A 57,659-nucleotide genomic window follows, 5' to 3' on the forward strand; every position below is an offset into this window, starting at 1 on the left:
CCCCCGAACAGTTAAGAAGAGACCACAGCGATACAGCAGAAAGAAAAATGCCGCTCACCTTAAGTGAACGGCATTAGCTCATTGGCAGGTTTTTTTATATCTCTTGATCGTGAACTGCGACTGTCTACCTTCCGAAGTGTCAGCAAAATTGCGCTTGCACTTCAAATAATTTACTTCGGAACAATAGTTTGTTTCAGTGTGTGGCTAGCACCGGGGGACAGTGTCTTTCCCTGAGTTAGCGATGTTTCTACGCACAACATATGCTTATAGCCAAATGGGTCCATGTCTGAAATAGACGCTGCGCCTAACCACGGATTCCACACTACCAAAGAGTCATTGCCGTCGGATACCACTCCCGTGAACGCGTTGCCTTCGACTTCAATCTCAGCAGTTTTAATCGGCGCAACATGAATGCGATCCGTTTCGCCTGTGATGGTGTAAGGACTCGGTGTCGTCTTAAGCCCCCAGTCGTCAAGTTTGTCTTTATATTGACCTTCAATTCCAGTTATTTGGGTATGTTGAATGTGGTCAACGTGGAAATATGTATGTAGCGCACAGTTAAATTCGAATGGTACAACACCCGTATTTTCTGTAGTTAGCGCGACGTCCATCGTCTCACCAACGGTAATTACCATGGTCACGTTACAATCGTTCTCAAACCCTTCAGCTCGGGTAAAGCTTGGCGAAAGCGTAATCGTTGTTCCGCTTTCTGTATCTTCTGAATTAATCAGCTTCCACACTTGTGTTCTCAAAAAGCCGTGAGCGGGGAGGGCACCTTTTTCTCGACCGTGATCATCGCTAAACCAAGGCCAGCACACCGGAATACCACCGCGAATAGGTCGCTCTCCGTTCAAGTAAGCATGGGGGCTTACCCAAAGACGCTCTCTGCCATCGCTTTTAGGCACATATGACAAGATATGACCGCCAAATAGGCTAATACGCGCAGAGGCAAACGCATTATCTACGTCTAAAAAGGTAAGTCCATTAGACTCACTAACGGTAACTGAACTCACAGGTGGCATAAGCCCTCCTTGGACTAATAAGAAAACAACAAAGGGTAAGCGACGGGAAAGCGTATGTCGCTGGAATATCGTTATTATGCGTGTTTACGACCACGAAAAACAAAAAAGGTGCAAACGCCGTGTTTACACCTTTAGATTAACTCAACTTTAGCGTGAATAGTTTAACTATTTTAGCTTAATACCGTTAATTACTTAGAAATGTGAGCCACAAGGTCTAGAACCTTGTTTGAGTAGCCCCATTCGTTGTCGTACCAAGAAACGAGTTTAACGAATGTATCAGTAAGTGCGATACCTGCAGTGGCGTCAAATACCGATGTGCGAGCGTCGCCAAGGAAGTCGTTAGACACAACCGCATCTTCTGTGTAACCCATGATACCTTTAAGCTCGCCTTCTGAAGCTTCTTTCATTGCTGCACAAATTTCATCGTAGCTAGCAGGTTTCGCAAGGTTTACAGTAAGGTCTACTACTGAAACGTTTGGCGTAGGTACACGGAAAGCCATACCTGTTAACTTGCCGTTAAGCTCAGGGATGACTTTACCTACTGCTTTTGCTGCACCGGTTGATGATGGAATGATGTTCTGACCAGCACCACGACCACCACGCCAGTCTTTCATTGAAGGACCGTCTACCGTTTTCTGTGTTGCAGTTGTTGCGTGAACCGTTGTCATCAAACCGTCTACAATACCAAATTTATCGTTAAGCACTTTGGCAAGTGGAGCAAGACAGTTAGTTGTGCAAGACGCGTTTGAAACAATAGTTTCGTCAGCGTAGCTTTCTTGGTTAACACCCATAACGAACATAGGCGTGTCATCTTTAGAAGGTGCAGACATAACAACTTTCTTCGCGCCAGCTTCGATGTGCTTCGCGGCAGTTTCTTTAGTCAGGAACAGACCTGTTGATTCAACAACCACGTCAACGTCTACTTCATCCCACTTAAGTGCAGCTGGATCTCTTTCAGATGTAATGCGGATAGTTTTGCCGTTTACAACTAGGCTATTGTTATCTACTGTAACTTCACCGTCGAATAAACCGTGAGTCGAGTCGTATTTCAATAGATAAGCAATGTAGTCCGTGTCTAGTAAGTCGTTTATTGCAACAACTTCGATGTCGTTGCGCTCCGCTGCTGCGCGCATTACTAGGCGTCCAATACGGCCAAAACCATTGATACCGATGCGAATTGTCATAACGTACCCCGATTATTTAAATAAAATGAAAATAAATTACGTAAAGTATGGATCAAAATGCCATAATTAGCAAAATAAAAAGCAAAAGTGTTGCAAAATTACGAATAAGTGCTATTGCAATCGTATTCAGATATCGCCAAGCCCTTGTTTCTAGAATAATGTTAAAAATTTGTTTGTAGACGCACTATGTTTAATTTGCTTTGCGTCTTTTACCGAATAACAGGAATGACACACCATGACACAACAACTTCTGCAACAACTGGTTGAAATGCGGGGAATTGAAACCCAATACGTCGACGCATGGGGAAAGCCAGCAACCATCGCAGAATCAAGTAAAGCAAAACTGCTTAACACACTTGGCTATGACACCAGCAGTGATGAAAAAATTCAGTCACAAATTACACAAGATATAAAGTCGGTATGGTTGTCGCCGTTAAATCCTGTTCAAGTGGTTCGCAATACCCAAGAAATTAATCTAGCAGTTCGTTTACCTATCGAGTTAGTGAACGATGATCACACGCTCACGGTCACCTGTGAAAATGGTGACGTGCTCACTCATCAATTTACGCCAGTTGACCAAGAAATGACGACAATGGCGCATATCGACGATGTAGAGTTTCATGAATACGTAGTAACACTGCCTTTGGATTTGCCCCTTGGTTATCACGATGTAGCCTTAAGCGCAGATGACGATGAGTTTGCGCGTTCTCGCTTAATTGTGGCACCAGAAGCGTGCTACACGCCAAACGAAATTAAAGAAGGCAAAAAAATATGGGGCTTAAGCGTTCAACTTTACTGCGTTCGCAGTGAAAAGAACTGGGGGATTGGTGATTTTTCTGATTTAGCTCTGCTTATTGAAAAAGCCGCTGGTGTGGGCGCAGACTTTATCGGACTCAATCCTATTCATGCGCTTTACCCCGCAAATCCCAACGCGTGCTCGCCTTATGGGCCAAGCTCACGTCGCTGGCTTAATTATTTGTATATCGATGTGACTGCCATTGACGGCTATGACGATGCATCAGTACAAGCGGTAGTGAGCAGTGATGAGTTTAAAGCCACGCTTGAACATGCACGTAACGTAGAACATGTAGACTACGAGGCAGTCGCCCATGTGAAATTGGCTGCGCTTAAAGCAGTATTTGATGTTTACGATGCCAAATACCTTCGTAAAAGCACAAAGCAAAATAAAGCGTTTAAAGCCTTCGTAGAAGCGGGCGGTGAAAGCTTAGATATGTTAGCGGTGTACGACGCCTTGCAATCGCACCTAAAAGCTGAAGGTAAAGACAGCTGGGGATGGCCGGTATTCCCACAAGAATACAAAGACTATTACAATCCAGCCGTGGCTAAGTTTAAGAGTGCAAACGAACAAGACGTCAAATTTTACTTGTTCCTACAGTGGATTGCCGCCCAACAGCTTGAGCTTGCAAGCAACAAAGCTACTGATGCAGGCATGACCATTGGTCTTTATCGGGACTTGGCGGTAGGCGTTAGTGAAGGCAGTGCGGAAATTTGGGGTAACAAAGACCTATACTGCACAGGCGCAAGTGTAGGTGCTCCACCGGATATCTTGGGCCCACTAGGCCAGAACTGGGGGTTGCCGCCTATGGACCCTCGTAAGCTGTATGAACAGGGTTACCAGCCCATTATTGACCTGTTTGCGTCTAACATGGCGTCGTCAGGCTCATTGCGTATCGATCACGTCATGGCGTTGCTGCGTTTATGGTGGGTTGTGAAAGGCGATAACGCTAAAGATGGCGGCTATGTTTATTATCCTGTAGACGATTTACTCGGTATTCTAGCGCTAGAAAGTCACCGCAATCAGAGCTTGGTTATTGGTGAAGACTTGGGTACTGTACCAGAAGAAATTCGCAGCAAGCTTGCTGATAATGGCGTGTACTCATACCGCGTATTTTTCTTCGAACAAGCGGAAGACGGCGGTTTCTTCTCACCTAGCCATTACCCTGTTCAGTCTATGTCAACGTTGACTACTCACGATATGCCAACGCTGATTGGTTACTGGCACTGTTTAGATTTAGAGCTAGGCAAAGAAATAGGGCTTTATCCAACAGAAGAAATCCTTCAAACGCTTTATGCGGATCGTCATGAAAACAAACAGGCGATTTTAGATACATTGCATGGCCACGGTTCAATTGGCGACAATGTAGGCCGCGATGTTAATCATACGGGTATGAATCGCGAACTGAATAACGGTATGCAGGTGCATATGGCAGGTGGCTCGAGCGCATTATTGAGCCTGCAATTGGAAGACTGGTTAGAAATGGATAAGCCGGTCAATATTCCTGGTACTTTTGACGAATATCCAAACTGGCGAAGAAAACTCACAGAGGATATCGAGTCGATGTTCGATAGACATGATATAAATGAGTTGGCGTCTAAACTTACTCATGCCAGAAAGCAAGCAAGTCAGGGTTAATTGCCATTATCAAAGAAATGATAATAGGCGGTTGCCTGGGTAACTTAAACGAGTAAGATAAAGTACCAAGACGGTACTTGATAGAGCTTAAATGTATACAACGCATTTAAGCTCACAATTCAACCCGCTGCCATGCGGGTTTTTACTAGGAGTAGCGAATGCAATTAGCGCAGCAGTTTGAACAGGTATTATGTTCTCAGCCGTTTTCCCATTTAGGTGTAGTTAAAAATCAGCAGAAGTCGGTACTTCGCGTTTGGCATCCTAATGTCAGCGAGATAACGATTAAATGGGAGAATGCAGCGCTAGCAAATGTAACCGTTACCTCCAAAAATGGTCTTTTTGAAACACCACTGCCTAAAGAATATCAGGGTGAGGTTTATCGCGTTATCGCCGAAGGCTTGAATGACGATAAGGGCTATATCGATCCTTATCAATTCTCCGAGCAGGCGTATCATGCGGTACACTACATCGATAGCAAGCCTTCAAACTTGTATGAGCAAGCGGGCGCGCAACTTTTAACACTCACTTCATCACAAGGCGATGCGATAAAAGGTGTCAGGTTCTGCGTTTTCGCGCCCAATGCGAGTACGGTGTCGCTCATTGGCGATTTCAATCAGTGGGATGGGCGCACGCATCCTATGGAAAAGACCTCCATGGGATACTGGGTACTGTTTGTGCCAGAACTCGCAGAGGGAGAGCGCTACAAGTATCATATTAAAGATGCACACGGCCACGACCTACCGCACAAGGCTGACCCACTTGGCTTCAGTGCAGAGCAGTATCCTTCTCATGCTTCGAAAATTTACAACCACAATAACTATGAGTGGAATGATAGTGCATGGATGGAAAAGCGAAAGGGGAATAAATACAACAGCCCAATGAGCATTTATGAAGTGCACCTTGGCTCTTGGAAGCGCCCGGGTATTGAAACTGATGCGCGCTATCTTACTTATAAAGCGCTGGCCGATGACTTAATAAGCTACGTCAGCGATATGGGTTACACTCACGTTGAATTGCTGCCTATTTCCGAGTTTCCTTTCGACGGTTCGTGGGGCTATCAGCCCGTGGGAATGTTCGCACCAACGAGTAGATTTGGTAACCCAGATGAATTTAAATACTTTGTTGATAAGGCTCACCAAGCAGGTATAGGCGTAATTATCGACTGGGTACCTGCACATTTCCCGGAAGACGGCCATGGCTTGGCGCGATTTGATGGTTCTTGTGTTTATGAATATGAAGATCCGAGGAAAGGTTGGCATCCGGATTGGAATTCTTGCATTTACGATTTCGGCAAAGACACAGTTCGTCAATTTTTAGTTGCAAACGCACTGTTTTGGCTAGACAAATTTCACGTTGATGGACTCAGGGTTGATGCAGTGGCATCCATGCTTTATCTCGATTACTCACGTAATGACGGCGAGTGGATCCCGAATGTGGATGGGGGTAACGAAAATTACGAAGCCATTAGTTTACTGAAATGGATGAATGAAGAAGTGTACAAGCACTTCCCTGACGCCATGACAATTGCCGAAGAATCAACGTCGTTTCCTAAGGTTTCTCGTCCAGTATTTGATGGCGGTTTGGGCTTTGGCTTTAAGTGGAACATGGGGTGGATGCACGACTCATTACATTACATTGCTAAAGACCCAGCATACCGCAATTACCACCATGGCGATATTACCTTCAGCATGGTTTACGCGTTTGACGAAAACTTTGTGTTGCCTATCTCGCACGATGAAGTGGTACACGGCAAAGGCAGTATGCTGCACAAAATGCCTGGCGATGAATGGCAGCAAGCCGCTAACCTGCGTTGTTACGCGGGCTTTATGTACGGTCACCCCGGCAAGAAGCTTAACTTTATGGGGAACGAGCTTGCGCAGGCACGAGAATGGAACCATGACAGTAGTTTAGACTGGCACTTGCTCGATTACGAAAAACACAAAGGCATTCAAGCGCTTTATAAGGCGCTCAACCACCTCTATACGTCTACGCCAGCGCTTTACGAGCAAGACCACGAACCAGGGGGCTTTGCTTGGCTGGACCACAATAATGCAGACCAAAGCGTGGTTTCATTTGTTCGCATGTCAAAAGATGCGAAGCAAAAAGTATATGTGGTATCTAATTTTACGCCTGTGCCACGTCAGAACTTCAGAATAGGCGTAGAGGATGCATGCACGCTAACGCTAGCACTAAACACTGATGATGGTGCATATTGGGGTAGTGACTACGACGTTGCTTCTACTGTAAATACGCAACCCATACCTTGGAATGAGCGTACTCACTCTGCAGAAATCACGTTACCGCCGCTAGCCACGGTATTTTATGTTACCAATGTGGATTAATCCGACTAGAGCGACACGCCCTAGTGAAGAGATAAATTGAGAACGAAGTGAACGAAATTCGAGACACCGCACTAATTGTAGAAAGTGGAATGGGAAAGGCATATCCACTTGGCGCAACAGTTACACAAGATGATTGTAATTTTGCCGTATACGCGCCCGATGCGAAGGCGGTCGTGTTGTGTTTTTTCAATAGTGACACAGAAGAGGCGGTGAGTGAGCATCCATTGCCTGAGAAAACTGGTGATGTTTGGCACGGTCGTTACAGCGGCGTTAGCGCAGGACAATACTATGGTTATCGCGTAGAACGCGGTGAGGGAGGGTTACATGCGGTACCCACCGACAAACTGCTAATCGACCCTTACGCCAAGAAAATTAGTCGCGCAATAAAATGGGACGCTAGGCAATACAAACACGACTCTCAGTTTATGATCCCCAAGTGCATAGTAATTGATCAAAATGACTATGCGCCGAGTCATGTTAGCGCGCCTGTTATACCGAAACACAAGCGAGTAGTTTACGAAGCACATATTAAGGGGCTAACAAAACTCCATCCCGATGTACCTAAAGAACACCGTGGCAAATTTATCGGTGCTGCCCATCCGAGTGTCATCAAGCATCTCAAAGCATTAGGCATAACCACGGTGCAATTTATGCCGTTGTGCTCATTCATGCCTGAACCATTTATAACAGAGAAAGGCTTAACTAATTATTGGGGATATAACCCGGTTAACTTCTTTGCGCCTGAACCACGCTACGGTGTGTCAGACGCGCTTGCTGAACTAAAGTCTATGGTAGATGCTTATCATACAGCCGGACTTGAGGTCATTGTTGATGTGGTATTTAACCATACAGCAGAGGCAGGCAATGGCGGTCCTATTCTTTCTTATAAGGGGTTTTGCCCTTACCAAGCGTACTTATTAGAGCAAACGAAAAACGGAGAATTGGTTTATTCCAACCATTCAGGCTGTGGTAACACGGTAAATACCGCGCAGCCATTTATGATGGGACTTATTTTAGATGCCATGCGCCACTGGGTATCCGTAATTGGCGTTGACGGCTTTCGTTTCGATTTAGCAGTATGCTTGGGAAGAGAGCCACAAGAATATAGTAAAAAATCTGGGCTGCTGAGAGCCATTAGTAGCGACCCTGTTCTAAAAGAGAGGGTATTGCTTGCCGAACCCTGGGATATTGGGCCTGGCGGCTACCAAGTGGGTAACTTTCCTTCTCCATGGTTAGAGGTGAATGATAAATACCGCGATACGGTGCGCGCCTTCTGGCGTGGAGACGATGGCGTTACCGCGGACTTTGCTACCCGTCTAATGGGCTCACGGGATATATTTCACAAAGGCCATCGACATATCAGTACGTCGGTAAATAACGTGACATATCACGATGGGTTCACGCTGCACGATATGGTGACCTACGCCGAACGTCACAATCTCGATAACTTAGAAGAAAATCGAGATGGCCATGGACACAACCTGTCTGCCAATTATGGTATTGAAGGGGAAACGAATGACGAGCAGATACTCGCTATGCGTGAGCGTCAAAAGCGCAATCTCTTTGCAACGCTGATCTTCTCGCAAGGTACACCGCATATTCTTGGTGGCGATGAATTAAGTCGCACCCAAAATGGCAATAATAATGCCTATTGTCAGGATAATCCTATTAGCTGGATGAATTGGGAATTAAACAAGCGCAAGCAAGATTTTCTTAGCTTCTGCCAATATGTGATCCGTTTGCGTCAGTCCTCTTCACTGTTAAGCGAACTAAAGCTGCACGATGATACGTTTACGCTCTCACGAAATGTAAAAGAAATAAATTGGTATAAGCCCGATGGTTCTGACAAAGCGTCTGAAGATTGGAATGCGCATCATAACAAAGCGTTTGGTGTGGAAATAAAAGGTTGTGTAACGGGCGACCAGAAGCCAGAGCATTGGTTCTTGTGTGTTAATGCAAGTGAAAGCGACGTGCGCTTTCACCTACCTTCTGTCATACCCTGGGGAGGGTGGACCATGCACTTGGATACGCGCTACAGCTCTCTTGAAGAACAGCCTTCAATTTGCATTCAGAAGGTGTTTTTACAGGCCAGCAAATCGCTAACCTTGTTCAGTTTCTCTCAGTTCTCTGGATAGAATAACGGCTTACAATACGACCTTATACTTGGTTTAGAGTGCCTTTAAAGAATTTAAAAGTGCCGCTAAACGGCTCTAAACCCAGTGCACGTTAGCCGAATAAGAAACAGAGTCTTTACCTTTGTGTGAATTTCATACAGCATGGGTAAAAGCGCGTAACGCATGTGCTGAATGCGTGCCAAAATCTCGGCTAAACTAGCTTACAAAACTCGTTAATGTTTACCGCTGGTGACAATTACACCACTGCGCACTAAATTGTTAGCTTAGACTGTTCTTTATTCTTTCAGGTGGTATCATGCGCAGCCATCTGAAATGTGAGGGTGTTCCTATGCAAAAGAAAGGTGGTAATTCGCACGAAGACAAGTCGTGTGATATTGGTTTTATCGGTTTAGGGGTGATGGGTAGTAACCTTACCATGAACCTAGTGGACCATGGCTATCGTGTAGCGTGTTTCGATTTAGACCAAAATAAAGTTGAGTCTATTCTTGCCAAAGACGCAAGCGAAAGAGCTGAAAATACTGAGCCTCGTGTTGAAGGCTGCAGTTCTTACACCGAGCTTTTAAGCAAGTTAAAAGCCCCGCATCTTATTATTATCTCTGTGCCTGCTGGCGATCCTGTTGACCACGTTTGCAATCATCTTATTGACGCCGGAATTCACGCTGACGATATCGTGGTTGATACTGGCAACAGTTTGTGGACAGACTCTGTAGCACGTGAAGAGCAGTACAAAGGTAAATTTATCTTCTTCTCTACCGCCGTGTCAGGTGGTGAAGTAGGCGCTCGTTTCGGGCCATCTCTTATGCCTTCAGGCAACCCTTATGCATGGACACGCATTGAGCCTGTTCTTAAAGCTATTGCTGCAAAGGTTGACCCAGAAACAGGTAAACCATTAGAAAGCCATACGCCAGGTCAACCAGTGTTAGAAGGCGAACCATGTGCGACCTACATCGGTCCGGTTGGAGCCGGGCACTATGTAAAAATGGTGCACAACGGTATCGAATACGCCGACATGCAGCTTATCTGCGAAACTTACCATGTTATGCGCGAAGCGCTACATATGGCGCCAGCTGAAATAGCAGAGGTGTTTCGTCGCTGGAACGAAGGCAAGCTGAATAGCTACCTGATGGAAATTAGTGCTGAAGTTCTTGAGCAAATGGATCCAGAAACACAGCAGCCGTTGGTTGATGTGATTTTAGATAGAGCAGGTCAAAAAGGTACAGGCCTTTGGACTGCAGTAAGCGCATTACAGGTAGGTAGTCCGGCACAGACCATCACTTCTGCGGTATTCGCGCGCAGTATTTCTAGTTTGAAAGACGAGCGTGTAGCTGCGAGCAAGGTTCTTGCTGGCCCTGATGCGCCATCGTTCAGCGATAATGAGAAAATGTCGATCATCAACAAGCTAGAGCAAGCGCTTTATTGCTCTAAAATCTGTGCGTACGCTCAGGGCTTCCAGTTAATGGCTATGGCAGGCAAAGAACACGGCTGGACACTGGAGTTTGGTGAAATAGCGAAAATATGGCGTGCAGGCTGTATTATTCGCGCCGTATTTCTTCAGTCTATTTCTCAGGCCTACGAGAATAACGAAGACTTAGCCAACTTGCTATTGGACCCGTTCTTTGCGGAACAAATTACGCAGTATCAAGCTGACTGGCGTGAGTCAATTGCACAGGCGACACTGGCTGGCGTGCCTTGCCCTGCAATGATGTCGGCTCTTAGCTATTATGATTCGTATCGCACAGCCGTGCTACCTGCTAATTTGCTGCAAGGCCAGCGCGATTATTTTGGCGCACATACTTATCAGCGTGTGGATAAGCCAGCAGGTAAAAAGTATCACATCGAGTGGAGTGATCCTGCACGTCCGCAAACGGCTATCAAAAAATAGTATGAACTAAATAGTGTTACACGCGCTCATAACTGAGCGTAAACTATTAAAAGGTGTATTTGTTTTCAAATACACCTTTTTTGTTTAAAGAGGTAAGTTATGTCGACAGATGAAAAAGCAAACGCATCAATAGCTAAAAAAGACTGGAAAACTGAGCTCACTGACGAGGAATATTATGTATGCCGCGAAGCGGGTACTGAGCGACCTTTCACTGGAGTATTGCTAGACGAGCAGCGAGATGGATTGTACGTGTGTAAGTGCTGCGAAGCGCCACTTTTCCCCTCAGATACTAAATTTGATGCTGGTTGTGGATGGCCTTCTTTCTATAAGCAGCTTGATGACGGTAATGTAGATTACAGAGAAGACTTGAGTCACGGTATGCGTAGGGTTGAGATTTTTTGTAAGCAGTGTGGCTCGCACTTAGGCCATGTATTTCCAGATGGCCCTGCGCCAACGGGTCAACGCTACTGCGTAAATTCGCTATCTATGACCTTTAAAGGCGAAGATGATACACAAATTAAAGGTTAAAAAGCCCTAGGTGAGCGCTTGATTAAGGTAAACATCTGATTAAATTTTAACCTCATGTGGAAAGTCGAGAGATCCAATCATAAAAAACCGCCCATAAACGGCGGTTTTTTTAATTATTTACCAATGAAATTGTGTAATTGAGTTTCAAAAAATTAGAGCTTATCCAGTTTCAATGAATCTGCGTTGAACGTCGCGCTATTCAAATTACTGACTATTTCATCAACAATGTTATCTAGAATACCTACTGGAAGGGCATAGCGTTGTCCAAGTTGAACACGCTGAGTGTCGTTAAGTCTTTCATCGAAGGCTTCAGCCACACCATACCAAACATAGGCAAAGCGATAGTTCTCCATATCCATTCCCATTGAAGCAAGCGAGTAGAAAATGCTGACATCAATGTCGTCGCTATCTGTATATAAACTTAGCGCGCGATATAAGGTTTCAATAGTACGCTTTTGGTCTGTTTTAATCTGAACAGAGGCCAGTGCGACCAGCAGCTTTGGATCGCTTACGCGGTTGCTGGCAGCGTAGCGCTCAAAGCGATGAAAAGCCTCTTTGTCGCTATATCGTGTCCAATGATAGTAAGAAAGGTAAGGGTCAAGGGAGTCTTTCGTCTCGCGGCTTAGGCGTTTAATTTCACGCTGAGCAGTAATAACGCCTTTTAGCCGTGTCGCTTCCTTGCCTTTGCGTTTAACGTGTTCGATATGCTGCACTTCTTCAACGCAGGTGAGATACTCTTCGAAGTTCAGAAGGAGAGGGTACTTGTAAGCGTCGTCTTTTGAATCTTGATTGTAGTAACGTAAGCGAATAATCTCAGCTCGCTCGCCGCGACAACGGGCATCCAAACTCAAATCTAAGCAAATCTCGCTGTGAGATTCACAAATTTCACTGATAGTAGGTTCAAAAAGATCGCCACAACCCGTCAGTGTTGTCGCTGCTGCCAGCCACACCGTCGTTACATAACCTTTTGTTGGAAACTTACTAAATAAACTCTCTGTTATACGAGTTTTCATAGAGGTTTTGAAACTTATCAACAATTTGGTCTTCCTTGCTTGTTTATTTAAGATACTGCTCGTCACCGTCAGGCGAAAACTCACCTAGTGTACCCTAAAAATAATAAAAAGCTGACGCGTAATTAGGATTAGTTGTACGTGTTTGTGCCACAAAAAAATTGGCCGCGCATACAACAATGACAACACCGTTAAATTAATATCGATGAAGGCAGAAGCATGAATCAACAGTTTGAGCAGGAATTACAAAGCAGCTGGCAAGAGCGTCAGGAATACGCAGAAATGATGTTGCCCCTTATTGGTAAATTGTATCGCAATAAGGCAGTTGAAATTTCGGTTTATGGACGCTCGCTACTGAACGCCAGTGCTATTGATGTTATTAAAGCGCACCGCAAAGTGCGTCTGCACGAAGGTATTAAGCTACGCCTACGCGAAAGCTATCCAATCTTAGAAGCCTTGAGCAACATGAAGCTTGCTCCTGCACAAATTGATATTGGTAAATTGGCTTTTGATTTTCACTACGGTTCTGCGGTCGACAACAACGACCTTACGGCCTACCTTAACGAAAAACTAAACGACGTTGCCGATAAAGAGGACGATCAGAAACCTCAGGACGTTGTACTATATGGTTTTGGCCGTATAGGTCGTTTACTTGCTCGCTTGCTTATTGAACGCCAAGGTAAAAACAATAAGCTTCGCTTACGTGCCATTGTAGTTCGTGGCGGGCGCGATGGCGACCTAGAAAAACGCGCAAGCTTACTGCGCCGCGATTCAGTGCATGGGCCATTCAACGGCAGCATCACAGTTGACCACGAGCGTAACGCGCTAAAAGCAAACGGTTCATACATTCAAGTCATTTATGCCAACAGCCCAGATGAAGTGGATTACACGCAATATGGTATCGATAACGCTATCATCGTAGACAACACGGGTATTTGGCGTGACCGCGATGGCCTTGGCCTACACCTTAAAGCTAAGGGTGCAGCGAAAGCTATCCTTACAGCCCCGGGTAAAGGTGACATCAAGAACATCGTACACGGTGTAAATGACGAAGAAGTAACACCAGAAGACACAATTGTATCTGCTGCAAGCTGTACAACTAACGCAATAACGCCGGTACTTAAAGCGCTAGACGAAGAATATGGCATTGAAAACGGTCACGTTGAAACCGTTCACTCTTACACTAACGACCAAAACCTTATCGATAACTACCACAAAGGTGATCGTCGTGGACGTAGTGCGCCACTTAATATGGTTATTACCGAAACGGGCGCTGCGAAAGCCGTTGCCAAAGCGTACCCGAAACTGGCAGGTAAACTTACCGGTAATGCTATCCGCGTACCTACACCTAATGTATCGCTAGCGATTTTGAACCTAAATCTTAAAACGCCGGTGGATCGCATTGCAGTTAACGAGTTCTTGCGCGATACCGCGTTGTTCTCAAAGCTTCAACACCAAATTGACTACACGGCAAGTAAAGAGATTGTATCAACAGACTTAGTCGGCTCTCGCGCTGCGTCTGTGGTTGACTCTCAGGCGACCATCGCCGCAGATAACCGCCTGACACTATACGTGTGGTATGACAACGAGTTTGGTTACAGCTGTCAGGTACTGCGTGTAGTTCGTGATATGGCAGGGCTTAGTTTCCCTACGTTGCCGCTTTAAGCAACACGCAGTTTAATTAACTGTATAAAAAACCGACCTAAGTGGTCGGTTTTTTGATGGTGTAAACATTTTGTATACGTTCAATAGTACAAAACCCGCTGTGTGCGTGGAATTTGTGTTTACGTCTATGCTAAATTAGCGCTCAAATAATGAGGAAAACGACAGTCTATGCATATTTCCAGTCAATTCGACAGCGGTAACATTGAAGTTGTTAGCGCACAATCACCAGACGATATCCGTCTAACCATTCCCAACGACAACCAATCTGAATTTGCTCAGTGGTTCCATTTTCGTTTAGTGGGCGAAACGTTTGTAACTCACACAATGACTATTGGTAATCTGGCTAAGTCAGCGTATCCAGAAGGTTGGAAGGGATATAACGTTCTAGCGTCTTACGACCGTCAAACTTGGTTTAGAATTCCTAGCGAATTTGACGGTGACAATCTTACGTTCTCACTAACGCTAGAACAGCCAAGTGTGTACTTCGCGTATTTCATTCCTTTTAGCTACGAACGTCACCTTGATCTTGTGCACGACGCGCAGATGTCACTACTGTGCGAGCACAAATTCCTAGGTCTTACCCTTGATGGCCGTGATATGTCTATGCTGGTTATCGGTGAAGAAACACCAGAAAAGAAAAAAGTCTGGATCACGGCACGTCAACACCCTGGCGAAACCATGGCCGAGTGGTGTGCCGAAGGTATTATTTACCGTCTGCTCGACGAGCAAGATGGTTTGGCGCGACAGTTGCTTGATAATGCTGTTTTCTACATTGTACCAAACATGAACCCAGACGGCAGCGCACGCGGTCATCTGCGTACCAACGCTGTAGGAACCAATCTAAACCGTGAGTGGGCAACGCCTTCGCAAGAAAAAAGCCCAGAAGTACTTTACGTACTGAATGCAATGAGCGAAATTGGTGTAGACATGTATCTTGATTTGCACGGTGATGAGGCATTGCCGTACAACTTTGTCGCAGGAAGTGAGGGTAACCCTAGCTACAATGACACCATCAAAATGCTTGAAAATACGTTTAAAGATGCGCTGTTGAACGCTACGCCAGAGTTTCAAGATGAATTTGGTTACGATAAAGATGAGCCAGGCAAGGCTAATTTAACCGTAGCGTCAAATGCGGTGGGCGAGAAATTTAAATGTATGGCATATACGGTGGAAATGCCATTTAAAGACAATGCAGATGTACCGGACGATATCTACGGTTGGTCGGTACAGCGTAGCCGTCAATTAGGTGAAGATTTACTTATTGGTGTGAATGCAGTTGTTAAAAAGCTAAAAGCATCAGAGCAATAAAACAAGAATAAGGAAGCGAAAGCTTCCGCAAAAAAGGCCTCGACAAAAAGAGGCCTTTTAATTATTAAAATAAAACAACAATTAAACATAATAAAAAAGGGGAATAACGTTGGAAGGGTTATATGGTTTTCTAACTATGCTCGATGGTTTCTTAGGGGGCGCGTTCTGGTTTCCTTATGTACTGTTAGGCGTAGGTCTTTTCTTTACGGTTTATCTTAAGTTTCCGCAAATTCGTTTCTTTAAACATGCCTGGCAGGTTGTTACCGGTAAGTTTGATAAAGAAAGCGATCCAGGCGACACCACCCATTTTCGCGCGCTAACTACCGCACTGTCTGGTACCGTAGGTACAGGTAACATCTCAGGTGTTGCGTTTGCAATTTTTCTCGGTGGGCCGGCTGCACTATTTTGGATGTGGGTAACCGCCTTTTTAGGTATGACTACAAAATTCGTTGAAGTTACTCTGTCGCACAAATATCGCGTAAAGACAGAAGACGGCACCATGGCCGGTGGCCCTATGTATTACATGGACCGTCGCCTAAACATGAAGTGGTTAGCGGTTGCATTTGCTGTTGCTACGGTAGTCAGCTCATTTGGTACCGGAAACCTTCCTCAAAGTAATGGTATCGCGCAAAGTATCGAAGCAACGTTTGGCTTCGAGCCTTGGATGGTAGGTAGTGTACTGGGTATTCTTCTAGCCTTGGTCATTCTTGGTGGTATCCAACGCATTGCCGCGTTTACAGCGCGTGTTGTTCCAGTTATGGCTGTTATCTACCTTATCGGTGCGCTAGCGGTTATTTTCGCTAATCTAGACAACATTGGGCCTTCGTTTGCCGCAGTTATCGGTGATGCGTTTACTGGTTCAGCTGCCGCAGGTGGTTTCTTGGGGGCTTCATTAGCTTATGCGTTTAACCGTGGGGTTAACCGAGGCTTGTTTTCAAACGAAGCGGGTCAAGGCTCTGCACCTATCGCTCACGCAGCGGCAAAAACGAAAGAGCCTGCGTCAGAAGGTATGGTGTCACTGCTTGAACCCTTTATCGACACTATTCTAATTTGTACCGTAACGGGTTTGGTTATTTTGTCGTCTGGCGTGTGGAAAGAAAAACACGAAAACGTCTTCGATCGTTCAGACATGTACTTTGTTGCAGGTCAATACGACGACTCGAATCAGGATGACGTAAACAAACTATATGGTTACTTGAATGAAATTGAAGGTAACAATGTACAGCCTTATACTGGCTCAATTACCGTTGTTAACGGCACGGCTGTAAGCGATGGTTTTACACTGCTTAACGCTAGGTCTGTAGCAGAAAACGTGAAGTATGCAGTAGGTAGTGAAGACTTGTTTACTGGCACGCTTAAGATTGTCGACGGAAAGCCGGTTAAAGAGAACCTTGAAGTAAGCGGTAAGTCACTGGTTCACTCGGCAGCGCTCACCACCATTGCCTTTACTCGCGGTTTCTTTGGCGATTTCGGTCAATATATCGTGTCAATTGGGCTTATGCTGTTTGCGTTCTCAACCGCCATCGCTTGGTCATATTATGGTGATCGCGCTATGACATATTTGTTCGGTCCTCGCTCCGTAATGCCGTATCGCGTCATCTACGTCGCCGGTTTCGTTTGGGCTGCATTCTCTGACACCACATTAGTTTGGGCACTTTCAGCTGTGGCTATCGTGGTAATGACCTTGCCAAACTTGTTCGGCATCATGTTGCTTTGTAAAGAGATGAAAGAAACGGTTAACGACTACTGGTCTCGACATAAAAAATAAGGTGAGTATTGCCTAAAGCATTGCCCCTTCTTGAGTTTCACTGAAGGGAAACGCAACTTGGCTATCAGGTAAAAATGCGTAGCGGTGAACTTTGTATAAAAGTTAACACCCTGCGCATTTTTGTTTTATGGCGATAAGGTTAATCCACAGAATCGACTTCATTGTTGTGATGAACTTAAGTATGATACCCATCCGCGTATAAATGCGTCTTCGCTCAATAGCGAGTTGCGCATTTCCATTTCGCACCCAATAAACAGGAGCAACATATGGCATTAGTTGACTGTCCTTCGTGTAACAAAAAAACGTCTGACAAAGCGAAGACGTGTCCTCACTGTGACTTTAAAATCGGTGATGCGACCTCTGAAGATATAGAGCGCAAACAAAGCTTACAAAGATTTAAAAAGTTAGCCAGTATCCAGAACCAATCCCTTCTTGCTATGCTGATATTCGTTGCGAGTTTTGGCTTCATGTATTGGGGCGGAACACGCCCAGGTGATTTGCAACATAATTTAGCTATTTTGGGCGCAGTGGTTGGCTTTGTTTGGTACTTAGTAAACCGCGCGCGTATTGTTTACATAAAGCGTTTTTCCTAAATGAATATAGAAGCACTTTTAGCCAGCATGACGCCGGAGATTTACGAGCGTCTGCGTCAGGCTGTTGAAACAGGTAAGTGGCCAGATGGCACGCCTTTAAACGAAGAGCAAAAAGCAAGCAGTATGCAGGTTGTTATGCTGTATCAAGCAAAAATAGAAAAGTCCTCTGAGCATATGACAGTAGGTGAAAGCGGCGAAATTGTACATAAAAGTAAAGCCGACTTTAAACGCTCGTTACGCGATGAGCAGGATGATAATAATACAATAGCGCGGTTTAAACAGGATGATATTTAGTCGTATATTTGCGCCTTCACACCAAAGCCCAAAGCCTGAAAAACGGATGCAGGCAATCGAGAGTCTTTCTCCCGACAAGGCACAGGAAAAAACAATTCTTCACGAACTGGCATTTAATGACGAAGATGCAAATGTCAGTTTAGCAGCACTCGAAAAGCTTAATAGCTTTGTGCTGTGGCTTAAAATGTCACAAATTGCCAAGCAGTCTCGCGTTAAAAAAGCGGCGGAGAAAAAGGTAAACGCCGCTTTGTTAGGCGAGGGGGATGTCACACTCTCCCGCCAAGAGATATTCTCTTTTTTAACTGAAACAGCCAACGCCGATTTGGTAGTGCAGTTAGTACCGCAAATGTTGAAGAAAGAGCCTACGCTCTTACAAGATGATGCGCTAGCTAACGCGCTAATTGAAAAAGTAGCGAAGCCATCTTTCACCCAGTTTGTTTTTTTAGAAGGCGCAAGTCCCCAACTGCAGACTCAACTAGTCAACGCACATTCAGACGTATCAGATCTGCAAAAGCTTGCTAAGAAAGTGTCAGATGATGCGCTTGTTACGCAAATTAATGCGCGGATAGATGCTATCAAAGAGGCTGCAAAGCGCCCAGTGGAGCTTAAAAAGCAGCTCACTTTGGGACTTTCAAAATATCAGGCTTTGCTCGACAAATCAGATGTAGAAACCATTGATGAAAAGCGCAATGAGCTTGAGAGCGAATTGACAGGGCTGTTTGCTCAAATTGACTTACTCACTTCAGAAGAACGCGTTGATTATGAAGAAAAGCGTGCGCGTATTGGTGAGCAGCTCGAGCGATATTTAAGCCGTATCCGCCCAGCATGGGAAGAGAAGCAACAAGCGTCGCAACGTGCTAATACCAGAGCATTGTGCGAACAGCAGCTTACTTATGCCAAGGAGCAGGTAGCTTGGTTGTACAATAACAGGCTTTGTGAAGCGACGCTTGCTGATGTTGCTACGGTTAATGAAAGCGTGCGCGGTGTTGAAGCAACGCTCGAACAGCTAGCGCGTCTCGATGATGAATCTGCAACTGATAAGCGAATTACACAGATTAAGCGCTCTGTCGACGAACTAAACGAGCAGCTTGATCGCTTCTCTATGCAGCAGCAATACGGCCAAAAGCTACTGATAAAACTTCAGGCGCTCGAAGACATTGCCGCTAAGATCGTTTCGGCAAGCGATAGCGAGTCGGGTAAAGATACCCGTGATGTGAGCGTTGAAGAAGCTAGCGCATCGACTGAGGATTTGAGTCAGGTAAATGGTGGCGACGCATTACAAAGCAGTAGTGTAGTGGCTCTTAAAGCGGAGTTTGACGAAGCACGTCAAGCGTATAAAGCGCTTAGTCGCGAAATCGATGCCATTCCTAAGGCGTTGTCTAAACGTTTCAACGCAGCGACAAGCACTGTAAATGCCAAAGAGCGTGCTCAAAAATCCAAAGAAAATGAGCAAGTAAAACACATTAGAAAGCACATTAGCGTTATCGATAACTTAATTGCTCAGGGTAAATTCCGCGTTGCTATTTCAAAATTTGCAAAGCTTCAGGAAAGTTATGCTGCGCTTCCTGGTTCAGCGAAAAAGTATGTAGAGAAGCGTTTTGAAAAGACCGCTGGTGATGTGTCGCGCTTAGAAGGATGGCAGGATTACCTTGCTGCGCCGCGCAAACCCGCTCTTGTAGAAGAAGCAAAAGCGTTAGCCAGCGCTGATGCAGAAAATATTAAGCAAAGAAGTGAGGCCATTAAGTATCTGCGTAAGCAATGGTTATCACTAACACCGTCATCGTCAACGAGTGAAGAAAGTAGTGATGACGCGTTGTTACAGCAGCAATTCGATGATGCACTTGAAAAGGCCTTCGAGCCTTGTAGAGCGCATTACGCGAAGTTAGATGCACAGCGGGCTGCTGCGCGTGAACAGCGTATGTCGATTATCGCTACCGTTAAGGCAATGGACATTAACATGCCGGAAGCCGAGTTAGTGAAAGTTTTCGATAGAGTGTCTAAACAGTGGCACGCTGCAGGTCAGGTTGAACGTGAAATTTATGAACAGCTGAAGCAAGAATGGAAGGCGGTATCATCGCCCATTCAGGCTAAAGTAAATCAATGGCAAAGTGACAACCAAGCCCAAAAGCGTGCGTTAGTCACCCAAGCTTGTCAACTTGCTATGGAAGAAGATGTCGCTGGCGCTGCCGACAAGGCTCAGCAATTGCAAAGCCAATGGAAGCAGGTAGGCCATGCAGGTAAACGTGAAGAGAGTAAGTTGTGGGCAGAATTTAAGGCTGCCAATGACACCGTATTTGAACGTTTAAAAGCCGAGCGGAAAGTACAGAATAATGCATTTAACGCGTTAGTAGATTCGCTACTCAAGCAAGTGGAAGCTGTTGACATCAACAGCGATGATGCAACGTTCAGTCAATCAATAAGCGACGTTCGCGCTCAGTTAACCGACTTGCCTAAAGCGCAACGTACGAAAGTAGATAAAAAGATTGATTCACTTGAAAGTAAGCGCGCGGCGCAAGCGAAAAATGCACAATCTCAAGCCCGATTGGCGCGAGCTCAGGCTCTGATTTCTTTACTACAGCTAAGTGTAGGTGAGGGAAGTGGTGATGAGCAATCTCTAGCGGAAACGTTAGGGAAGCGTTGGTCAAGCGTATTGGGTCAGTCAACTGGAAATAAAACAACTCAGCACGATAGACAATGGTTGACGGTAGCATTAGAAGTCGCAACTGGTATGCCAAGCCCAGATGCAGACGCATCTATACGCTCTAGCGTACAGCTACAAATGATGACATCTAAGTTGGAACAAGGCGAAGCGGCAACAGCTCCCGACATTCTTGCTGACTGGTTATCATACGACTCGATAAGCGAAGAAGATAACCATTTGCTGCAACGAGTTGTTTCAGTTATTGATACTCATCCTGAAATTGTTGCTTAAACGGAAAGCCTAAATGGAAAACAGTGTTGAGTTTCAATTTGAAACAGAAATGTCTGCCTATCGCTTTTTGAATACCGTGAAGCATATTGACGCAGAAGGGTTAAGAGTGAAGTTCGGGCGTACGGATCATCACGTGAGTGTAAAATACCGTTACGGCGTAGGTGAATTTGATTCGACGCTATCTACACTAGACGATCTTGCTCGTGAGTTAGGTGGTGAAGAAGTGTCTTAACTAACCATAGGTCAAACCACGTCGACTGTAAATACAAAAAGGGCCAGACAATTGTCTGGCCCTTTTTTGATAAAAACGTGATTAACAGTCTTTATCTTCAGCGTCTACGCCTTCTTTCACATCTTCACAAGCGTCTTCAACGGCATTACCTGCATCGGTAACAATTTCGTCTAGCTCTTCGCCTGCGTCTTCCGCTTCACCGTCACCGCAAGCTGCTAGTGATAGTGCAAATGCTGATGCTACTAGTACCTTTGATAAGTTTTTAAATGAAAACATATCCTTACTCCTTTTTCCTATTAAAATACTTCTAACTCTTAGGCTCTTGGTGCTCTACCACGTAACGCATTTGCGATAAGTGAGATTACGAGCAACGCGATAAACACAAAGAAAAGAAACTGTGCGATACCTGTTGCTGCACCTGCGATGCCTCCAAAACCAAAAACTGCTGCAATAATGGCGATGATAAAAAATGTGATTGCCCAACCTAACATAACTAAATCCTCGTATTGCTTCCGTTACTTTCACTTTAACTAATGCTATCTTTGTGCCTGTTTTTTTAAGTTATTGAAATATATTGATATAATTTAATTTTTCTCTGGTTGTCAGGCCGTATCTGCAGGCAATTAACGTCACGATTACACGTACGAATGCATTTTTTACATGATTGAGTAAGGCCCTAGTCACCCAACTTTACTCTTTGTGTGTTAAGGGCCTTTGGCTGGAGTTATTTTTTGATTCTTACCAGCTTCCGAAGAATGTGAGAGCAAGGTTGTGGTTTGTTATGGCGTCTGAATTGGCGCCTGGCGACGCAATATGATTATGTAAGTATCCCATCTCGACGCGCCATTTCTTGTTGAGGTGATAGGCCGGTCCCACGTAAAGTCTATTTTGATCAAACCCGCTATTTTGGCCCCAGTCTGTGTCGTTCAAACCCCAAAATACCTCGTCCCACACGACCATTGACCATTGCTCATTTAAAGGTTTCGACCACCGTATAAATTTTCTAAACCGATAGCCTGTATCACCGCCTTCATCGCTCCTGAATCGCTGCTCCAAACGACTTCTACCTGAAATGGTACCGCCCATAAATTTGCTTAATGAATACGTGGCTTGCTGCCACACCCTGTCTTCTTCAATTGAACCGTTGTCTGAGTCTATCGTTACTCTTGCAACACCCAGCCACAAGGTCGTATCGCTTGAAAGTTTGTAGCCGACACCGGGACGAACGATAGAAACGCCTAGGCGAGATGCGTCGTCTTTAAAGCGTAAATGACCGTCAAACCAAAATTGCCATTTACCTTTATCATCGGCATCTCCAGTGAGTGCGAGGGCGTTCCAAGATTGAAAATCTGACTCGGCGTGTGACTTAACGCCGGCTGTCATCGCCATCACAAGTAGTAAGACGCAACGCGTCATAATTCGTTTTGCGCACATAGTTTTTCTCGTTGAAAATAAAAAAGAGGCAAAGCGAAAGGGAAGGGACGCCTTGCCTGCAAAGGGAGAGTGTTTCGCCCCTCACACTTCCTAAGAATGGAGGGGCAATGGCCTATTTAGTTACCGTTTGGGTTGTAAGGTAACGAAGATTGGTGAGCAACAATACGCAGGTCGCCGTCGCTATCTTTGACATAGGCAAAAGTGTATTCCACCTTCGTTTCGCCACCTTTTGTATCGGTAAAGAAGTAGTTGCCCATCGCCACGGCCATGCGACAGCTGTTGTTGATAATACCCACATTATCGAATTTCACATTTGTGTATGGCTTTATAGCAAAGCCTTTGTCCTCTTCGTAAGCGTCATTACCACCAACAAAGTATGAAAGCGCAGCATCGAAGCTTGAACGGAACTGGTCGTTAGCTGCAAGCGTTGGTTTAAACAGTACGCTGCTTAAATCGTAACCATACATAGCTTGGATGAAATCTGCGGCTTCGCCAGAGTAATCACCATCATTGCTAAATACTGCACCAATTCGCACTATGCCGTCACCCCACATCTTTTGTGCCGTTACCACTTCTCGCTCAGTAATACATTCGTCGGAATAAAGTAATGCGTTGTCGAGTGCTTTAGCTTTTAACGCCGGAACATTCGAACTAGCTGAATGCTCCATCTGCGGTTTTGCCACTGCACTGCAACCAGTCACCAACATTACTGTAGCTGCTACAAGGGTAGTTTTTGTCATTAACGTGCTTAGCTTTCTCATCGCCTGACTCCTTAGTCATTTGCAAAATAAATATGTGCTATTACCTGATTCAATTGCTTAGAGCAGTACCGCTACAACGTTGTTGCTAGAGGCTTATAAATCTGCTCTGCAGTTTATGGGTTTAATGATAGCGAGCTATGATGACGGAGACTTTTGTACAACATTAATAGAAGATTAACGGGTCATTAAAAATGCAAGAAGCACTTCAGAAGAATGGATAACAGCTATAAATTAGAGGCTATAGATTAGAGGCTTTAAATTAGAGAAAAGGGCTGTGATAGCAGCAGTGTCATCGACTTTTTCAAGAAGAAACGAATATGACACCGCCCAAGTTTGTAGAAAAGTGAAGAATGCAGTTAGCCAGTGGTCTGTTAGCCACAACAGAAAAGTAATAAAGACTAGTGCACAGGTTGTTGGCTTTAAAACACATTACGGTTTTGCTTATGTGTTTGAGCGATGCTTTTCAGTAACTGCAACTAGGGCCTGAAAAGCATTTCTATTAAAACTGATGTTTCAGAGCATTAGTGAGCGGCAAAACGCTCAGCTAGTTGCCATTTTTTGGCTCCAGAGGCTCTGATAGTACCTCTAAGACAGTAAAAGCATTTTTACCTAGACGCGTTTTATCATTCGCCATCATTACATCAATAGTAAAGTAGATGTCGTTAATTTGAGTTTTCACAACGTCGCTTGAGCTTGGGACGGCCATAGGCTGTGCCACTTCATCGCAGCCTGACATAGTGCACTGCCTGTCTGTTTGAAATGCCACGGGCTCTTCCTTGTTCGCCATAACTTCTCGCGCAACAACTGGCTTTTTATCCACGTTGGTTTTAACAATAGCTAAATAGGTAAAGCCTTGCTTTTGAGCAATTTCCGCTGCTCTGTAAAGGGCATATTGCTGTACTTTATCAGCAGGAGTTTTGTCTGTTGCCTTAAAAAGAACCTTGTATTCGTTCTCAGAAATTTTTTCGCTCGAATAGCCATAGGCAGCTTTGGAACTCGCTGACTTATAAGGGGTAGGGGCTGCTACAGGGGTCGATGAACAACCTACTATTGCAAGGCTAAACGCCACACCAACACAGGCAAGCGTCAAACGACTTTTCTTCATATTTTTTTTGTTGTTCATCTCACATATTCCTTAATACTGTGATCATTGAAATAACGACAATAGCGCAGTCCTACTTATTGCCATTAGGGCTTGATTGCGTTTTGCTTTGGGTTTTGCATCTACCGCACCCTTGTATGCGCCAAGGGTTGCGATGCCAAGCAATGTTTCAGGCTTTCCCATCATCAGTTTACATTGCCTCTTTGCTTGTGTAAGTGCAACATCTGCATGATGTTTTTGCGAAAAATAAGCATGCTCTTTCTGTGCTATATCTTTCATATTCGATTTTAAAAAAATGTTCATCTCTTTTCCTCATTATTGGCCGTGATTTATTACGCAATGGTAAGTGTGTTCACTATCCGAAAACCCGTCGCCACGTTTGAATGAGTCTGCTAAAGCTCAAGTAATTAAATGAATTTTGTGCAAGTTTAAATAAACAAAAGGCCGCAACACTGTTAAACACCAACAACAGGAGTGGAACTACCACATAGCTAACGCCCACACTATGAAGTATAGCGCCAATAGCGATGTTTAAAATGAGCCAACATACAGTGCCCACCGCAAATGCCGCTAAGCATGCAAAGACTGTAACAAAGAAACTCTTTTTAATGAGCATCAATTCACTGTTAGTGAGCTCTAAAAACGCTAAACCCTGCGCTTTTCGCTGGGTAAATGCTTCAGAGAATGCCGAGAAGATATCCGAAAACGATGGGTCGGGGTAATTCTGTTGCGTCGACTTGTGTTGCGTAGAGTGTTCAGAGGCTGCTGATGCAGCGTTTGCATTGTCACCGTTGCTTTTAACATTAAGATTCGCCTGCGCCGCGGGCGGCGTCAGGCGAAAAGGATTTTCTGTGCACAAATTGTACTTTGCTCTTCGAAAATCAGGTACAGTCATCGAATTACTTCTTACGTAAAAGTGACGTCACTAACATTCCTGCTGCGAATGCGATACCCGCTGTCGCTACTGGGTTTTCAATGGCATATTTACGTACGTTTGACGCCTGCCATTTCTGCTGCGCCAGACGCTTTCTCGCTGACATGTTCTCTGCAGACGATGTAGCAGTGCGACGAATGTTTTCCTCCGCAATGCCTGCACTGTCTGCTAACTTGTCTACTGACGCATGAAGAGAATCTTTCAGTTGATCCGTTACTGGGTGACTCGGCTCAGCCACGCTGTTTGTATCGTTATGTTTAGCTGTTTGCGATTTAACTGAAGCTTGTGTAGCCATAATACTCTCCTTAATATTTTAGGTTCATATAGGTAGCTGCAACTGATATACCAAATTATTATCTTACTGTTTTATATGATTTATTTTTATTTTACTATTGTTGCGTGAGGTGCTTATGTGCAAGTCTCACACACTGTTGTGTCTTACGTCTGTAATATTTTCTTGCTCTTGATGATGCGCTGCTCAACCTCCGACAATCGGTACAGGTTGGCAGCGAAATAATTAACTTTTCAGCCCACTACCGAGGCTAAATCGTCTTTAGTGACAGGTTTGAGCAGTGCACTGTTGATCCCTATAGTTGTCATCGTTTCGGAGTCCGCTTCGTGGCCGCTTACAATAGTAAGGATGGCATCTGGTAGCTTTTTCTTGAGCTCACTCGCTAAGTCGTAACCGTTATAATCGGGAAGGGTAAGATCCATAAGAATGTGATCGAAACGTTGATTTTCTGCAGCCTGTAATGCTTCAGCACCGCTGTACTGAGTAGTGACCGTATGACCTAAGTGGGAAAGAAACAATTGTAGTAGCTCCGCCGCATCCTCATCGTCTTCAATCACAAGTATATGCTTATTGGCAGGCTGATCTGAATTACCTTTTGAATCAGTAGACTGGATTTTCTGCTCTGCTTGCCCATTATCTGCAAGTCCTCGATAAGCGGTTTCGTCCTCTGGAGCGTGCGGCTTGTCTATTGGCATGTCTGCAACTTGTGCCTCCACGTTGGTAAATGTTACGTGATTACCTGGCGGGAGGTATTGCGAAAGCAAGTTAGCCAGTGCAAACCGGTCAATCGGTTTTCCAATTACGTCGTTAAACCCTTCGCGAATTAACGATTCTCTTAAGCCTTTGCGGCTTGCTGCTGTGACGGCTATCACTGGGATATCCTGCCCATGTCGTCTAATCGCATGTAGGGCTTCTATGCCATTCATCACTGGCATATGAATATCCATTAAAACGAGGTCGAAGGGCTGGTTGTGTTCATCCGCCTGCAACACGGCTTCCAGTGCTTTTACGCCATTTTCAGCGTAGCTAATGTCAGCTTGAGATTGACTCACAAGGTGGCCGGTTAGACGTCGAATTTCTCGCAAGTCATCAACAATTAATACGCGTCCAGTCACGTTTAAATTGATGCTACTAGACTCGACAGGTTGAATTTGGCCTAATTCAAGATCTATACGAGGCTGTTCAGAAACATCGCCAGGGTTTATATCAAATGTAAATGTGCTGCCTTCTCCTAAACGAGACTTAACATCAATGTCGCCGCCCAGTTTAGTGACAAGCTCTTTGCAAATGGCAAGTCCAAGTCCTGCTCCGCCATGATTGGCGCGCATTACATCTTCTATTTGTTCGAAAGGCTGAAAAATATTGCTGAGCTTATCAGGCGGCATGCCGATACCTGTATCATCTACAGAAAATCGCAGCAGTGTTTGACTCGAATCTTTTTCTGACGGCTCGTCGAGAGAGATGGTAAGCGTGATACTGCCCTTGTCGGTAAATTTCACGGCATTCGAAATAAGGTTCAACAATACCTGACGCAGGCGGGTAGGATCTGTGTGTATAAACTCTGGTATTTTTGTTTTTGAAACAACGTTAAGGCTTAGTCCTTTGTCTTTGGCATTCAAACGCATTAATGAGTGAATGTCCGTCAAAAACGCGCTTAAGTTCACTTCCTTAATGTTGAGTTCAAGTTTCTCTGCCATTATCCGCGACATGTCTAGCAAATCATTGAGTAGGCTTAACAGGTGCTTGCCATTAGAGTGGATAATAGATAACTCTTGTTGAAAAGGGCTGTTTCTCGCATCGTCTATAAGCAGTTCGGTGTAGCCAAGAATAGAGGTGAGGGGGGTGCGCAGCTCATGCCCTAAATGCGCAAGGAACTTATCTTTGGCCTTGTTCTTTTGCTCTACTTTGTTCCGCTCAATTCGCTCGTTCTCGATGTCACGACGAACCATGGCGTATCTAATCGTGCGCATAAACCGCGGTGATTCAATTTCCGATTTTTGCAAATAGTCTGCGGCACCTGCTCGCATGACCATTTCATCCACCGTAGCATCCGATTGTCCGGTAAGTATCACCACGGGTAAATTGAACTGGTTAGATTTTAAAACACCCAATACATCAATCGCGTTCTCTGCACCCAGTAAGTAATCTAACAAACACAGGTCGAAACTTTGTGTCTTTAATGCTTCCACTGCGTCTAAGCTATTCGTCACCCACGTCAACTCAAACGTAGGTGACTCGCACTGTGCTAGATAGTCAGAGGTTAAGAAGTAATCATCTTCATCATCCTCTACCAATAAAATTTTTATTACCTCTGACATCTAGTACCTCTTTTACTCGTGTGGTAATTCTACGAACTCTATCCAGTAACGTCCGAGCGCGCGCATTAGTTCAACCAATCCTTCAAAGTTCACTGGTTTTGTAATGTAAGATGCGCAACCTAGATCATAACCGCGTAGCATATCTTCCTCCTCTTTAGAGGTTGTGAGAATTACCACTGGGATACTGCGAAGCTTGGGGTCGTTTTTCAGTTCTTGCAGCGCCTCTCTACCGTCTTTTCTTGGCATGTTTAAATCTAGTAAAATAAGACTAGGTCGCGGTGCCGAAGCAGGATCTGTATATTTACCTTCATGACGAAGAAACTCTAATAATTCAACGCCATCTTCAACACAAAACAGATTGTTTAGAACGCGGCTTTCATTGAGCGCGTCAACCGTAAGTAAGCGGTCGTCTTCGTCATCGTCCGCCATAAGAATATTGATAGGCTGAGTTTGTTTACGCGTCATTGTGTGTTTCTCCATTATTGTTGTTAGAACCAAACGGTTCACTATTTTTGGGTATTATTATCGAGAACGTTGCCCCTTTTCCGGGAGAACTAACTGCGGTTATTTGACCGTTGTGCCGTTCTACAATACGACGACAAACGGCAAGCCCAATACCCGTACCTTTGTATTCACTTCTACCGTGAAGGCGTTGGAAAGGGGCAAATATTTTTTCAGCAAACGATTGCTCGAACCCTATACCGTTGTCTGATACGGTTATTTTTGTCCAGTCGTATTCTTCAGCAAGCAGAATGTCTTTCGTTTCTTCTTCCGTCGCGTCTCTTGCAGATATCGTTACTTCAGGTCTCACTCCCTCGCTCTGAAATTTCAGTGCGTTAGACACTAAGTTTAAAAACAGCTGCTCTAATTGCGATTTGTCACCGCGAATAGTCGGCAAATCGCTAACATGTATTTGCGCAGACTTTTCATCGATAGCGATTTCCAAATCGCCCATGATGCTATCCACTACGGTGCCTAGATTAACGTCGTCAAACTCTTTACCTCGTGTGGAAACGCGAGAAAAGGCGAGAAGATCTGAAATAAGCATGGACATCCGCTCTGCTGCATTGAGCATGCGCGCAAGATAATCTTTGCCACGTTCGTCTATCACATCGTTGTAACCCGATTCTAAGCGGTTACCAAATGCCCGAATTTTTCTTAATGGTTCTTGCAGATCGTGTGACGCCACAAAGGCAAAATCTTCCAACTCTCTATTACTTCGTGCTAATTCGTCTGAATAAACACTTAACTCTTGCGTTCTATCTGCTATCCGAGATTCTAGATCTTCGTTAACAGACTCTAGGTCAGCTTGGTATTTCTCATGCTCACGGGAATTTATTTTGAGCAACAAAAATACCGTAATAATCAGTAGCAGAGTCGTTGCAGAGGAAATGATCAGCGTATTAACAGAGTCCCTTCTTAGGCTCATTAAGTTGGCTAAATGCGTGCCTTGCATATCTCGTTCTGAACCGTCGATTTCTCTAAATAAGGTTTCAAACTGTTTGTAGAGTTTTATACCCTTATCGCTATTCACTAAAATGACAGCTTGTTGCTCTTTTCCTTCTTTATACAGCTCAACTATTTCAATGACTTCATTGATTTTAGCTTTGGTTAAAGACAAAAGTTCTTCGATGCGGATGGACTGGTCGTTAATATCTGAAGAGAAGGAGCTTACTTCTACCTCATCCATTAATTCGCCGACTACGCTTAACGTTTCGGTGTAGTCGGTAAGATATTCTTCATCGCCAGTTAGCATATAGCCGCGCTGACCAGACTCCACGCGAAGTACAGCAACGTGAAGGCGGTTAACTGCATTGATAACACGGTTCGTAGTGAACAGCCGCGCTTCCAGAGCAGAAAGGTCATTCAATGTACTAACTACGTAAAATGAATTAGCAGTTATTACAATAATGACCAGAACAACTAAAATTATCCAACTGTATAGTGAAGACAATACTTTAGTAATCATTTACTTAATCCGAAACATTGCCACTTAACTCTGATGTCATTTCAGCAAGAGTATGGCTGCAGTCTTTAGCACTGCTTATTATTTTATCCAACGCCACCAATGCCTTTTCAGGTGGAACGTCACCGTTTAATGCCATTTTTACTAGCTCAGCCTGCATTGATATTCTGTTTAATGGTTTGCGTGCATCATGCACATAAACACTTAGTCGAGAAAATTCTTCGCTAGTCATGCCGAATACCTCTTACTTAGTCGTCTTTACTTAAGTCACCATATGCATGAAGACGGTTGTAAAGCGTTTTTGTACTAATTCCCAGCATTTCTGCTGCGGTGGTCTTATTGCCATTCACTTTTTCCAACGTGGCATAAATTAGCTCTTTTTCCACGTCTTCAATGGTTCTACCGGCTTGGAGTGCCGGTGTCGTGCTCTGCTTTTGAGCGAAAGGCGACTCAATGGTTTTTGGTAATTCAATCTCACTCTTTTCAGGGTCGCTCATAATGGCAGCGCGATGCACAAAGTGTCTTAGTTCACGCACGTTACCGGGCCAGTCGTAGGCTTGTAACGTATCGAGTTGACTATCTTCCCACTTAAATTGCGAGCCATTATCTTTATTGAATTCAGCAATAAAGGTTTTTGCTAGTAATGGAATATCTTCCTTTCTTTCACGTAGCGGAGGAATGGTGATTGGGAACACCGCAAGTCTGAAGTAGATGTCTTCGCGCAGTACTTTGCTTTGCGCAATCTCTTCCATTGTTCGGTTCGTGGCAGATACAACGCGGCAGCTCACCGGGATGGTCTTCGTTCCGCCCACACGAATAACAACCTTGTTTTCTAAAACGCGGAGTAAGTTGGGCTGCATATCAATGGGCATTTCTGTAATTTCGTCCAAAAAGAGCGTGCCGCCCTCAGCTTGCTCGAAAACACCTTCTTTACGACCTACAGCGCCGGTAAATGCTCCTTTTTCGTGACCGAAAAGTTCGCTACCTATTAGTTCTTTTGAGAATGCACCACAGTTGGTTGCAATATAGGGACCTTCACTTTCTGAAGCGCGATGAATTGCGGCAGCCACCACTTCTTTACCTACACCGCTTTCACCAAGCAGCATTACGTTAGCGCTGGTTTTGCTCACTCTAGAAATCAGCTTGTAGAGCTCTTTCATAATTGGCGATTCACCAATCAGCAAGTCAAAATGTTTCTCTATTTTTTCTTGTGCAGGTGCTTTTTCTTTTGGCTTTTGACTTAATACGGCCTCTATTTCCTCCCGTTGAATTGGCTTAACGAGGTAGTCGACCGTGGGGCCACACAGACCCTTTATCACGCTTTTCACAGAAGGGTGACCCGTTATCAAAGTAACGCGAGGGCGCTTAGGAAGTGCATCTAATTCATTGAACAAGTGTGCGCCGCTTCCATCGGGTAGCATGAAATCAAGCAGTACATGGTCAAAGGTTTCTTTTTCTAACCAATCGCGGGCTTCTTTGAGTGTGGCAGCGGTAAGTACTTCGTGGCCAAGAAATTCGATGATAGTACAAGCTACTTCTGTGAACTCGGCGTCGTCATCAACTAAAAGTACAGTAAGCACGTGGATGTCCCTCTCTTCTTTCGTTTCCTATTCAGAAAAAATATGGAATAGAATCAATGTTATAGTTTTATCATACGCTATTAATAGCTGAATGCTAAAGCGCATATTTAAAGTTTATTTGTACGCTGGTTTAAATCGATAAGGCGTAAGCGCATCGGAAAACATTTAAATGCCTCAAGCAACCCGGTAACCTTGAACATTTGCTTAGATGCCAGGGATAGTCGGTTGCGCTACCTTCTTCTAATTTATCAACTCTTTGCGATCAGCGGTACACATCGCGCTAAAGTACAGAATGTCTATATCTGTTTTTGTTTTATTAGGTGATTTTATTTTACTTATCAGGGGCATTTGCAAAAAGTATTCCTGTCTTTAACACACCGTCACATGCAATCGATGGCATATTTTTCGCACGATTTAACTGTCTAAAGTTACTTGCAATTTCACTATGGCAAATCGACTAGGTGCGAGAAATGTATATTAATTAGGCGAGAAGCCCGTCTGATTAGCGCGACGTTCGCAGGTAATGTGATATCAAAGGAATTGAAGATGTGGGGAAAAACAGCTGTAAGATCAATGACCTTATACGAGTTGTTGGGGAAAATGCAGCCGCGAGCAAGACAAGATAAGTTCGAGTTTGCTGAGTTTTGGGATGTGATGGAGAAAAGGGGCTTTGGACCAATGCTGGCGCTGCCATCTTTTATCGCTTGCACACCGATTGGGGCCATCCCTGGGATCCCATCTTTAGCGGGTGGGACGATTTTACTCATCGCGTTGCAAATTTTACTCGGTCGTAGGCATCCTTGGTTACCGCAAAGAGTGAAGCAACTAAACTGTGACGCCGATCAGCTTCGCTACATTGTCGAAAAGGTTAAACCGTATGCAGTACGCGTAGACCGCTTTTTAGTTCCTCGGTGTTTTTTCATGCGCCAGCCTGTGTTCAGATCATTCATCGCATTATGCTGTGCGGGTTGCGGACTTGTAATGATTCCACTCGAGCTTATTCCCTTTATGGGGCTTATTCCCGCTTTTGCTGTTTTTATTATGGCAATAGGCATGGCCACAGACGACGGTGCTGTGGCGTTAGTTGGTGTTTCGTTATCGCTATTTGGCTTTATACTTGGGTTTGAACGCCTTGCAGTCGCGCTAAGTTGATGATCTAACTACTCAGTACACGAATCGAGCATAAAATCTGACGATGGAAGGTTCATTGTTTGATATCGTAGCTCGCCAATAAAAGCACGGGCAGCTGGTCCCAACGTATCGCCGTCTTCGAAAGACAAATAAAGGAGCGCCTTACGCAACGCTGCATTATTATCGAGGGGAAGGGGAACGAGTGTACCGTCTTCTAGCTCATCTTTAATTATTGCTATAGGCAGCCACGCAAAACCCAACCCCTGAGCAATAATATCTAATGACGTTCTAACGTGGCTTACGGTCCAGCGCTGCTCTGCACCTAACCAGCCCACATCAGCTTTACGCTCCGCGGATGAATCCCTTACCACAATTTGACGATACGCTTTTAAGTCTTCCAGTGTGAGCGTTCTATCCAATTGGTGTAATGGATGGTCGGCGTGAGCGACAGCTGCAAATTCAATTTCGCACAAGTCTTCGCTAAAGCCATTAGAAAACGCGAAAGGAGAGATGCCTAAATCAACTTTACCATTGCTCAAAAGTGAATTTGCGCCACTGAGTACAGTTTCTTCTATCTCGATACGAAGGAGCGGGAACTCAGCAGAAACTTTCGCTAGCACGTTATAAAGCAATTCAGACGGGAAAATAATATCTACCGCTATGCGTAAAGTTGTTTCTGTGCCAGATTTAAGGCTATTGGCAACGGCCTCGAGCTTGTGCGCTTCGCTAAGCAAAAAAGAGGCACGGCGATACATAAGTTCACCTTGCGGCGAAAGCTGGACTTTACGTCCAATATTCTCAAACAATGACACTCCAATGGCGTTTTCAAGCTTTTGAACCGCGTGGTGAACGCTCGATTGACTTTTGTGAACTTCAGCAGCAGCTTGATTAAAGCCGCCTGCATCGACGACGGCTTTGAACATTCGCCATTGTTCTAACGTAGATTTCAGCATACAGCGCCTTAAAACTCTTAATTAACGCTACTTATAGCATACGCGTGGTTAAGAAGTCATTTCTGGTTTGCTTGATTTATCGTGGGTACAGGGCATGTCACAACCGAAACGTTCTCATAGCCCATCTTTATAAGTTGCTCTGCAGCTAGTTTTGCTCGAACGCCCGACGCACAGTGAATATAAAGTGGCGCTGAAGCATCTTTAAACTGTTCCAGTGCCTTCATTTCGAGCACGCCGCGTGGTATGTGAAGCGCAGAAGGTACGGGCTGATTGGCAACTTCGGCACTCTCTCGTACATCAATCAGTATACCGCTATTGTTTCGGCACTCACTGGCCGCTTGCTCCGCAGATACAGTGCGTAAGTTCACGTCTATGTTTTCTATTCGAGTCTTCATGTCTATAAGCATATTTTTCCTTTTTGCCTAAACTTAGTTGAAATAAGTAAAATCTAATATATTGATGTCAGCGTAATAAAACAATGTAAAATACGGCGATTCGTCGCATAAATTGGCAGGTCGGCAAAATGCCTTATACTTTAGTATAGTAAATGGCTAAATTGGTGCCGAAATACTTTACAGATAGAGAGTGCTTATGTCCGAGGATATGGTAATAGGTTCAGATGATATAATGGAACACGCTGCGGAAGCCGAGATCTTCCTTAAGCAATTCGCGAATAAAACACGCCTTATGGTGCTTTGTTCGTTGCTGAAAGAGGAAAAATCGGTAACCGAACTTCTCGAAGTTGTTAGCGTCTCGCAGCCAGTGATTTCTCAGCACCTTGCTTTATTGCGAGAATCAAAGATGGTGGCCACAAGAAGGCAAGGTCAAACTATTTACTACCGCTTAGCAGACGAGCGCGTCAAGCGCTTAATTGCTTTGATGTACGAATTTTTCTGCGAATAATCTTCTTTTTGCATCCTAAGCTACAATGTCCGCCTTCAACAACGGACATTGTAAAATTCCTAACTAAAAATTACCATCAATGACACTCTTCGGTTATTAATTTCCGTTTTTGTTCAATTGCTCGCAAAGCATAGGCACATAGCCTTCTTCAGATATTTTTTCACTTTCCACTTCAGGTCTATCAACCAATTCGTCGTGACTTAAATTCACTACTACGCTGTGCGCCGCCCAGTCGATACTTTCAATATCGCTAGGTAGAAGTGCGAGATGTTTACCACCCGGAAGCCAGTTGTTGGTATCTACCACTAGCATGATTATCTTCCAGCTCTCGGTGTCAATGACGAAGTTACTGATGTGGCCCACGTTATCTGTGGTTGTAGCTACTTCATATCCACCAACTTCGCCCACTGCTCTTAGGTGGTTGGTGCTTTTTTTCGGGGTTTCAGTTTCAGACTCTTCAGCGCGTTGTAATTCGACCAGTTCATTTGGATGTGCGAACTCTCCCCATGCTCCTGGACCAATCCAATAGTATCCGTAACCAAAATATTTGAAGAGGTTTTCTTCGTATTCACGTGACACAGGCTTATGTTCGTCAATAGAGGGGCTGTTTTTCAATGTATCAACTGTCATATTGATATGAACAGACTCACTATCTTCATCTAGCTGTTTGACAGATATAGGTGATATTACCACTTTGCGGCTAAGCGGTAGCCAAGTATTGGTATCTGCGACCAAGTAGCGAACAGTGAAGGTTTCGTCGTCGAAAAGGATATCGCGGATGCCGCCCACTTTGTCATCAAGGGCATGTATAGAAAAGTGAGTAAGCTGTTTTGAACTAATGATCATCGTTGCGCCTCCTTTGCATGGGCTCGTTTTTCAGAATGAAATGCACAATTCACTGCACATCACTCTGTATTACTACTAAGTGTAGACAGTCCTTAATGTTTCTTCATTTTGTTCTTGTCTGAAGTTGATTGAGATCATTTGTTCAATAACAAAAAAGCTCGCCGGAGCGAGCTTTTTAGTAATGCTGTAGCATTATGCTACATCGAATTCTTCATCAGAGTAATCTTCATCATAGTCTGACTGGTTACTCGCACTGCTGTGAAGGGTGTAGAAGTGCTTTTTGCCCCTTGCTAATCTGACGTATTTCGCCCAGGCTTTTTCTAGGTTATTGCTAGCTTCAACTTTACCTGTAACGAATTCGACGAAATGTCTCTCATCATCACTTTCAGGCGACAACTCGCCACTTTCAAGTCCTAGCAGTGTTTTGCCGTAGTGGGTTAGAAGATCGGCTTCAGTAATACTGAAGTCACCTGATTTACGAAAACCGTATGGAAACTTCTGATGGTCAATATAAGGTTTTGCAGATTGTCGAATAGCTAAACTTTTCATGTTGTACCCAACGTAATGTTTTGTTCAGCGCACTTTTAAGATAATTAAAAACGAAGATAAAACAAAAGATTTTTCTCTTATCAATAAAAAATTTTTAACGGTATAAAATCTAACACTAAATTTTAGATTACGTCAGAAAAGTATACAGAAAGTACGAGGTGAAAACCTCAAGTATGATGTGTCTAAGTTTTTGAAATTAAAGTGAAATGTAAGTATCTATTTATTGGCCCTGCAATGGGTATCGCTATTACACGAGCGTAAATGAGTTGGACGTTAAAAGTCTATGAAAATCACTGATGAGAATAATCAAAAATTCTTGTCGCTACGATGATTAAAATTCGTTTTCTATTTTGTCACTTAAGATAATAATTGAAGTGTGTTAACAACCCAGAGAAGTCAATGAGTAAAGACTATCGTTACCAGCGTGATGAATGGGACTCGGTAGAAGAGGAAGATTTTCACGCTAAAAAGCCAAGTTCCAAACGTCAAAGTACTGTAAAGGAAAAGCAGAAGCGTGACCTGCAACGCCGTGACAAACAGCGTCGCCTGCACCAAGAAGAGTATTAATTCAGTGAGTTGGTGAAATTTTAATAAAGCGTACCGTTTATAGCGGTGCGCTTCTGTGCTTTTGTGTTTACTTACCGTATTATCTGTGTCAATTTAGACCCACTTTGATTCGGTTGTACAATAAGCATGGATATACGCTTTCTCACCACCTTTATAGAGGTGGCAAAAACTCGTCACTTTGGTAAAGCGGCTGAAAATCTTTACCTTACTCAATCTGCAGTCAGTGCGCGCATAAAGCTACTTGAAGAGTATTTTCATACCACGCTTTTTATTAGGCAACGCAACAGTATACAGCTCACTCAATCTGGTGAGAAACTTCTGCCTTACGCTAGGCAATTATGCGCAACGCTAAACGAAGCAAAACAAGAGCTCCAAATTCAATCCTCTGAATATGTTGTTTGCGGCGCAACACAGCTTGCGAGCGAGCTGTTATTGCCTCAGATGCTCAGTCACCTACACAACTCGTTTCCCGATTGGTCAGTAAAGGCTGAAGTTCTTACGTTAGATACACTGTCGCGACAATTGCACGAAAGGGTGACAGACTTATCTTTCTCCACTGAACCGTTGAAATCTGAAGAAGTAAACAGTGATGTATTGCTAGAGCAGGAGTTGGCGCTGTATCGAATTGGACAAGCGTCTGAGACTATTGATGCATCAGATTTTGTGGCTATTGATTGGGGAGCTAAGGCAAGAGACTGGTTGCTTACTGCTTACCCTCAACTTCGCGATGCAAAGTTAAGAACCAATTCGTTGAATCTTGCGCTCAACAATTTACAGAGCGAAGGTGGTATTGCCGTATTACCGACCAACGTTGAAAGCCAGTTACCCGATAGTGTGAAAGTGACCAGAATTGAAACGTTAGAAAACGTATCGTTTAAGGTGTATGTGCACAGCATGAAGCAAGTCAGACGAGTGGGTCTAGCAGAGATAATAGAAAGCGTGTCTAAAGCGTGTTAACCGCTGCCAATAAATTTACCCACTGTGCCTAATTTAAAGGCATGTGAATCGCAGAATTAAAGAGAGAAACTTATGTCACAATTACATCCTTTATTGGAAAAAAACGCATTTCAACGACTAGAAGCAAGCCTTGCAACAATTAAAGCGGAAGAAAAGCTCTTCATTCTTAAAGATGAGCACGGCTGCGTAATGCTAACTACGGATGAAGAAGATGGTGTTCCGGTTTGGCCTGATGCAGAGTTAGCACTCTTGTGGGCAACCGAAGACTGGGCACACTGTGAAGCGATGAAATTAAGCACCGAAGAGTTTTTGACTAAGTGGGTGCCGGGCATGACGCAAGATGAATTAATGGTCATTGTATGTCCTGTACCTGCTGAAGAAGGAGAGGTAATTACACCAGAAGAGTTTGCTGACTACCTTTAAGATGTGATCTCAAGGGGAAGGCAAAGGGTAATTATCTAGTAAGCAAATGGGGCATAAAAACGCTTGTTGGGTACAACGTATCTGGCGCTTATTGTGCCCTTAATTAGTAACCCAAGGAGGCGTTATGTTTACTGAGCAACCCACAATGAATAGTTTATTTAGCCAACTCGGTTTAGGAAGTTCAGACGAAGAAATTGCTGAATTTTTTGAAACACATCGAGGGCTGAATAAGAGCCAACATCTTCATGAAGCGCCTTATTGGAATGAAAGTCAGTCTGCATTTTTGAAAGATGCCATTATTGAAGACGCTGCGTGGGCCGAAGTGATAGACCAACTTAATGCTGAGTTGCACGAATGATGGCTCTGCGCTCCTAGATTTAAACGTCAAACTAATATTTAATGCTTTGAGAGAAGGTACTAGCCGTTTTGTTGCACCCATCTGCTGATGATTTGTGGTTTCTTCCGTTAGGTGGAACGGGCGAAATTGGGATGAACCTCAATTTGTATGGTCACGATGGTCAATGGTTAATGGTTGACTGTGGGGTTTCTTTTGATGAGCCTCTCACACCTGCCTACAAAGGCGTCAGCCAAGAGTCTAACCAGAATACGTTCAAAACCACTACGCATCGCGTTGTGGCTCCAAACCCTTCATTTATTACTAAACAAAAAGAAGCACTGGCTGGCATTGTCATTACCCACGCCCATGAAGATCATGTAGGCGCAATTCCTTACCTTTGGGAACGCTTCCAAAAGCCAATTTATACTACGTCTTTTACCGCCGAAGTGTTAAGGCGAAAGCTTGCAAGAAGTAAATTGGCTAACCGAATTGCCATTATTGAAGTCGACGCAGGCGATACTAAGCAAATTGGGTCTTTTAGCGTTAACTGGCTAGCCATTACTCACTCGCTTCCAGAACCCTTCGCACTAAAAATCAATACACCAGTAGGCACAGTATTACATACAGCAGACTGGAAAATTGATGCCAACCCTGTAACAGGTTTACCGTTTGACGTTAGCCTTTACAAGCGACTAGGCAACGAGAATATTCTTGCCATGGTTGGAGACTCTACCAATGCAACAAAACCGGGCTTTTCAATTTCTGAGAGAAATTGTTACGACGGCCTATTAAGCACTATCGCGCCGTTAAAGGGTAGAGTGGTGGTAGGTTGCTTTGGTAGCAATATAGCACGGCTAATTTCGCTAGCTAAAGTCGCCAAGAAAACTAAGCGTTACATGGCGCTGTATGGTCGTTCGTTAATGAACATGTACGGCATTGCCAAACAACAGGGCATTTGGCCAGACGATTTACCGGTGACCGACCCCCAACATTTAGGTTATCTTCCCCCCCATGAAGTTTTAGCTGTAGCGACAGGCAGCCAGGGCGAGAAAAATACCGCGCTGGCGCGTTTTGCAAAAGACACTCACCCTCACCTTAGTTTAGACAAAGGGGATACTGTGCTATTTTCTTCGATAGTTATTCCTGGAAATGAAGAAAGTGTAGGCCGACTAAGTAAAGCGCTGCAGGCAAAGGGAGTAACGGTTATTCACAGTGAAGATAGCACGCTGCCAATTCATGCCAGCGGTCACCCCTGTGAAGAAGAATTAAAGCTCATGTATCATTGGGTAAAACCTACCATTGCTATTCCGGTTCACGGCGAGCATCAACACCTTCAAGCACATGCAAATATTGCTAAAGCGTGCGGTATTAAAAAGACCTATGTAGGGCAGAACGGTGATTTGTACAGGCTAGCGCCACAGCCAAGCATTCGCAGACAGGTTGTTCCAGTTGGTCGAATTCCTGTACAGCAAGCGTAAAATAAAAATATCGAAATAGCCCTAAGTGTATTTAGTCGGACGCGCCTTTTGCTTTTGTTCATATTGTACGCTTTAGAAAAATTAATTTTTAATTATCAATGCGATAGATGTGTCCTTTACGTTTTTTAAAACCTCATTTTAGAAGCTGCCCAAGTTTAAAACATTCTGTTACACTTGGGCTTATAATAAAAATTTAAAACGTGCGACCCATTTTTGATGAGATATTTCAACTATTTTTTACTGCTGTTTTTAGTTGTAAGCCTACAAGCGGTGGCCTCGCCGCGACTGTCTAATCCCGTCTTTCAGTCTTTATCGACCAAAAATGGCCTTCCGCAAGATATCGTCAACGACATTGTTATAAACGAAGATGGCTTTGTGTGGATAGCCACAGAAGGTGGTTTGGTTCGTTGGGATGGAGTTAGAACTAAACGAATAGCAGGTCCAGACAATTCTCTTATCGACTCATCCATTTATCGACTTGCCCTTCAAGGTACTGAAGCGTTGTGGTTTAGTGTGTACGGCAGAGGGGTTTATTATCTCGATTTGGCCACTCAAGATGTGGTGCAATTAGAGCCAACGTACTACCACGACTTTGAAGGTTTTGTGCAACATGCAGAAACCTTTCATTGGCAAGATGACACGCACCTTATCATTGCACTGGCAGAAGAAGTGCATAAATTTAACACGCAAACTAAAACCCTTGAGCGAATAGCAAAGCTCCCTGAGCCGCTGTTGGGTAACAGCCAAAGCATCCGGGCGGCAATCACCGTTGAAGACACCTTACTGGTAGCCACTACATCGGGGGTGTACGTCAAAAATATCAACAATTTAGAACAGTCTTTACGTCGACTTGATTACCTGGGTGATATTCCCGAAAACCTCGATAACGCCAATGCAAAGTTTCTACTTTTAGACGATAAGGACAGGGTGTGGATTTCAACGGTTTCGGGCGTATTTGTTGCTCAGAAACAAGACTTTCTCAAGCAGGTACAGGGCGAAAAAGAACATGTCTTTACACAGGTTCTATCTGACAGAAACGTGTGGACGTTGGTTCAGTACAAAGACGACGCTTTTTGGATGGGCACTAATAAAGGGCTATATCAGCTGAGTAAAAAAGCAGGTGGTTGGGAATACGAACACATCTTAGAACCGCATAACGGTTTCACCGAAATTTCAAACAAAAAAATTATCGCCATTGCCAAAGATGAATCTGACAACCTCTGGTTAAGTTCAGTCTATGCTGGTGCACTGTATTTCGGTGTGAAAAGTGCGGATATTTTTGCTATCCAGAATGAACGAGCCGGTGAGGCTAGCGTTTTGACTAGCCATGTGGTGTGGTCGTTTGCCGAGACTGAACCTAATAAAATATGGATAGGTACAGAAAACGGGCTTAATCACTATGATTTCACGACAAAAAAGTCTGAGAAGTATCTGTATTCAAAAAGTCAAAGAGCGATTATCGGCGAAGGCGCCGTAAACAAAATTGTTCCAACGCAAAGTGGCGAATTGTTTCTCAATACGTACAACGGAATACGGTTGTTTGATATGGAAACAGGGGAGGCTAACCGGCCAGAGGTATTAAAAGGTGGCGATGACACCGTATTTGATGCGTATGGCGCGGGAATGATGCTTTCAGATAAAGGAGATTTGTACTTTATTGGCAACGAAGGTTTTTTAAAGTATGACGTGGACAAAAAAGAAATTTCTTCTTTAGAGCTGGATCCTCGTGTTTTTGACATAAATTTTTCATTGGGTTTCTTGGGGCAGTCTCATTACCACAATGATCGATTATTTTTTGCTACCGAAGGTGGTTTGTGGTTAATCGACCCAGAGACGTTTCAGCATGAATTGGTCTATCGATTCTCAGAGCTACAGCGTGGCCGAGATCGCTCCATATCGTCGTGGGTTATCGACGATATGGGTGTGCTGTGGCTTGCATACAGTGGCGTAGGGTTGGTTGGCATAGACGCAGACACGTTTGAGCCGTTGTACAACCTAAACGAATCGAATATTTTATTATCAAACATTGTTTACGGGCTGCAAAAAGACGAAGCAGGCAATATCTGGTTTAGTTCGCACAAAGGGTTACACAATTACGATCCGTCTACCGGCCAAATCAAGAACTTTATCTACGGACGTGAGCTAAGTGTTTCTGAGTTTAACCAAGGGGCTTCGCTTAAGCTTAAGGACGGTCGACTGGCTTACGGCTCGACGAGCGGCGCTGTGGTTTTCTCTGCATCGCAATTGGAAAGCTTGGAAGTTGGAAGAAGTTTGCTAAGTAAGCAAACTGCTATAACAGAAGTCGCCGTAGACAATAGGATCCTTAATCAGCCGCTTAAAAACCTAACCGGACACCATTTTGATCTCGATTACGAAGATTATGGGTTAACAATCCATTTTTCGTCATTAGCGATGTCAGGCATAGGAAAAATAAAGTACTACTACAAGCTGTTGAACGGTGATCGCGTCGTTACAGAAGGCGTGACTGACGATGCAAAAATAACCTTTACCAACATAGAACCGGGTGACTACGTTTTTTCTGTTGCCCCTACGCCAGGTAGTTTCGACTATAACGTGCTTCCGGCTGAAATTACGCTTTATATGCCACATGCGCCTCTGCGTTCACCGCTTGCATATACTATTTACGCAGTGCTCATCGTAAGTTTATTCGTAGCATATTTACTCTCCCGTCAACGCCAACTGTTTAGACTACAAAAAGCGCAGCAGCAGGTAACGCTATTCAGTGACGCTTTTAGACAAACTCGAGACTGGGTTTTAATTTTTGATAAAGAAAAGCGTTTAGTTGCCGCGAACCCAGCTTTTGAACACGTGTTCGGCTTTAATAATAAAGAGCCGTTACCCAAGCAGTTGGCACGACTTTATTTGCGTTACCCAACGTTGAATAGACACCTTTCTGGCAAATTACCGGAAATGCAGGGAGGGGATTTTTGGAAAGACGAGGCCGTGATCGATGGTGCTGATGGCAAGCGCTACGACGTGCTTATTGATATAACAGCGGTAAGTGGCGAAAGTAATACTGCAGAGCATTACCTGATTGTTATTTCCGACATCACAGAACAAAAAAATGCTGAGCGCAAACTTCTGAAAATCGCGACCTACGATGGCTTAACAGGCTTGGTCAACAGAACATTGCTGCTAGACAGACTGGAGCATGCTATTGGGCTTGCCCGTCATCATGAGCATCGTGTGGCGGTGATGTTTGTTGACTTGGATAGATTTAAAGGTATTAACGACTCACTTGGGCATGACTACGGTGACAAACTGCTGCGCATTGTAGCCAACCGAATGCGAAACCTTGTGGCTGAGTCGGGCACCGTTGCGCGATTGGGCGGCGATGAATTCGTTATTGTTGTTGAGGAAGTTAATGCCAGTGACGACTTGAGCTCATTCGTGGCACAAATCATTGAATCGGTAGAAACGCCTATATCGTTAGCAGAGGAAGTGCTTCGTGTCTCGTGCAGTATTGGTGTGGCGTTTTATCCCGAAGACGCCTCTGAGCCTGCTGAGCTTATCAAGCAGGCTGATGTGGCTATGTATACGGCGAAGAAGGACGCATTAAGCGGCTTTACCTACTTTACGACAGACATGAATGAACGTGCCAAAACGCGTTTACAGCTTGAGAATAAAGTAAAGCGGGCCTATTCAGATGACTGTTTCTTCAATCACTACCAGCCAATTATAGATGCCAGAACCAATACCACTATTGGGGTTGAGTTACTGCTGCGAGGAAAACTGGATAACGAGCCTCTTTTCCCCGATCAGTTCATTCCGGTACTTGAAGAATTGAAGTACATAATAGAAGTTACACGACAGGCAATGCGAAGAGCGGCAGAGGATTTGTCGTCCTGGTATAGCCAGGGCTTCACGGGGTTTGTTTCTATTAACCTATCTGCACTTCACTTCAAAACCGAATTCGACTTAACCGGTGTGCTAACCCTGCTTGATGAGTTCAACCTACCCAAAGAAGCGTTTCGATTCGAGATTACCGAAGGCGTATTGATGGATGACAGTGATAATGCGTTAAGACAGATTAATCGGTTTGTGAAAGAAGGCTTTGTATTAGCCCTTGACGATTTTGGTACAGGTTACTCGTCTTTAAGCTATTTAAAGCGTTATCCGTTGTCGGTATTAAAAATCGACAAGAGCTTCGTTAACGAAATGGCGCCGGGTAATGCAAACGAAGCGCTGGTAACAACAACCATTACGTTAGCGAATAACTTGAATATGAGTTGTGTTGCGGAAGGCGTTGAAACAAAAGCGCAAGCGGAAGAATTGATTGGAAAAGCGTGTTATTTCCACCAGGGCTATTTCTACGCCAAGCCTTGTACCGCCGAGGAAGTTGCACCGCTGTTATTTAAAGCGTGGTAAAACGTCGATATTTACCACGTTTTTCTAACAGATAAGACCATAAAGATTCAAAAGCCAAATCTATAAGAAAACTAAATTTAGCCTCTAAAGCCTTGTTATTCGTCGCATAGAATGTAAACGCTTGTTTAAAAAGCTTGTTTTTCAATAAAAAATAGGGCTTATTAGAAGTCTGTGAAATCATTGTAAAAATGAGCTACATTATAACAACATATGAGTGACTTATGCCGCTAGACATGACAGCAAACGCAAATACCACGGAAGTAATAACATCGCCATTAAGTATGTTGTACCACTGGGAACAAAGCCGTGGGAACGACGTATTTCTTACGCAGCCTATTAACGGTGAATATCACGACTACACATGGAAACAAGTCGCCGAACAAGCCAGAAAAGTGGCAGCACGGTTACGTGAATTCGATTTCCCGCAAGGCAGCCGTATAGGTATCTTTTCAAAAAACTGTGCTGAGTGGTTTATCGCTGATCTGGGCATTATGATGGCAGGTCACGTGTCGGTACCTATTTTCTCAACAGCCGGTCCAGACACGGTCCAGTATGTATTGAAGCATGCTGACGTACAGCTATTGTTCGTTGGAAAACTAGATAATACTGCGGAACAAGTTGCCTCTATTCCTTCAGAATATTTAACGGTTGCATTTCCTTACCCAAACATTGCTACTAAACAGCAGTGGAAAGAATTTATGGATATCGCGCCCATAACAGACTCGCCTGTACCTGATATGGATGATTTGATGACGATCATTTATACGTCTGGCAGTACCGGTCAGCCTAAAGGGGTGGTGCACAGTTACAATACGGCTTGTTGGGCAGCGCGTCGCTCACTCGATCAATTGGGTATTAACCAAAACGATCGCACAATGAGCTACTTACCTCTTGCGCATATTACAGAGCGTGTACTGGTCGAGCTTTCAAGCTACTACAGTGGTGGCAAAATTCACTTTGTAGAAGATTTAACTACCTTCCAACGGGATGTAGGTCACTGTCAGCCAACGCTATTTATTTCGGTACCGCGTTTATGGACAAAGTTCCAGATGGGCGTGTTAGCGAAAATGCCGCAGAAGAAGCTGGATACGCTGCTTAAAATTCCAATTTTGAACAAAATTGTTGCGAAGAAAATTCGCGATGGCTTGGGCATTAATAACGCACGTTTGTGGGCAAGTGGTTCGGCGCCACTTGCACCAGCAGTCATTGAATGGTTCGCGAAAATTGGTATCTACATTTCTGAGGGATGGGGAATGACCGAAAACAGTGCCTATGGCACCGGCAGTGTACCTTTCCGTCATGATAAAATCGGCTGTATCGGCAAGCCATACGACGGCGTAGACATTCGCACGTCAGAAGAAGGTGAGATTCAAGTTAAGTCGCCGTGCAACATGCTGGAATACTACTTGGAACCACAAAAAACGGCTGAAGTCTTTACTGAGGATGGTTATCTGCGCACTGGTGATAAAGGGGTAATTGATGCTGATGGCTACGTTAAAATTACTGGTCGTTTGAAAGACATCTTTAAAACCGCGAAGGGTAAGTATGTTACACCAGCACCGATTGAAGCAAAATTCATGGAAAACCCTATTGTTGAGCAAGTGTGCGTAACGGGGACTAATTTGCCTCAACCTGTGGCTTTGCTAGTGCTTAGTGAAGAAGCGCAGAAAAAAGACAAAGCGGGCATTGAAGCAAGCCTTAAGAAAACGTTCGAAGCTATCAACGCAAAACTGGAAAGCCATCAAGTTATGGATCGCGTTGTCATTATGAAAAACGAATGGAGCATCGAAAACGACTTGCTGACTCCGACGCTCAAAGTAAAGCGTCATGTTTTAGAAGACCGCTTTGTTGATATTATCCAAGGTAGCTATCGCGACAAATTAGTTTGGGTTGACGCATAAAATCCTCGTTGAGTCTTTTGCTTTGGCACTAATTGAAAAAGCTCTGTCCATGACAGAGCTTTTTTTATTAGAAGGAGGCGCAATAAGCGTTAAAACTGTGTTGGGCTATAAGTACTACAGCGAGGCTAAATCGCGTCAAACGAAACGCAATGGTCGCTTTAAGAAGGGTAGCGAGAGCGTAACCCTTCATACACTAAGTCGCTAAACTCTGGCTTCGTTAAATCTAGGACATCCATTACTTCTACCAGGTGCTCGTTGTCTTCACGACCTTCCCACACTTTTACGTAAGTGCCTTCTTTATAGCCGTTATCTTGGCGGAAAAAATTGAGCACATTTTTACCTACGTACTGACGATACAGCTCGTCAGCTGACATTTCACACTGGCTTACGATGAACATGAATAGTGGCACGCTAAAGCGTTTGGCGGCGCAAAGGCCCGTCATGAGCTCTAAATTATCAAGAAGCGTCAGATTTGACGCGTCGTAGTCCTTTCCATCGAAGGTTACTAGCGTTTTGCCACTTGCTAATTCAGAAGCAATACTTTTTGCAGATTCAGCGATATCGCCTTTATATTCAATAATGCAGGCACTTAGTGCAAAGTGCCAGATATCCACCAATTCCATCTGAAGCTGTGGCAAGTCTTTTTGCTGTGCTTTCCACCATTTCCAGCCGTGATGCTCAATCGCTTCAACTGACTCTACCATTGCTGCACGTAAGTATCCGTAACCAGCATTTAGCCAGTCTGGGTTTACTTTGGCGTTCATTTTATCCTGAAGAGAAAGCATAGTGGCGAGTTGTTGCGCGGTTAACATTGTTGCTCCTGACCGTGAAATTGTGTTGCATTTTATAAAGGCGAAATTGTACTTGAATGACGCTCCGGGAGAAACTGCAAAATTTAGGATGGCGAGAGTAAAGCGCTTTCTTTAATGTCTGCTTGCTTGTGGTGCACTTGCACCATGGTAAAACTATGACTTATTGGTCATGTTTTCTCGTTTCGTGTAAGTTGTTGATACTTAATGATTAAAAAGTTGGCATTCAATCTGCAAAACATTAATCGTTAACAGTGCTGCTGAGTAGCGCTAACGTGAATGAGTGCCAGGCAACGCTTATTCACGTTGTTACTGAGTAGACCGTAAACCTTACCCATACAGATTTTTCGTGTCCTGAGGTCTGTGTGGGTTTTTTTTGTCTGAAAATCGCCCACACACGCTTTTTTGCACTCATTTACTGCGCCAGATCTCTCAATCACTTTGCTTAGAACTCTCCGGGTATTGATTTCGCCATGCCCCCAGTATTTGTTTTATTTTCATAAGACATTTGCTCATCTAAATTTTGGAGAAATAACTTAACTACTGAGCCCAATGCGATACACTAAATTATAAGGTCGACGATACCTGTACAGTCTTTGCACAGTATCTAAAAAGCACGTTCTACAAAGGATTTTTCGATTGCTTGCGCTATATCCCTCTAATAAATTAGAACACTTAAGTTTTCTTCTCACCACGCTTTTACGTCAGCAGCCCATGGGCGTATTTACGCCAGAAACCATCTTGGTTGAAAGCCCGGGAATGCAGCACTGGGTCAGCATGCAGCTTGCCACAGAACACGGCGTGGCAATGAATATTGATTATCCTCTACCGGTGCGCTTTATGTGGAATACAGCACGTACTGTATTAGGACAAGACAAAGTACCCAAGCAATCTCCCTATCGTCGTGAAGTACTGACATGGCGTATCGACAATATTCTCCAAGATAGCTCGCTAATGAGCACAGAAGCTTTCGAGCAAGTTAACCGGTATTGGCAAAGCGCCGGTAGTGAACAAGAGCAGGGGTTACAGCGCCTTCAGCTAGCTACCGCTCTGGCCGACGTGTACGAGCAATACTTGTTGTACCGCCCAGACTGGTTATTTAAATGGGAAGCTAACGAACGCGCTGTATTTGATGACATGGAGATATGGCAAAGCGAAATTTGGCGCATATTGGTCAAAGAGCAACCGCTGCATCCTGCACGTTTGCATCAAATGACCTTAGAGGCGTTAGAAGCTGGTCATTTACCGAATGAGCCAACGAACAAATTGCCTAATCGTGTGATAGTGTTTGCTATTAACACCATGGCCCCGCAGCTTATCGCGTTTTTTGACGCCCTCGCGCAGCACATTGATATTCATATATTTCACCTAAACCCCAGCGTTAATTATTGGGGGGAAGCGAAAAGCAGTAGCGAACAGGCGAAGCTATTACGTTTAGAAGGGCTCAAAAAATGGATGGAAGACGATCAGTCAAACCCGCTGCTTGGCAACTTAGGTAAACAGGGCAGAGAGCTATTCAACTTACTTACTGAGCTAGATACCTTTGAGATTAGTGCGTTTGATTCACCGGATTTTGAAGAGGCTTCTAACAGTGGTGAGAACGTTCACCGTTATGGTCTACTCGAATATATTCACAACGATATATTGCAAGCCGCTCAACCGAAGCCACTTACTCATGATTTAAGAGAAAAAGACGATAGCGTTACTATCATGTGTACCCATTCCGCACTTCGCGAAGTGCAGGTTTTACACGACCACTTGTTACACTGGTTATCTCAAGATAAAACGCGCACCCCATCTGATATTCTGGTGATGTGCCCGGCCATCGAAAACTACGCGCCATTTGTTGATGCTGTATTTCACAGAGTAGGCACAAAGGCTTTGGCTGGCAGAGGGCAGGTTAGGCTTCCGTGTACCATTGCAGATAGAAGCCCAATGGATGCAGAGCCGTTGATTGCGGCGTTTATGGCGCTGTTACAGCTGCCCGATAGCCGCTTTGGTGTGTCGGACATTATGGATTATCTGCAGCTAGATTCAGTGCAAAAGCGTTTCTCAGTGTCACAAGATGATATCGAGCAAATGGTGGTTTGGCTAAAACAAGCTCATATTCATTGGGGTCTTAATAGCGCCCATAAAACGGCCGTTTCAGAAGGTGTTGATCTAGACGACACTTACAGCTGGTGGTGGGGAATACGTCGATTACTTATGGGTATGCTTGCACCAGATAGTGAAGTCATTGTGAGTGACTTACTTACTATTCCCGACGTTGAAGGACAAAGTGCGCTTACGCTAGGCAAGCTTATTGACGTTGTGGCGCTGTTGGGTGAGTTTGCCCAAGTATTAACAGCCCCAAGGACGGCGGCGCAGTGGTCTAAAGCCTTAATATCGCTTAGAGATGCGTGTTTTATGCCAATAAAAGAGCAGCAGCAAAGTTGGGATCTTATTGCCAAAGTTGCTGCCGATCTTGCTGCACGATGCGAAGAGGCAGGTTATGAACACGAACTCACCCTTCGTCAGGTTCGCGACCTGCTACTCAATCGATTCTCGTCGCCAGATGCTGGTAACCACTTTATGACCGGTCAGGTTACGGTGTGTTCAATGCTGCCCATGCGAAGCATACCGTTTAAAAAAGTGTGCATTTTGGGCCTGAACGACAGTGAATTCCCCAGAAAATCAAGCCCGCTGGGTCTCGATTTAATGGCGGGCGCTGGCCGCCAGATTGGTGACCGCTCAAGACGTTTGGAGGACAGATATTTATTCCTCGAAGCCATTATTTCCACCAGAGAGAGCTTATATTTAAGCTACCAAGGAAACGACGTTACTAATAATAGTGAGCGACAACCCAGTCTGGTATTGGCTGAGTTCATGGATATGCTAGAAAACAGCTACGCACTGGAGTTATCAAAGTACAGCGTTAACGCGCCGCTACACCCGTTTAGTGAAGAAGGCTTTACGGGAACCTTGCCGAGCTACGAAACAGGGTGGTTACGGTTAGCTGACGCGTTACAAAAAACGAAATTAAATACAGACGAAGCAGACAATGACTCTACCAATGATGCGGATACGTCAACGTTAGCGCCATCACCTGATGCACTATCAACGCAATCGCTTCGTCTATCAGGTATTCAAGTTGCGAGAGCTTTCAAAGATCCGCTGGAGTATTTTTCTGTCCAACGGCTGGGCGTGAATCTGTCTCAATCGTTTACGCTACTTGAAAATAGCGAGCCGTTTGAAACCAATGCGCTGCTGCGCTACCAGGTGCTCGACGCTATCTTTTCGTCTGCAGAGCGCGTTGCGCCAGAGAAAGATGATGTCGCCTCTCTTTCCTATAGTGAAAAAGTGATCACGTTTGCGTCGCTTAGAGGGGATATTCCCAATAACCCCGTTGCCAGAGATGAAGTTGACATGTGGAAAGAAGGGGCGTTGGCATTGAGTCAGGCCATGGGCCCTCATGACGCGGAGCCTAAAAAAGCGCACTTTCAAGGCAAATACATCACCTTTACTTCATCGGCTTTATTAGGCAGTGACGCGCTAGTCGAGCTTTGTGCAGGCAAGATTGACGCACACCGCGCTTTGGGTTTCTTCATCTCACAATTAGTTTTTTCAAGCAGCGTTGAAGAAACCAGCTACAGCAACTATCCGCTGGATATCTATTCGTGTGCCTGGGAAAAAGGCGAAACCATTTTGAAAAAGCAGCGCTTCCCCGCTTACGACCGAGAAACTGCTGTGCGTTTACTTTTGTTTATTGAACAGCTTTATATGGCAGTTTACACGGCGCCGACACCAGTTCATTTAAGTTTGTTCGGTACTTTTATGCCCGGGACCAGAAATTCAGACACTAAGCCTGTAGTGGAAAGCATAAAGCCTGAGATGTTTACCGACATTCTGCATGCGCTACTAGAGAGTGCGGACGGGACTAGTGAAACCGACAAAGCGATACTTAGCCAAGTTCAACATGCAATTGACGAGATGTGCCCGTTCACTGATAAAGACAACGCTGTAGCTAGCGAAACGACAAATGAAAAACATGAAAAAGCGAAACAGGCGGTGGATCAAGCCGCTGCACTTTTTAACACGATAGAGTTACAGCGAGCATTAACCGACTGGCAACAAAGTAGCGGGCAGTTCAGCGCCGATATGGCAAGCAACCCTTACTTAAATTGGTTGTTTCCTCAGGGCGTGAGTTGGAACGATGTGCCGTATTTAAGTGCTTTTGTGCTGCTCGCCATGGTCGACAATGCGTCTCAGGAGGAGAAGCTATGAGTTACACCCCTACATCCTCTGACAACCCTCTAGACGAGCAAGCTAAGCTGCAAACCGACGACCACAGCGGCACTGAAGCGCAATTACTCGATGTAGTCGCTATGCCGTTAAAAGGGCGCCACCTTATTGAGGCCAGCGCTGGTACAGGTAAAACCTTTAATATTACGCGCTTGTATCTGCGTCTATTGCTTGAAAAAAAGCTCACCGTCAAAGAAATATTGGTGATGACTTTCACCAAAGCCGCGACCGAGGAAATAAAGGGGCGTATTGCGGCAACACTGAGAGAAGCTCTACTTATTTGGCAGCAAGCCAAAGATAACGGCAATGAAATAGACAGTAGCTGTGACCCGGTTTATCAGTATTTATTTAACAACTGTGATATTGACGAGAGTCTGGCCCTTTTAAAAGCGGCGCAGCTAGAGCTTGATGAAGCCTCGGTGTTTACTATTCACGGCTTCTGTCAGCATGTTATCACCCAGCTAGCGTTTAACAGCGGCTTTGCCATGTCACTTAACTTGGGCAATGACACCAGCGACTTATACCTTGAAGCTGCCGAAGACTTCATTCGAAAAATTAGCAAAAGCGAGGACGAGTTTAGGCTACTGGCAGAGTCAGGTTGGCATACACCTGACAGACTGCTGCGAGAGTTTAACGCCAGCATTAAAAGTACTCTGACCCCAATATTGCTTAGTGAAGAGGATATTGAGGCAGCGTGTAAAAAGCAGTTAGATGAAGCGCCGCACACGTCTTTAGCCTACGTGAAGTCTCTACTTCAAAGCGTAGAGGATAATGAAGGGCTATTGGTAGAACAGCTCATCAAAACACCGGCCCATAAAAAAGAGCGGCCGCAGGAATTGGCCGCACTTAAAGCTTGGTTGCGTTCTTGCGTGGATGAACAAAGTTATTATCTTCCGCCGCCCGAAGCGGAAGCCTTTGTTAAAGGTAACCGATATGCGCGAAATTCATCTGGTGTAAAAGAGATCTTAACGCCTATAAAAGATTTTGCAGGGGCGCTTAAAAAAGCATTTAGTGAGAAAGACAAAGCGCTTGGTAAGGTGCCTGTATTCAAGCTGGTGGTTGAAGCCATTGCGTTCATCAAATCCCGCGTTGAAAAGCAGAAAAAGCAGCTTGGCGTTATCGACTTCGACGATCTTATTCGCATGCTCGCCGACGAAGTGGTGAAGCCAAACAATACTCTAGTGCCTGAGCTTCGCAAAAAATTTCCCGTAGCGCTTATCGACGAATTTCAAGATACCGATGCAAAGCAGTACGCGATTTTAGACGCAGTTTATCCTAATCTTGAGAATGCTAACGAAAGTGCGTTATTAATGATAGGTGACCCCAAGCAGGCGATTTATCGCTTTCGCGGTGGCGATATTTTTACCTATTTAAAAGCGGGTAGGCAGGCAGATTACCGCTGGGTGATGAATACCAACTGGCGCTCGGTTGAGGGAATGGTTAAAGCCTATAATCGGTTATTTTATGGCGCGCCTGTGGCATCAAATAGACCTGCCGATGTGTTTGGTTTTGATATCAAATACAACCCAGTCGAATTTACGCCTAAAGCGGCCGCGGCAAAAACGCCACTTATCGATCCTGCCGAACAAGACAATGTAATGAAAAGTGCTGTAATGAAGAGCGGTGTAATGAAAAGTGCTGTAACGAAACGCAGTGCAATGAACTACGTTAGCATGTGTTTAGATGACAAAGAAAACGCCCACATTATGCGCCGCAAAATGGCTCAATGGATTGCGCAGGAGATTTACCGCTTATTGAACGAAGCGCACTTCCAAACCGCCAATGGTGGCACCGCGCCTGTTAAGCCTCAGGATATCGCTATCTTGGTGAAAGACAGGACCGAAGCTGGCGCTATCAAAAGTGTACTGCAGCAAAAAGGCTTGGCGTGCGTTTATTTAAGCGATCGCAGTAACTTATTTGCCAGTGCCGAAGCCAAAGATGTACTGCGGTTACTTAACGGTATTTGGCATGCTAACGACACCAGTAAAGTAGCGTCGAGCTTGGCGTCACCGCTTTGGGGTTATAGTGCCCAAACACTTATTGAACTGTTGTACCATGAAGATGACGCGCAGTGGGATGCGGCTATCGACAAGGTATTGTCGCTGCGCGATATGTGGCTGCAAAAAGGGTGCATGAGTGTGCTGCTGTATTTAATGCAAGACAGCTATCAACCTCATGCTGACAGCGTGGAACGCGCCCTTACTAACTATCAACACCTAGCCGAAGTACTCGAAAAAGCCAGCACTACTCACCAGCGCCCAGAGCAGCTACTCGACTGGTTGAATAAGCAAATTCATAAGCCTGAAAGCGATGAAGAGCTTACTTTGCGTCTTGAAAGTGACAGCCAACTTATTCGACTTATTACTCAGCACGGCTCGAAAGGGCTAGAGTACCCCATTGTGTTTGTTCCATTTGCCACCGGCTACAGAGACGCCGCTAAAAACGGCAACACTACATCGCAAATATTTACTTATTACGACGAAGAAAAACAAGATTTGCAAATGCAGCTTGGGCAGACGCCACAGGCGATAGCTCGCGTTCAAAGTGAGAGTGAAGCGGAAGACATGCGACTGGCCTATGTGGCGGTAACACGAGCTGCCCATCGCTGTTACATGGGCGTTGTACCGCTAACTAACAATGAAAGAAGCGCATTAGCACGAGCACTTGGTGTAGGCGACGATGGCAGCAACAACGATTGGTCGAGTGTGTTAAACCGCGTTGCTGATGAAGATGCGTCCCATGCCAGCCATATCGACGGTGATGAGTTTGAGGAAGTGTATAATGGCTTTGAACAAGAAGATGAGTTACCTCAGCTAACCGCGTTGCAATTTACCGGCACGGCAAGCGAAGAATGGCGACTGTATTCATTCTCAGCAATGAGCCGTTTAACCACGGCTGGTGCTAACCAAAGCGTTGAAACAGGCACAGCAGCAGAGTCCGGCGCAACAACAGAGCCCTTGAGTCAAACCCTTCCTAATGTGCCAGTACTTCAAACCATTCGAGATGAAGAAGTGTATGCAAGTGACCCCCTTATGGGTGAGATGGGCACAATTGATGCAGACATCAATTCCTCGGCAGGTATTGAAAGTACGGTAAGTAAAAGTGATCTGCGTTTTACCCTAGAGAAAGGTGCGAGCGCAGGTAATTTACTTCACGATATTCTAGAGCACAGTGACTTTAGTGCGCCCGATTGGGAAGAAACGGGTAAGGAACTGGTTAACCGCTTCGGGTTAGATGAAAAGCGAACGCCGCTATTCTATAAATGGTTAGAAGAAGCGCTACAGACGCCTCTGTATCCCAATATGCAGCTAAGTATGAGTGATTTGCCCTTAGCGCAAACCCTGCGCGAAGCCGAATTCTATTTTCCAATGAACGACACGCAATGGACTCAGCTTCGTGAAGTACTCGCGACTCATCGAAAAAACGTGGCTGACGTTATTGGTGGCGAGATGGAAACAGCGCCTCAATTAATCACAGCTAAATTACAGGGAATGATGCACGGGTTTATTGATTTGATTTTTGAACATGACGGTCAGTTTTATGTGGCAGACTACAAATCAACCTGGCTTGGCGATACCCTTGATAGCTACACGCCAACAGCGCTGTTTCACAATAACCAGCATCACCTTTACGACCTTCAGTACTTAATTTACTGTTTGGCGCTACATCGCTATTTAAAGAATACGCTGCCTAACTACGACCCAGATATGCATTTTGGTGGAGTGTATTACTTGTATCTACGAGGTATGCACCCAGAAAACGAGCGCGGGGAAGGGGTATTTTATACTGATGTTCCATCGTCTGTACTCAATCGATTAGACGGGATATTTGCGAGCAAAGGCGATGCCCAGCAAGGCAATAGTTCTTCGAATGCAGGCAGCTCTCGCCAGCCTTTGGAACAAACGTCTTCGGGTCAGCAGCAGTTTAGTTTCGATGACAAGTAGTCAACATCATAGAGGCTAAAGCAAAGGAAAATAATGAAAAGCAATCAACACTCTGTACCGTCATTTTTTGATAACTTGTTTGGCATCGAGGCGATCGACAAATTTGTCGCAAAAGAATTTGGCTTTATTGATGAACTGGAGCAAGAAGAACAGTTTATTTGGGCTGGGATCTTAGCATACTTGTCGTATATGCAGCGCAATGGCCACAGCTGTATCTATTTAAAAGACATAGCGGGTACGACGCTTTTTAAAGAGGTAGTCGCAGAACAAGAGGCAGCCTTGGCGTTTGAAACGAATGAGCATAGCAGTAATGGGGCGGCGGCTGCTTCACTGACGCTGGTTGAACAAACCGAGCAGGAAAAAGCGCCCAAAGCAGGTGTTGACGTGCCACAACTAACACCGTTACTTAGAATTTTAAAAAGCGCACTGGTTAACGAGCAGGTGGCTCAACTATTTGTCTATAGCAACGGCAAGCTGTACAGCCGTCGCTACTATGAATTTGAACAAGAAGTAGCACGCAATGTTGTAAAACGAGCTGCGCTTACGCCGTTAAGTGATGAGGCAAGCGAAAAAGTAAAGCAACTTTGGCCAGCAATCTTTCCTACCGAAACAACCGATCGGCAAGATTGGCAGCAAATAGCGGTGGCGAAAAGCCTGATGCAGCGCTTTTGCGTTATAAACGGTGGGCCAGGAACAGGTAAAACCTATACTGTATTGCGCTTATTACTGGCGCTACAGGCTTGCGATGAAAACTTAAAAATTGTGCTGGCAGCGCCTACAGGTAAAGCGCAACAGCGTATGACCGAATCTATCATGAACAGCATAGACGGGCTTCGCGGCAAGTTGAACGACACAGTACTTAACAACGTGCCTACCGATGCTGTGACGCTACATAGATTACTAGGATTGCGCGAGCACGGTGTATCGACTAAGTTCAATCAGCACAATCAATTGGCAGCAGATGTACTTATTGTCGATGAAGCAAGTATGGTCGACTTAGCGCTAATGACGCGCATAGTACGAGCGTTACCAGACCATGCACGGCTCTATTTTATCGGTGATGCAGATCAGCTTCCTGCGGTTGAGCTTGGCAACGTGTTAGAGCAGCTAGTTAGTACCGGGCCAGCATGTTTTGATGACAACGCGAATGTGCCAAATGGCACAAACAGCGCACATAGCTCACTTAGTTTAAACAGTCATGACGACGCGTTTTCTTTAGGTGGCGTGCCATCGTTAATGCGTCAGCACATCGCTACGCTGTGCCCGCATTTGCCCCTGTTACCTGTTGATGAGCAGGCAAAAAGCTATGTAGCAACTCTGCAAGCACCGCAGCGCTTCAAGGGGCAGGTGGCAAAAGTTGCAACGGCCATACAGCGAGGTGATGCAAGCGGCGCACTTACTGCAATTAATGACCAGGCTGATGCCAATGACGAAAGTGCGGGTCTTGGTTCAAATACGGCATCGCGACTACAATCCGGCGTTCATCTATGGCCAGAACTCCAGGTTAGCGGCCGTGATTTACAACAGTTGGCCAAAGAAAGCTTCTTGCCTATTTTTGACGCTGGCAGTGCCGAAGAAGCGCTTAATCGCCTGAATGTGGTTAGGTGGCTAACCCCAGTCCGCAAGGGCGGAATGGGCGTAGAAGGCCTGAATAATTTGGTGTTCGATGCTATCAAGCACAAAATCAGAAAGCGGGAAGGCCATTTCTATCAAGGTCAGCCCATTATGATTGTCAAGAATCATCATCCTCAACGACTATCAAACGGTGAGGTTGGTGTAATCTGGCCTGACAGCAAAGGAAAGCTATATGCGTGGTTTTACCAAGACAGCCAAGCTTCAGGTCAAAACGGTTCAAGTCAGAATGCTTCGGCAAATGCGGGAGACAATGCTGACAAGGCGCTACAGGAAAAACAAGCGTTGCGCAGCATATCGCTATCAAGAGTACCGCAGTTTGAAACTGTGTATGCCATGACCATACATAAATCTCAAGGCTCTGAGTTTAACCATGTTGTACTTATTTTACCTAAGCCTGATAGCGAGAAAGCCGCCAATTTATTTCATCGAGGCCTAGTGTACACAGGGTTAACCCGAGCTAAAGACGGCTGCTTAATTATTTCTGACAACGCTACATTTAGCCACATGGTTCAACGGGTGGATAAGCGTTATTCCGGGCTGTCTGAAGCGATTAGCCTGCACCTAGAGAGCATATCAAACGCCACCCCAGAGACTGAATAGAAATAAATGTACTCTGACCCTGAGGGATCCCCACGAATTTAATTCCATGTGCCTGCGGTCCAGGCCCCGTCGACTATGGAGCTGTACCATTTGAGTGCAGTTTTCCACTGTCGCATAGTGAATCTTATTCGGCAAGCAACAGCTCTCAGACCGAGATAGTGGAATGACAGCACGCTTCTGGTGTCGGTATTAGCTTGGAAGCGCCGATGTTTATTCGAAGAGACGACTACCATACCCAAT

45 protein-coding genes are annotated in these 57,659 nt (G+C 44.8%); 24 read left to right on the forward strand and 21 right to left on the reverse strand.

Features of this window, described 5'->3' with window-relative positions:
* Positions 1–170: 170 nt before the first annotated feature.
* On the reverse strand, positions 171–1,022 hold the full coding sequence (locus QME20_RS13920) for a D-hexose-6-phosphate mutarotase (protein WP_281716093.1): 852 nt from the start codon (positions 1,020–1,022) through the stop codon (positions 171–173).
* A 188-nt stretch (positions 1,023–1,210) separates the two neighbouring features.
* Positions 1,211–2,206 carry a type I glyceraldehyde-3-phosphate dehydrogenase gene (gene gap / locus QME20_RS13925; RefSeq protein ID WP_281716094.1) on the reverse strand — a complete coding sequence of 332 codons (996 nt, stop codon included), beginning with the start codon at positions 2,204–2,206 and terminating at the stop codon, positions 1,211–1,213.
* Between the two features lie 235 nt (positions 2,207–2,441).
* Here gap and malQ point away from each other — a divergent pair, with 235 nt between their 5' ends.
* The 5 genes from malQ (at position 2,442) to msrB (ending at position 11,527) form a co-directional block, all read left to right on the forward strand.
* On the forward strand, positions 2,442–4,640 hold the full coding sequence (malQ, locus tag QME20_RS13930; RefSeq protein ID WP_281716095.1) for a 4-alpha-glucanotransferase: 2,199 nt from the start codon (positions 2,442–2,444) through the stop codon (positions 4,638–4,640).
* 158 nt (positions 4,641–4,798) lie between these two features.
* Entirely contained in the window at positions 4,799–6,982 is a 2,184-nt protein-coding gene (gene glgB, locus QME20_RS13935; protein ID WP_187446294.1) for a 1,4-alpha-glucan branching protein GlgB, read from the forward strand.
* 47 nt (positions 6,983–7,029) lie between these two features.
* A complete protein-coding gene (gene glgX / locus QME20_RS13940; protein ID WP_281716096.1) occupies positions 7,030–9,117 on the forward strand; it encodes a glycogen debranching protein GlgX in 2,088 nt (695 codons plus the stop codon).
* Between the two features lie 328 nt (positions 9,118–9,445).
* Positions 9,446–10,999, forward strand: coding sequence for an NADP-dependent phosphogluconate dehydrogenase (gndA, locus tag QME20_RS13945; protein ID WP_110288811.1), 1,554 nt, complete (start codon positions 9,446–9,448; stop codon positions 10,997–10,999).
* Between the two features lie 99 nt (positions 11,000–11,098).
* Positions 11,099–11,527: a peptide-methionine (R)-S-oxide reductase MsrB gene (gene msrB / locus QME20_RS13950; RefSeq protein ID WP_039216559.1), complete on the forward strand. Its 429-nt coding sequence runs from the start codon at positions 11,099–11,101 to the stop codon at positions 11,525–11,527.
* 152 nt (positions 11,528–11,679) lie between these two features.
* Here msrB and QME20_RS13955 read toward each other — a convergent pair whose 3' ends face one another.
* Positions 11,680–12,564, reverse strand: coding sequence for a DUF2989 domain-containing protein (locus QME20_RS13955; RefSeq protein WP_187446297.1), 885 nt, complete (start codon positions 12,562–12,564; stop codon positions 11,680–11,682).
* Between the two features lie 192 nt (positions 12,565–12,756).
* On the opposite strand from QME20_RS13955, the gene QME20_RS13960 reads away from it, so the two are divergent.
* The 7 genes from QME20_RS13960 (at position 12,757) to QME20_RS13990 (ending at position 21,329) form a co-directional block, all read left to right on the forward strand.
* Positions 12,757–14,202 (forward strand): glyceraldehyde-3-phosphate dehydrogenase, encoded by a 1,446-nt coding sequence (locus QME20_RS13960; protein ID WP_014979588.1) that lies wholly within the window; start codon positions 12,757–12,759, stop codon positions 14,200–14,202.
* Between the two features lie 168 nt (positions 14,203–14,370).
* Positions 14,371–15,510: a M14-type cytosolic carboxypeptidase gene (locus QME20_RS13965; protein ID WP_014949839.1), complete on the forward strand. Its 1,140-nt coding sequence runs from the start codon at positions 14,371–14,373 to the stop codon at positions 15,508–15,510.
* 109 nt (positions 15,511–15,619) lie between these two features.
* Complete coding sequence (locus QME20_RS13970; RefSeq protein WP_187446300.1) at positions 15,620–17,278, forward strand: AGCS family amino acid carrier protein; 1,659 nt, start codon at positions 15,620–15,622, stop codon at positions 17,276–17,278.
* A 266-nt stretch (positions 17,279–17,544) separates the two neighbouring features.
* Positions 17,545–17,871: a zinc ribbon domain-containing protein gene (locus tag QME20_RS13975; protein WP_014949837.1), complete on the forward strand. Its 327-nt coding sequence runs from the start codon at positions 17,545–17,547 to the stop codon at positions 17,869–17,871.
* Positions 17,872–18,165, forward strand: coding sequence for a DUF1315 family protein (locus tag QME20_RS13980; protein ID WP_281716097.1), 294 nt, complete (start codon positions 17,872–17,874; stop codon positions 18,163–18,165).
* Positions 18,155–21,097 carry a DUF349 domain-containing protein gene (locus QME20_RS13985; protein WP_281716098.1) on the forward strand — a complete coding sequence of 981 codons (2,943 nt, stop codon included), beginning with the start codon at positions 18,155–18,157 and terminating at the stop codon, positions 21,095–21,097. The genes QME20_RS13980 and QME20_RS13985 overlap by 11 nt, the downstream gene beginning before the upstream one ends.
* A gap of 13 nt (positions 21,098–21,110) precedes the next feature.
* The gene (locus QME20_RS13990) at positions 21,111–21,329 is read left to right on the forward strand and encodes a hypothetical protein (protein WP_014949834.1); all 219 of its coding nucleotides are present in this window, start codon (positions 21,111–21,113) and stop codon (positions 21,327–21,329) included.
* Between the two features lie 81 nt (positions 21,330–21,410).
* On the opposite strand, the gene QME20_RS13995 is transcribed toward QME20_RS13990, so the two are convergent.
* The 13 genes from QME20_RS13995 to QME20_RS14055 form a co-directional block, all read right to left on the reverse strand.
* A complete protein-coding gene (locus QME20_RS13995; protein WP_014949833.1) occupies positions 21,411–21,605 on the reverse strand; it encodes a hypothetical protein in 195 nt (64 codons plus the stop codon).
* Positions 21,606–21,643: 38 nt separating this feature from the next.
* The gene (locus tag QME20_RS14000) at positions 21,644–21,820 is read right to left on the reverse strand and encodes a DUF1328 family protein (RefSeq protein ID WP_014949832.1); all 177 of its coding nucleotides are present in this window, start codon (positions 21,818–21,820) and stop codon (positions 21,644–21,646) included.
* A 247-nt stretch (positions 21,821–22,067) separates the two neighbouring features.
* Positions 22,068–22,745, reverse strand: a complete 678-nt coding sequence (locus QME20_RS14005; RefSeq protein WP_281716099.1) for a DUF2490 domain-containing protein — start codon at positions 22,743–22,745, stop codon at positions 22,068–22,070.
* Positions 22,746–22,879: 134 nt separating this feature from the next.
* Positions 22,880–23,524: a hypothetical protein gene (locus QME20_RS14010; protein ID WP_014949830.1), complete on the reverse strand. Its 645-nt coding sequence runs from the start codon at positions 23,522–23,524 to the stop codon at positions 22,880–22,882.
* Positions 23,525–24,068: 544 nt separating this feature from the next.
* Positions 24,069–24,647, reverse strand: coding sequence for a hypothetical protein (locus QME20_RS14015; RefSeq protein ID WP_049587615.1), 579 nt, complete (start codon positions 24,645–24,647; stop codon positions 24,069–24,071).
* A 24-nt stretch (positions 24,648–24,671) separates the two neighbouring features.
* Complete coding sequence (locus tag QME20_RS14020) at positions 24,672–24,929, reverse strand: hypothetical protein (RefSeq protein WP_014949827.1); 258 nt, start codon at positions 24,927–24,929, stop codon at positions 24,672–24,674.
* Positions 24,930–24,981: 52 nt separating this feature from the next.
* Complete coding sequence (locus QME20_RS14025; RefSeq protein WP_049587617.1) at positions 24,982–25,521, reverse strand: hypothetical protein; 540 nt, start codon at positions 25,519–25,521, stop codon at positions 24,982–24,984.
* Positions 25,522–25,525: 4 nt separating this feature from the next.
* Entirely contained in the window at positions 25,526–25,855 is a 330-nt protein-coding gene (locus tag QME20_RS14030) for a hypothetical protein (RefSeq protein WP_049587618.1), read from the reverse strand.
* 230 nt (positions 25,856–26,085) lie between these two features.
* Complete coding sequence (locus QME20_RS14035; protein WP_049587619.1) at positions 26,086–28,170, reverse strand: response regulator; 2,085 nt, start codon at positions 28,168–28,170, stop codon at positions 26,086–26,088.
* Between the two features lie 12 nt (positions 28,171–28,182).
* Complete coding sequence (locus tag QME20_RS14040) at positions 28,183–28,635, reverse strand: response regulator (RefSeq protein WP_049587620.1); 453 nt, start codon at positions 28,633–28,635, stop codon at positions 28,183–28,185.
* The gene (locus QME20_RS14045) at positions 28,625–30,139 is read right to left on the reverse strand and encodes a sensor histidine kinase (protein WP_281716100.1); all 1,515 of its coding nucleotides are present in this window, start codon (positions 30,137–30,139) and stop codon (positions 28,625–28,627) included. Before QME20_RS14045 ends, QME20_RS14040 begins: the two co-directional genes overlap by 11 nt.
* Before the next feature lie 4 nt (positions 30,140–30,143).
* Positions 30,144–30,368 (reverse strand): hypothetical protein, encoded by a 225-nt coding sequence (locus tag QME20_RS14050; RefSeq protein WP_014949821.1) that lies wholly within the window; start codon positions 30,366–30,368, stop codon positions 30,144–30,146.
* A 16-nt stretch (positions 30,369–30,384) separates the two neighbouring features.
* Positions 30,385–31,716 (reverse strand): sigma-54 dependent transcriptional regulator, encoded by a 1,332-nt coding sequence (locus tag QME20_RS14055; RefSeq protein ID WP_014949820.1) that lies wholly within the window; start codon positions 31,714–31,716, stop codon positions 30,385–30,387.
* Positions 31,717–32,262: 546 nt separating this feature from the next.
* Between QME20_RS14055 and QME20_RS14060 the strand changes: the two genes are divergently transcribed.
* Complete coding sequence (locus QME20_RS14060; protein ID WP_281716101.1) at positions 32,263–32,868, forward strand: exopolysaccharide biosynthesis protein; 606 nt, start codon at positions 32,263–32,265, stop codon at positions 32,866–32,868.
* Positions 32,869–32,876: 8 nt separating this feature from the next.
* On the opposite strand, the gene QME20_RS14065 is transcribed toward QME20_RS14060, so the two are convergent.
* Entirely contained in the window at positions 32,877–33,800 is a 924-nt protein-coding gene (locus tag QME20_RS14065; protein WP_061095293.1) for a LysR family transcriptional regulator, read from the reverse strand.
* Between the two features lie 56 nt (positions 33,801–33,856).
* Entirely contained in the window at positions 33,857–34,207 is a 351-nt protein-coding gene (locus tag QME20_RS14070; protein ID WP_061095292.1) for a rhodanese-like domain-containing protein, read from the reverse strand.
* Between the two features lie 184 nt (positions 34,208–34,391).
* On the opposite strand from QME20_RS14070, the gene QME20_RS14075 reads away from it, so the two are divergent.
* On the forward strand, positions 34,392–34,703 hold the full coding sequence (locus QME20_RS14075) for a metalloregulator ArsR/SmtB family transcription factor (protein ID WP_053103822.1): 312 nt from the start codon (positions 34,392–34,394) through the stop codon (positions 34,701–34,703).
* A 96-nt stretch (positions 34,704–34,799) separates the two neighbouring features.
* Here the strand turns inward: QME20_RS14075 and QME20_RS14080 are convergent, their stop codons facing one another.
* Positions 34,800–35,549, reverse strand: a complete 750-nt coding sequence (locus QME20_RS14080; RefSeq protein ID WP_049587631.1) for a PRC-barrel domain-containing protein — start codon at positions 35,547–35,549, stop codon at positions 34,800–34,802.
* A gap of 192 nt (positions 35,550–35,741) precedes the next feature.
* The gene (locus tag QME20_RS14085) at positions 35,742–36,098 is read right to left on the reverse strand and encodes a DUF413 domain-containing protein (protein ID WP_281716102.1); all 357 of its coding nucleotides are present in this window, start codon (positions 36,096–36,098) and stop codon (positions 35,742–35,744) included.
* A 399-nt stretch (positions 36,099–36,497) separates the two neighbouring features.
* Here QME20_RS14085 and QME20_RS14090 point away from each other — a divergent pair, with 399 nt between their 5' ends.
* From QME20_RS14090 to QME20_RS14120, 7 genes are all read left to right on the forward strand, one after another.
* A complete protein-coding gene (locus tag QME20_RS14090) occupies positions 36,498–36,665 on the forward strand; it encodes a hypothetical protein (RefSeq protein WP_168463489.1) in 168 nt (55 codons plus the stop codon).
* A gap of 126 nt (positions 36,666–36,791) precedes the next feature.
* Positions 36,792–37,622 (forward strand): LysR family transcriptional regulator, encoded by an 831-nt coding sequence (locus QME20_RS14095; RefSeq protein WP_061095290.1) that lies wholly within the window; start codon positions 36,792–36,794, stop codon positions 37,620–37,622.
* A 72-nt stretch (positions 37,623–37,694) separates the two neighbouring features.
* Positions 37,695–38,045 (forward strand): DUF2750 domain-containing protein, encoded by a 351-nt coding sequence (locus tag QME20_RS14100; RefSeq protein ID WP_061095289.1) that lies wholly within the window; start codon positions 37,695–37,697, stop codon positions 38,043–38,045.
* A 124-nt stretch (positions 38,046–38,169) separates the two neighbouring features.
* On the forward strand, positions 38,170–38,403 hold the full coding sequence (locus tag QME20_RS14105) for a DUF2789 domain-containing protein (protein ID WP_061095288.1): 234 nt from the start codon (positions 38,170–38,172) through the stop codon (positions 38,401–38,403).
* A 68-nt stretch (positions 38,404–38,471) separates the two neighbouring features.
* Positions 38,472–39,860: a ribonuclease J gene (locus tag QME20_RS14110; protein WP_281716103.1), complete on the forward strand. Its 1,389-nt coding sequence runs from the start codon at positions 38,472–38,474 to the stop codon at positions 39,858–39,860.
* Between the two features lie 216 nt (positions 39,861–40,076).
* Positions 40,077–44,249, forward strand: coding sequence for an EAL domain-containing protein (locus QME20_RS14115; protein ID WP_281716108.1), 4,173 nt, complete (start codon positions 40,077–40,079; stop codon positions 44,247–44,249).
* A 221-nt stretch (positions 44,250–44,470) separates the two neighbouring features.
* The gene (locus QME20_RS14120) at positions 44,471–46,150 is read left to right on the forward strand and encodes an AMP-binding protein (protein ID WP_281716104.1); all 1,680 of its coding nucleotides are present in this window, start codon (positions 44,471–44,473) and stop codon (positions 46,148–46,150) included.
* 158 nt (positions 46,151–46,308) lie between these two features.
* Here the strand turns inward: QME20_RS14120 and QME20_RS14125 are convergent, their stop codons facing one another.
* Complete coding sequence (locus QME20_RS14125; protein ID WP_049587640.1) at positions 46,309–46,962, reverse strand: dUTP diphosphatase; 654 nt, start codon at positions 46,960–46,962, stop codon at positions 46,309–46,311.
* 636 nt (positions 46,963–47,598) lie between these two features.
* On the opposite strand from QME20_RS14125, the gene recC reads away from it, so the two are divergent.
* Genes recC through recD form a run of 3 tightly spaced genes read left to right on the forward strand, consistent with a single transcriptional unit; the run spans position 47,599 to position 57,419 of the window.
* Entirely contained in the window at positions 47,599–51,222 is a 3,624-nt protein-coding gene (gene recC, locus QME20_RS14130; protein ID WP_281716105.1) for an exodeoxyribonuclease V subunit gamma, read from the forward strand.
* Positions 51,219–55,184 (forward strand): exodeoxyribonuclease V subunit beta, encoded by a 3,966-nt coding sequence (gene recB / locus QME20_RS14135; RefSeq protein WP_281716106.1) that lies wholly within the window; start codon positions 51,219–51,221, stop codon positions 55,182–55,184. The genes recC and recB overlap by 4 nt, the downstream gene beginning before the upstream one ends.
* 33 nt (positions 55,185–55,217) lie before the next feature.
* Positions 55,218–57,419: an exodeoxyribonuclease V subunit alpha gene (gene recD / locus QME20_RS14140; RefSeq protein ID WP_281716107.1), complete on the forward strand. Its 2,202-nt coding sequence runs from the start codon at positions 55,218–55,220 to the stop codon at positions 57,417–57,419.
* Positions 57,420–57,659 lie beyond the last annotated feature (240 nt).

Source organism: Alteromonas sp. CyTr2, from assembly GCF_947311905.1.
Classification (GTDB): Bacteria; Pseudomonadota; Gammaproteobacteria; order Enterobacterales; family Alteromonadaceae; genus Alteromonas; species Alteromonas macleodii.

Bases quoted from the DNA above. Each gene is read 5' to 3' on its own strand.
- recD (WP_281716107.1), top strand. From the start codon at position 55,218: ATGAAAAGCAATCAACACTCTGTACCGTCATTTTTTGATAACTTGTTT.
- recB (WP_281716106.1), top strand. From the start codon at position 51,219: ATGAGTTACACCCCTACATCCTCTGACAACCCTCTAGACGAGCAAGCT.
- QME20_RS13985 (WP_281716098.1), top strand. From the start codon at position 18,155: ATGATATTTAGTCGTATATTTGCGCCTTCACACCAAAGCCCAAAGCCT.
- QME20_RS14090 (WP_168463489.1), top strand. From the start codon at position 36,498: ATGAGTAAAGACTATCGTTACCAGCGTGATGAATGGGACTCGGTAGAA.
- gndA (WP_110288811.1), top strand. From the start codon at position 9,446: ATGCAAAAGAAAGGTGGTAATTCGCACGAAGACAAGTCGTGTGATATT.
- QME20_RS14100 (WP_061095289.1), top strand. From the start codon at position 37,695: ATGTCACAATTACATCCTTTATTGGAAAAAAACGCATTTCAACGACTA.
- gap (WP_281716094.1), bottom strand. From the start codon at position 2,206: ATGACAATTCGCATCGGTATCAATGGTTTTGGCCGTATTGGACGCCTA.
- malQ (WP_281716095.1), top strand. From the start codon at position 2,442: ATGACACAACAACTTCTGCAACAACTGGTTGAAATGCGGGGAATTGAA.
- QME20_RS14125 (WP_049587640.1), bottom strand. From the start codon at position 46,962: ATGTTAACCGCGCAACAACTCGCCACTATGCTTTCTCTTCAGGATAAA.
- QME20_RS13920 (WP_281716093.1), bottom strand. From the start codon at position 1,022: ATGCCACCTGTGAGTTCAGTTACCGTTAGTGAGTCTAATGGACTTACC.
- QME20_RS14035 (WP_049587619.1), bottom strand. From the start codon at position 28,170: ATGTCAGAGGTAATAAAAATTTTATTGGTAGAGGATGATGAAGATGAT.
- QME20_RS14060 (WP_281716101.1), top strand. From the start codon at position 32,263: ATGTGGGGAAAAACAGCTGTAAGATCAATGACCTTATACGAGTTGTTG.
- QME20_RS13965 (WP_014949839.1), top strand. From the start codon at position 14,371: ATGCATATTTCCAGTCAATTCGACAGCGGTAACATTGAAGTTGTTAGC.
- QME20_RS14045 (WP_281716100.1), bottom strand. From the start codon at position 30,139: ATGATTACTAAAGTATTGTCTTCACTATACAGTTGGATAATTTTAGTT.
- msrB (WP_039216559.1), top strand. From the start codon at position 11,099: ATGTCGACAGATGAAAAAGCAAACGCATCAATAGCTAAAAAAGACTGG.
- QME20_RS14105 (WP_061095288.1), top strand. From the start codon at position 38,170: ATGTTTACTGAGCAACCCACAATGAATAGTTTATTTAGCCAACTCGGT.
- QME20_RS14050 (WP_014949821.1), bottom strand. From the start codon at position 30,368: ATGACTAGCGAAGAATTTTCTCGACTAAGTGTTTATGTGCATGATGCA.
- QME20_RS14005 (WP_281716099.1), bottom strand. From the start codon at position 22,745: ATGACGCGTTGCGTCTTACTACTTGTGATGGCGATGACAGCCGGCGTT.
- QME20_RS14020 (WP_014949827.1), bottom strand. From the start codon at position 24,929: ATGAACATTTTTTTAAAATCGAATATGAAAGATATAGCACAGAAAGAG.
- QME20_RS14010 (WP_014949830.1), bottom strand. From the start codon at position 23,524: ATGAGAAAGCTAAGCACGTTAATGACAAAAACTACCCTTGTAGCAGCT.
- QME20_RS14025 (WP_049587617.1), bottom strand. From the start codon at position 25,521: ATGACTGTACCTGATTTTCGAAGAGCAAAGTACAATTTGTGCACAGAA.
- QME20_RS14080 (WP_049587631.1), bottom strand. From the start codon at position 35,549: ATGATCATTAGTTCAAAACAGCTTACTCACTTTTCTATACATGCCCTT.
- QME20_RS14075 (WP_053103822.1), top strand. From the start codon at position 34,392: ATGTCCGAGGATATGGTAATAGGTTCAGATGATATAATGGAACACGCT.
- QME20_RS13960 (WP_014979588.1), top strand. From the start codon at position 12,757: ATGAATCAACAGTTTGAGCAGGAATTACAAAGCAGCTGGCAAGAGCGT.
- QME20_RS14070 (WP_061095292.1), bottom strand. From the start codon at position 34,207: ATGCTTATAGACATGAAGACTCGAATAGAAAACATAGACGTGAACTTA.
- QME20_RS14065 (WP_061095293.1), bottom strand. From the start codon at position 33,800: ATGCTGAAATCTACGTTAGAACAATGGCGAATGTTCAAAGCCGTCGTC.
- QME20_RS14015 (WP_049587615.1), bottom strand. From the start codon at position 24,647: ATGAACAACAAAAAAAATATGAAGAAAAGTCGTTTGACGCTTGCCTGT.
- QME20_RS13990 (WP_014949834.1), top strand. From the start codon at position 21,111: ATGGAAAACAGTGTTGAGTTTCAATTTGAAACAGAAATGTCTGCCTAT.
- QME20_RS14040 (WP_049587620.1), bottom strand. From the start codon at position 28,635: ATGACGCGTAAACAAACTCAGCCTATCAATATTCTTATGGCGGACGAT.
- QME20_RS14085 (WP_281716102.1), bottom strand. From the start codon at position 36,098: ATGAAAAGTTTAGCTATTCGACAATCTGCAAAACCTTATATTGACCAT.
- QME20_RS14000 (WP_014949832.1), bottom strand. From the start codon at position 21,820: ATGTTAGGTTGGGCAATCACATTTTTTATCATCGCCATTATTGCAGCA.
- QME20_RS13995 (WP_014949833.1), bottom strand. From the start codon at position 21,605: ATGTTTTCATTTAAAAACTTATCAAAGGTACTAGTAGCATCAGCATTT.
- QME20_RS14115 (WP_281716108.1), top strand. From the start codon at position 40,077: ATGAGATATTTCAACTATTTTTTACTGCTGTTTTTAGTTGTAAGCCTA.
- QME20_RS13980 (WP_281716097.1), top strand. From the start codon at position 17,872: ATGAATATAGAAGCACTTTTAGCCAGCATGACGCCGGAGATTTACGAG.
- QME20_RS14095 (WP_061095290.1), top strand. From the start codon at position 36,792: ATGGATATACGCTTTCTCACCACCTTTATAGAGGTGGCAAAAACTCGT.
- QME20_RS14120 (WP_281716104.1), top strand. From the start codon at position 44,471: ATGCCGCTAGACATGACAGCAAACGCAAATACCACGGAAGTAATAACA.
- QME20_RS14030 (WP_049587618.1), bottom strand. From the start codon at position 25,855: ATGGCTACACAAGCTTCAGTTAAATCGCAAACAGCTAAACATAACGAT.
- glgB (WP_187446294.1), top strand. From the start codon at position 4,799: ATGCAATTAGCGCAGCAGTTTGAACAGGTATTATGTTCTCAGCCGTTT.
- QME20_RS13975 (WP_014949837.1), top strand. From the start codon at position 17,545: ATGGCATTAGTTGACTGTCCTTCGTGTAACAAAAAAACGTCTGACAAA.